Annotated in this window: 43 protein-coding genes and 1 pseudogene (1 of these 44 running past the window's edge); 20 read left to right on the forward strand and 24 right to left on the reverse strand. The window is 67.4% G+C overall.

Going from position 1 to position 57671, the window contains the following annotated elements; genetic code table 11:
- From WBB14_RS05775 to WBB14_RS05795, 5 genes are all read right to left on the reverse strand, one after another.
- Positions 1-810, reverse strand: an 810-nt coding sequence (locus WBB14_RS05775; RefSeq protein ID WP_424238975.1) for a four-carbon acid sugar kinase family protein, incomplete at its 3' end; no start/stop codon positions are given.
- A complete protein-coding gene (locus WBB14_RS05780) occupies positions 807-2084 on the reverse strand; it encodes a ribulose-bisphosphate carboxylase large subunit family protein (RefSeq protein WP_424238976.1) in 1278 nt (425 codons plus the stop codon). The genes WBB14_RS05780 and WBB14_RS05775, both read right to left, overlap by 4 nt.
- Before the next feature lie 31 nt (positions 2085-2115).
- Positions 2116-2655, reverse strand: a complete 540-nt coding sequence (locus WBB14_RS05785; protein ID WP_424238977.1) for a VOC family protein — start codon at positions 2653-2655, stop codon at positions 2116-2118.
- Between the two features lie 70 nt (positions 2656-2725).
- Positions 2726-4606 (reverse strand): TRAP transporter large permease subunit, encoded by a 1881-nt coding sequence (locus WBB14_RS05790; RefSeq protein WP_424238978.1) that lies wholly within the window; start codon positions 4604-4606, stop codon positions 2726-2728.
- 9 nt (positions 4607-4615) lie between these two features.
- Positions 4616-5635: a TRAP transporter substrate-binding protein gene (locus WBB14_RS05795; RefSeq protein WP_424238979.1), complete on the reverse strand. Its 1020-nt coding sequence runs from the start codon at positions 5633-5635 to the stop codon at positions 4616-4618.
- A 112-nt stretch (positions 5636-5747) separates the two neighbouring features.
- Between WBB14_RS05795 and WBB14_RS05800 the strand changes: the two genes are divergently transcribed.
- The 7 genes from WBB14_RS05800 (at position 5748) to WBB14_RS05830 (ending at position 11918) form a co-directional block, all read left to right on the forward strand.
- On the forward strand, positions 5748-6809 hold the full coding sequence (locus WBB14_RS05800; RefSeq protein ID WP_332012156.1) for a LacI family DNA-binding transcriptional regulator: 1062 nt from the start codon (positions 5748-5750) through the stop codon (positions 6807-6809).
- A gap of 114 nt (positions 6810-6923) precedes the next feature.
- Complete coding sequence (locus tag WBB14_RS05805; protein ID WP_424238980.1) at positions 6924-7823, forward strand: LysR family transcriptional regulator; 900 nt, start codon at positions 6924-6926, stop codon at positions 7821-7823.
- 22 nt (positions 7824-7845) lie between these two features.
- A complete protein-coding gene (locus tag WBB14_RS05810; RefSeq protein WP_424238981.1) occupies positions 7846-8754 on the forward strand; it encodes an amino acid ABC transporter substrate-binding protein in 909 nt (302 codons plus the stop codon).
- A gap of 81 nt (positions 8755-8835) precedes the next feature.
- On the forward strand, positions 8836-9591 hold the full coding sequence (locus WBB14_RS05815) for an amino acid ABC transporter permease (protein WP_424238982.1): 756 nt from the start codon (positions 8836-8838) through the stop codon (positions 9589-9591).
- Positions 9588-10271: an amino acid ABC transporter permease gene (locus WBB14_RS05820; RefSeq protein ID WP_424238983.1), complete on the forward strand. Its 684-nt coding sequence runs from the start codon at positions 9588-9590 to the stop codon at positions 10269-10271. Before WBB14_RS05815 ends, WBB14_RS05820 begins: the two co-directional genes overlap by 4 nt.
- A gap of 33 nt (positions 10272-10304) precedes the next feature.
- Entirely contained in the window at positions 10305-11033 is a 729-nt protein-coding gene (locus tag WBB14_RS05825) for an amino acid ABC transporter ATP-binding protein (protein WP_424238984.1), read from the forward strand.
- 24 nt (positions 11034-11057) lie between these two features.
- Complete coding sequence (locus tag WBB14_RS05830; RefSeq protein WP_424238985.1) at positions 11058-11918, forward strand: D-amino acid aminotransferase; 861 nt, start codon at positions 11058-11060, stop codon at positions 11916-11918.
- Positions 11919-12136: 218 nt separating this feature from the next.
- On the opposite strand, the gene WBB14_RS05835 is transcribed toward WBB14_RS05830, so the two are convergent.
- Positions 12137-12985 (reverse strand): class I SAM-dependent methyltransferase, encoded by an 849-nt coding sequence (locus WBB14_RS05835; RefSeq protein ID WP_424238986.1) that lies wholly within the window; start codon positions 12983-12985, stop codon positions 12137-12139.
- Positions 12986-13110: 125 nt separating this feature from the next.
- Between WBB14_RS05835 and WBB14_RS05840 the strand changes: the two genes are divergently transcribed.
- The gene (locus tag WBB14_RS05840) at positions 13111-15171 is read left to right on the forward strand and encodes a transcriptional regulator (RefSeq protein ID WP_424238987.1); all 2061 of its coding nucleotides are present in this window, start codon (positions 13111-13113) and stop codon (positions 15169-15171) included.
- A 17-nt stretch (positions 15172-15188) separates the two neighbouring features.
- Here the strand turns inward: WBB14_RS05840 and nirD are convergent, their stop codons facing one another.
- The 3 genes from nirD to WBB14_RS05855 all read right to left on the reverse strand — a co-directional run bounded on the left by nirD (position 15189) and on the right by WBB14_RS05855 (position 19308).
- The gene (nirD, locus tag WBB14_RS05845) at positions 15189-15539 is read right to left on the reverse strand and encodes a nitrite reductase small subunit NirD (RefSeq protein WP_424238988.1); all 351 of its coding nucleotides are present in this window, start codon (positions 15537-15539) and stop codon (positions 15189-15191) included.
- Positions 15539-18088, reverse strand: coding sequence for a nitrite reductase large subunit NirB (gene nirB, locus WBB14_RS05850; RefSeq protein ID WP_424238989.1), 2550 nt, complete (start codon positions 18086-18088; stop codon positions 15539-15541). Before nirB ends, nirD begins: the two co-directional genes overlap by 1 nt.
- Before the next feature lie 332 nt (positions 18089-18420).
- On the reverse strand, positions 18421-19308 hold the full coding sequence (locus WBB14_RS05855; RefSeq protein ID WP_424238990.1) for a LysR family transcriptional regulator: 888 nt from the start codon (positions 19306-19308) through the stop codon (positions 18421-18423).
- A gap of 223 nt (positions 19309-19531) precedes the next feature.
- Between WBB14_RS05855 and WBB14_RS05860 the strand changes: the two genes are divergently transcribed.
- Positions 19532-21136 carry a GMC family oxidoreductase gene (locus WBB14_RS05860; RefSeq protein ID WP_424238991.1) on the forward strand — a complete coding sequence of 535 codons (1605 nt, stop codon included), beginning with the start codon at positions 19532-19534 and terminating at the stop codon, positions 21134-21136.
- 69 nt (positions 21137-21205) lie between these two features.
- Here WBB14_RS05860 and cfa read toward each other — a convergent pair whose 3' ends face one another.
- A complete protein-coding gene (gene cfa, locus WBB14_RS05865) occupies positions 21206-22387 on the reverse strand; it encodes a cyclopropane fatty acyl phospholipid synthase (protein ID WP_424238992.1) in 1182 nt (393 codons plus the stop codon).
- Positions 22388-22684: 297 nt separating this feature from the next.
- On the opposite strand from cfa, the gene WBB14_RS05870 reads away from it, so the two are divergent.
- From WBB14_RS05870 to greB, 3 genes are all read left to right on the forward strand, one after another.
- On the forward strand, positions 22685-23620 hold the full coding sequence (locus tag WBB14_RS05870) for an alpha/beta fold hydrolase (protein WP_424238993.1): 936 nt from the start codon (positions 22685-22687) through the stop codon (positions 23618-23620).
- A gap of 66 nt (positions 23621-23686) precedes the next feature.
- Positions 23687-24532 carry a 3',5'-nucleoside bisphosphate phosphatase gene (locus WBB14_RS05875; protein ID WP_424238994.1) on the forward strand — a complete coding sequence of 282 codons (846 nt, stop codon included), beginning with the start codon at positions 23687-23689 and terminating at the stop codon, positions 24530-24532.
- A 71-nt stretch (positions 24533-24603) separates the two neighbouring features.
- On the forward strand, positions 24604-25155 hold the full coding sequence (gene greB, locus WBB14_RS05880) for a transcription elongation factor GreB (protein ID WP_207464256.1): 552 nt from the start codon (positions 24604-24606) through the stop codon (positions 25153-25155).
- Positions 25156-25317: 162 nt separating this feature from the next.
- Here greB and WBB14_RS05885 read toward each other — a convergent pair whose 3' ends face one another.
- From WBB14_RS05885 to WBB14_RS05895, 3 genes are all read right to left on the reverse strand, one after another.
- Positions 25318-26346, reverse strand: coding sequence for a DctP family TRAP transporter solute-binding subunit (locus WBB14_RS05885; RefSeq protein ID WP_207464255.1), 1029 nt, complete (start codon positions 26344-26346; stop codon positions 25318-25320).
- Between the two features lie 85 nt (positions 26347-26431).
- Positions 26432-27730 (reverse strand): TRAP transporter large permease, encoded by a 1299-nt coding sequence (locus WBB14_RS05890; protein ID WP_424238995.1) that lies wholly within the window; start codon positions 27728-27730, stop codon positions 26432-26434.
- Positions 27727-28266 (reverse strand): TRAP transporter small permease, encoded by a 540-nt coding sequence (locus WBB14_RS05895; protein WP_424238996.1) that lies wholly within the window; start codon positions 28264-28266, stop codon positions 27727-27729. The genes WBB14_RS05890 and WBB14_RS05895 overlap by 4 nt, the downstream gene beginning before the upstream one ends.
- 355 nt (positions 28267-28621) lie before the next feature.
- Between WBB14_RS05895 and purL the strand changes: the two genes are divergently transcribed.
- The 6 genes from purL (at position 28622) to WBB14_RS05925 (ending at position 39391) form a co-directional block, all read left to right on the forward strand.
- On the forward strand, positions 28622-32671 hold the full coding sequence (purL, locus tag WBB14_RS05900) for a phosphoribosylformylglycinamidine synthase (RefSeq protein WP_424238997.1): 4050 nt from the start codon (positions 28622-28624) through the stop codon (positions 32669-32671).
- A 208-nt stretch (positions 32672-32879) separates the two neighbouring features.
- Positions 32880-34505 (forward strand): methyl-accepting chemotaxis protein, encoded by a 1626-nt coding sequence (locus WBB14_RS05905; protein WP_424238998.1) that lies wholly within the window; start codon positions 32880-32882, stop codon positions 34503-34505.
- Positions 34506-34762: 257 nt separating this feature from the next.
- Positions 34763-36235, forward strand: coding sequence for a M20 family metallopeptidase (locus WBB14_RS05910; RefSeq protein WP_424238999.1), 1473 nt, complete (start codon positions 34763-34765; stop codon positions 36233-36235).
- A gap of 69 nt (positions 36236-36304) precedes the next feature.
- Positions 36305-36862 carry a DUF1415 domain-containing protein gene (locus tag WBB14_RS05915; RefSeq protein ID WP_424239000.1) on the forward strand — a complete coding sequence of 186 codons (558 nt, stop codon included), beginning with the start codon at positions 36305-36307 and terminating at the stop codon, positions 36860-36862.
- A gap of 234 nt (positions 36863-37096) precedes the next feature.
- On the forward strand, positions 37097-38083 hold the full coding sequence (locus tag WBB14_RS05920; protein ID WP_013394472.1) for a Bug family tripartite tricarboxylate transporter substrate binding protein: 987 nt from the start codon (positions 37097-37099) through the stop codon (positions 38081-38083).
- Between the two features lie 9 nt (positions 38084-38092).
- On the forward strand, positions 38093-39391 hold the full coding sequence (locus WBB14_RS05925) for an acyl-CoA thioester hydrolase/BAAT C-terminal domain-containing protein (protein ID WP_424239001.1): 1299 nt from the start codon (positions 38093-38095) through the stop codon (positions 39389-39391).
- A gap of 19 nt (positions 39392-39410) precedes the next feature.
- On the opposite strand, the gene WBB14_RS05930 is transcribed toward WBB14_RS05925, so the two are convergent.
- From WBB14_RS05930 to WBB14_RS05940, 3 genes are read right to left on the reverse strand one after another with little or no spacing between them, the layout of a single operon-like run.
- Positions 39411-40382: a Bug family tripartite tricarboxylate transporter substrate binding protein gene (locus tag WBB14_RS05930; RefSeq protein ID WP_424239002.1), complete on the reverse strand. Its 972-nt coding sequence runs from the start codon at positions 40380-40382 to the stop codon at positions 39411-39413.
- 3 nt (positions 40383-40385) lie between these two features.
- Complete coding sequence (locus WBB14_RS05935) at positions 40386-40838, reverse strand: cupin domain-containing protein (RefSeq protein ID WP_207464248.1); 453 nt, start codon at positions 40836-40838, stop codon at positions 40386-40388.
- A 10-nt stretch (positions 40839-40848) separates the two neighbouring features.
- Complete coding sequence (locus WBB14_RS05940) at positions 40849-42531, reverse strand: alkaline phosphatase family protein (protein WP_424239003.1); 1683 nt, start codon at positions 42529-42531, stop codon at positions 40849-40851.
- A gap of 112 nt (positions 42532-42643) precedes the next feature.
- Between WBB14_RS05940 and WBB14_RS05945 the strand changes: the two genes are divergently transcribed.
- Together WBB14_RS05945 and WBB14_RS05950 are read left to right on the forward strand one after the other, a co-directional pair.
- Positions 42644-43549: a LysR family transcriptional regulator gene (locus WBB14_RS05945; RefSeq protein WP_424239004.1), complete on the forward strand. Its 906-nt coding sequence runs from the start codon at positions 42644-42646 to the stop codon at positions 43547-43549.
- A 159-nt stretch (positions 43550-43708) separates the two neighbouring features.
- Positions 43709-45307 (forward strand): FAD-dependent monooxygenase, encoded by a 1599-nt coding sequence (locus WBB14_RS05950; protein WP_424239005.1) that lies wholly within the window; start codon positions 43709-43711, stop codon positions 45305-45307.
- Here WBB14_RS05950 and WBB14_RS05955 read toward each other — a convergent pair.
- From WBB14_RS05955 to WBB14_RS05990, 8 genes and pseudogenes are all read right to left on the reverse strand, one after another.
- Positions 45256-46305, reverse strand: coding sequence for a DUF4105 domain-containing protein (locus tag WBB14_RS05955; RefSeq protein ID WP_424239006.1), 1050 nt, complete (start codon positions 46303-46305; stop codon positions 45256-45258). The two genes, WBB14_RS05950 and WBB14_RS05955, sit on opposite strands and share 52 nt — an antisense overlap.
- A gap of 43 nt (positions 46306-46348) precedes the next feature.
- Positions 46349-47746, reverse strand: coding sequence for an HdeD family acid-resistance protein (locus WBB14_RS05960; protein WP_424239007.1), 1398 nt, complete (start codon positions 47744-47746; stop codon positions 46349-46351).
- A 123-nt stretch (positions 47747-47869) separates the two neighbouring features.
- Entirely contained in the window at positions 47870-53080 is a 5211-nt protein-coding gene (locus tag WBB14_RS05965) for an autotransporter domain-containing protein (protein WP_424239086.1), read from the reverse strand.
- A gap of 138 nt (positions 53081-53218) precedes the next feature.
- A pseudogene (locus WBB14_RS05970) lies at positions 53219-53401 on the reverse strand (ESPR domain-containing protein); the annotation flags it as partial.
- A gap of 233 nt (positions 53402-53634) precedes the next feature.
- Positions 53635-55026: an FAD-binding oxidoreductase gene (locus WBB14_RS05975; RefSeq protein ID WP_424239008.1), complete on the reverse strand. Its 1392-nt coding sequence runs from the start codon at positions 55024-55026 to the stop codon at positions 53635-53637.
- Between the two features lie 205 nt (positions 55027-55231).
- The gene (locus WBB14_RS05980) at positions 55232-56533 is read right to left on the reverse strand and encodes a UDP-N-acetylglucosamine 1-carboxyvinyltransferase (RefSeq protein WP_424239009.1); all 1302 of its coding nucleotides are present in this window, start codon (positions 56531-56533) and stop codon (positions 55232-55234) included.
- Positions 56534-56620: 87 nt separating this feature from the next.
- A complete protein-coding gene (locus tag WBB14_RS05985) occupies positions 56621-57109 on the reverse strand; it encodes a hypothetical protein (protein WP_424239010.1) in 489 nt (162 codons plus the stop codon).
- A 95-nt stretch (positions 57110-57204) separates the two neighbouring features.
- Positions 57205-57671: the 3' portion of a nucleoside deaminase gene (locus tag WBB14_RS05990; protein ID WP_424239011.1), read on the reverse strand. It continues 19 nt past the right edge of the window; the window shows 467 of its 486 coding nt (coding positions 20-486); its start codon lies beyond the right edge, outside the window; the stop codon is at positions 57205-57207.

Raw genomic sequence — 57671 nt, forward strand, 5'->3', positions numbered from 1 at the left:
GGCGCGGGCCAGCGCCTGCTGCACGCTGCTGGGACCCACGGCCAGCAGGGGCAGGCAGGACGCCGCGCGCCAGATCAGCCGCCCGATGATGGCGAGTTGTTCCTCGTCGACCAGGTCCAGCAGCAGCGGCCCGTCGGTGGCCTCGATGACCTGGTCTATCCAGTCGTCCAGCAGCGGCGCGTCGGCTGCCCGGCGCAGGCGCGGGTAGGCCGTGTGCGGCAGGGAGCGGATGTCTGGCAGGCCTTGCGCCGCCAGGTGCAGGCGCAGGTCGGCCTCGTGCATTGGCGTGACGGGATGCGCGCTCATGACCGGATGGCGGTCGATGCGATGGATCTCGGGCGCGGAGCCCGCGCGCGCGAATAGCTGGGCGAAGCTGCAATAGCGGCCGATGCTGGGCTGGCCGCCGACAATGGGCACCAGCGGGTTGGGCATGTGGCGGCGCAATTCGCGCACGGCGGCGCCAATGCTGCCCACCTGCGGCGCGCTGTCGAAGGTCGAGCAACACTTGTAGTGCAGCACGCGGATGCCGGCGCCCGCCATGTAGCGGCCCACGGCGCGCAGTTCGACCTGCATTTCTGCCGGCGCCATGCCGCGCGCCGCGCCGGCGATGCCGATGGCGTCCAGCGGGCCGGCGCGCCGCAGCTGTTCCGGCGTGGGCACGCCCAGGAACAGCAGGCTGCGCAGGCCAGCGCGGGCGGTTTCCGCCAGCGTGTCGGTGGCGCCGGTGAAGTCGTCGCCGTACCAGCCCAGCCGCGGCCGCGTTTCCTGCCGCAGTTCTGGCGGCGCGTTTGAGTGCGCGGCTGCGCTCATGCGCGGTGGCCGAAGCATTCGATGGCGCGCCGCAGTTCGGGCGCATTGCGCGCATAGTCCTGCAGGCGCGCGCCATCGCGCACGGCCTGCCAGGCCTGGCGGATGCTGAGCACACCCGCGGCGGGGCCGTCCGGGTGGGCCAGGATGCCGCCACCGGACATGAACAGCAGGTCGTCGCTACGAACCGCCGCCCAGGTGGCGGGCACGGTGCCGGCCCATTGGCCGGACGAAAATGCGGGCATGACGGGGTCGTCGATGCCCAGGGTCAGCGAGGCCAGGCAGTCGCGCGCGGATTCGACGACCTCGGCGTCCTCCTGGGAGAACTTGCCTTGCAGGCCGTGCACGTGCATATGGTCCACGCCGGCCAGCCGCCACAGCGTCTGGTAGGCCTGGAAGCCCACGCCCAGCAAGGGATGGCGCGACAGCGCGCCGTAGCCGTTGCGGTGGCCATGCAGCGCCAGCGGCGTGCTGCGGCGCAGGGTCTGGATGGCCGAGTAGCCGCAATGGTTCAGGCTGGCCATGACGCAGGTGCCGCCTTCGCGTTCGATCAGGTCGGCGTGGCGGCGCATGGCATCGGTCTCGTCGCTGATGTTGAAGGCCACCATGACTTGCCGCCCGGTACGTTCGCGGTGCGCGCGCACCACCGCCATGACGGCGGCGACCCGCTGCGCCAGCGGCGCGTGCGCAGGGTTGGCGCAGACTTCGTCGTCCTTGATGAAGTCCACGCCCGCGGCGCACAGCTGCGCCGCCAGATGCGCGGTCTGTTCGGGAGAGAGGCCGACGTTGGGCTTGATGATGGTGCCCACCAGCGGACCGCGCTCCACGCCCGTCAATTGCCGCGTGCCGGCGATGCCGACGCGCGGCATGTCGAACTGGGCGCGGTAATTGGCCGGCAGTTCCATGCTTTCCAGGCGCAGTCCGGTGACTTCGCCCAGGTCGTACAGATTGCCGCCCACCGTGGCCGCCAGCGTCGGCAGGTTGGCGCCGACGTTGGCGACGGGAAAGGCGATGCGCACCCGGGCGCGCCGGTAGAGGCTCGGCATGCCGCCTGGCTGCCGTGCCAGCCAGGCGTTCGGCAGGCTGGGCGCGGAAGCGGATTCCAGGGTTTCGATGGACTCGATGCGCGCGCGGGCGCGGGCACGCAGTTCGTCGGTTTCGCCCTGCACCCGCGTGAAGGTGCCGCAGGATTGCTCGCCGGCCATGACCTCCGCGACCTTTTCGGGGTCCAGCGGGGTTTCGATCAAGTAGGTGGCGGTAAACGATTGGGAATTCATGGCGGCGGTTTGCGGCAGTAACGGGAAAGGGTCAGATCCGGTTCAGGTCGGGGAAGGGGCGCACGGGATCCTTGCCGTCCCAACCATTGGCGCTGTCGCGGATCAGGTCGAACAGGCGGCCCTTGGGGCCGGCGACTTCGGACAGTTCGATCACGGTGCCGGGGTGGTATTCGGTGTCGAAGTAGATGAAGCGGCCTCTCTCGCCGACTTCGCCGCTCATCTTGGGTTTGAAGCCCTGGGCCAGCAGACGCTCCAGGTCGGCGTCGTAGCTCTCGGTCCAGTAGGCCACGTGCTGCAGCCCGGTGCGGCCGGCCCGCAGGAAGTCGCGGTACATGGAGGGCACGTCGTTGCGGGTCTGGATCAGTTCGACCTGCACGAAGCCCGAATTGGCCAGCGCCACCGAGTTGTGCGGCTGGTGGCTTTCGCCGTCGTACTGATAATTCTCGATGGGCACGCGCGGGTTGTAGTACCAGGGGCCGACGCCCAGCGTGGCGCTCCAGTAGTCCATGGCGGCTTCGATGTCGTGCACCACATAACCGAGTTGGCGGATCTCGCCCAGGAAACGACTCATGATGGATTCTTTGCGGATGAGAAGGAGGGAAGGTAGGGGGGAGGTGCGGCCCGCAGCGAGCCGCCGGGTCTCACAGGAAACCGATGGAGAACCAGGGGAAGGCGGCGACGATCACCAGGCCCACCAGCAGCGCGGCGATGTAGCCCCAGATCGGGCCTATGCCTTCGTTGGGGTCAACCCGGCTGATGGCGCAGGCGCCGTAGTAGCCCACGCCGAAGGGCGGCGCGAACAGGCCTATGCCCATGGCGAAGATCACCACCATGGCGTAGTGCACCTCGTGCACGCCGGCCTGCGCCGCGATCGGGAATAGCAGCGGGCCGAACAAGACGATGGCGGGGATGCCCTCCAGCACGCTGCCCAGGATGATGAAGGCAACGATGGATACGGCCAGGAACCCATAGCTGCCGCCGGGCATGCCGGCCATCAGCTTGGCCAGGTCGCCGGAGAAGCCGGACTGCGTCAGCGCCCAGGCCATGGCGGTGGCGCAGCCCACGATCAACATGATGGCGCCCGACAGCGAGGCGGTCTCGATCAGCATGGGCTTGAGCCGGGCCCAGTCGAAGCGCCGGTAGATCAGCAGGCCGACCACGGCCGAATACACGATGCCGATGGTCGAGACCTCGGTGGCGGTGGCCACGCCTTCGACCACCGCGGCGCGGATCACGAAGGGCAGGGCCACGGCGGGCAGGGCGATGACGAAGAAGCGTCCGATCTCGCGGGCGCTGAAGCGTTGCGCCAGGCTCAGGTCTTCCTTGCGGTAGCGCCACCACACCACCGAGCACAGGGCCAGGCCCAGCACCACCGCCGGCAGCAGTCCGCCCGTGAAGAGCGCGGCGATCGACACGCCCGTCACCGAACCGATGGTGATGAGCACGATGGACGGCGGAATGGTCTCGGTCTGCGCGCCGGTGGCCGACAACAAGGCCACCAGATCGCCCGGCTTGGCGCCGCGCTTCTGCATTTCCGGGAACAGCACGGGGGCGATGGCCGCCATGTCGGCGATCTTGGACCCTGATATGCCGGACACCAGGTACATGGCGCCGATCAGCACATAGGACAGCCCGCCGCGCACGTGTCCCAGCAGGCTGGCCAGGAACTGGATCATGGCCCGCGCCATGCCGGTCATCTCGATCAGCGAACCGAGGAAGATGAACAGCGGCACGGCCAGCAGCATCAGGTGCGACATGCCTTCGTCCAGCCGGCCGACCATCACCACCATCGGAGTGTTGGTGGTCAAGGCCAGGTAGGAGAAGGTAGCCAGCGCGAACGAGAACGCGATCGGCACGCCCGAGAACACCGTGGCGGCCACGATGCCCACGAAGAAGATCAGCAGGTTCAGCTTGCCCAGCGTGGAAAACAGTGGCTGCGCCACCCAGAACAGCGCGACGACCACCGCCGCCCCGGCCAGCGCCACCAGCATCTGCGGCGCGGTCTGCGTGCGCAGGAGCCGCAGCAGGGCCACCACCGCCATCAGCCCCATGCCCACCGGAATCGCGGCGGCGCGCCAGGCGTTGCTCAGCTCCAGCGCGGGGGTGATGATGAAGTGTTCTTCATGCGCGTATTCGACGGCGGGCGCCAGGATCAGCGCCAGGAAGGCCAGGGAGGCGGCCAGCGCCAGCGTTTCCAGCTGTGCGCGGCGCGCCGGGCTGACGTTGTTGACCAGCGCCGTCATCCGCATGTGTTCGCCGCGACGCAGGGCGACCACCGCGCCCAGCATCGACAGCCACAGGAACAGGATGGAGGCGAGTTCGTCGGACCAGACCAGCGGGCTGTGGAAGGCGTAGCGCGCCACCACGCCCGCGAACAGCACCGCGATCTCGACCAGCACGAGGGCCGCCGCCACGTGTTCGACCACGCTGCCCAGCAGCGCGTCGAAGGCCCCGGCGGCACGGCGCAGGGGATGGGCCGGCAGCGTTTGCGGCGCGGGGTGGGGAGCGGACAGGGAGGACATGGCGCGTCCTCAGACCAGCTTGCCGACGGCCTGCTCCAGCAGGGTCCAGGCCTCGTTGCCGAAGCGGCCCTGCCATTCCTTGTAGAAACCGGCGGTGCGCAGTTGTTCGCGGAAGCTGTCGGCCGACGGTTGGTTGAACAGCAGGCCCTTGCCTTCCAGGTCCGACTGCACCGAGGCGTTGAGCTGCTTGATGTCTTCGCGCTGGGCCAGGCCGGCTTCGTTGATGCCGCGCGCCACGATGGTCTTCAGATCCTGCGGCAGGCCTTCCCACATGCGGCCGTTGGCAATGAACCAGTAGCCGTCCCAGATGTGGTTGGTGAGCGAGCAGTACTTCTGCACTTCATACAGCTTGGCCACCTGGATGATGGGCAGGGGATTTTCCTGCGCGTCCACCACCTTGGTCTGCAGCGAGGAATAGACCTCGCTGAACTGCAGGCTGGCGGGGGCGGCGCCCAGGCCCTTGAACATGGAGATCGGCAGCGAGCTGACCGGCACGCGGATCTTCAGGCCGTCCATGTCGGCGGCGGACTTGACCGGCGCCTTGCTGCTGGTGGTCTGGCGAAAGCCGTTGTCCCACATTTTTTCGAAGGCATAGAGGCGGCGCTGCGCGATGGCGGCGCGCACATGGGCGCCGAGCGCGCCGTCCATGGCGCTCCAGACCTGGTTGTAGTCCTTGAAGGCGAAGCCCACGGCGTTGATGGCCGCGACCGGCACCAGGGTGGCGATGACCAGGGCGGACGGGGTGAAGAAATCGATGCCGCCCGAGCGCACCTGCGCCAGCATGTCGGTGTCGCCGCCCAATTGGTTGTTCGGGAAGATCTTGATGTCCACGCGGCCGTTGCTTTCCTTGAGGATGCGCTCGGCGGCTTCCTGGGCGCGGATATTCAAGGGATGCGTGACCGGCAGGTTGTTGCCGTACTTGAGCGTGTAGTCGGCCGCGCGGGCGATCAGCGGAAAGCCCGAGGTCAGGGCGACGGCCGGAACCGCGCAAAGGCGGCGCAGGGCACTGCGGCGTGTCAGCAGCTTCATGGTTGTCTCCATAATTCTGGTTATGATGTTTTTTGATGTGCCACAACAGCGCCAGTACCATGCGGCAGAATGGACAATAGTGAATCAACGCTATCATCGTCAAACCTGATTAATGATGGATTTTGATGTGAATCGAACGCCTCCCGAACGCAAGCTGGCGCGCCTGGCCGATGTGGCGGAGCGCGCCGGAGTGTCCACCGCCACGGCCGACCGGGTCCTGAATCGCCGGCCCGGCGTGCGCGCCAGCACCGCCCAGAAAGTCTTCAAGGCGGCCATCGAACTGGACTACCTGCCGGAACAGGAACTCCGCGCGGCCGCCGCGCCCGAGCCCCTGCGGCTGGTGTTCCTGCTGCCGCGCGGCAGCAACCGCTACCTGCGCATGCTGGGCGACACCGTCAGCTACGCGCAGGAGCACTTCGCGCCGCTCAACGCCAGATGCCAGGTCGAGTACGTGGAAAGCTTCAATCCCGACGCGCTCGCGCAGGCGCTGGCCAGGCATGGCAAGCGCGCCGACGGCATCGCGTTCATGGCGCTGGAGCACCCGGCGGTGCGCGAAGCCGTCAACCTGCTGGCGCAGCAGGGCGTGCCGGCGGTGACGCTGATCTCCGACCTGGCCAACAGCGCCCGGGTCGCTTACGTGGGCCTGGACAACCGCGCCGCCGGCCGCACCGCCGGCTACCTGATCGCCCGCTTCATCGGCTCGCGCGCGGCGCACGTGGCGCTGATCGCCGGGTCACGCCACTACCGCGCCCACGAAGAACGCGAAGGCGGCTTCCTGCAGCTGTACGCGGAGCAGTTCCAGGCCATGCAGGTAGTGGACCTGCGCGAAGGCTACGACGATGCCCAGCGCAACTACGAGCAGGCTCGCCAGTTGCTGGAGCAGTACCCGCAGCTGGCCGGCATCTACAACATCGGCGGCGCGTCCGACGGCGTGGCGCGTGCATTGAAGGAAGCGGGCTTGCAGCACCGGGTGGTCTTCATCGGCCACGGCCTCACGCCCGACACGCGCGCGCTGCTGATAGACGGCACCATGGACGCGGTCATCACGCAAAGCCCGATGGAAGCGCTGATGAGCTGCGTGCGCATTTTCTGCAACCTGCGCGACAAGCGCAGTCCGATGAACGGGGTGGAACTGGCGCGCAGCCAGGTGATCTTCCGCGAGAACCTGCCGTAGACAGGCAGGTCCGGAGTAACCCTGACTACGGGGGCGTTATGCAAACTATGCATAAGCCACCCGGACGCGGTCCCTATACTGCCTCGCATTCAGTCTGACGGCGCGGCGGTTGCTATGGATCTACGTTGGTTCCAGGATTTTCTGACCCTGGCGGAATGCGGGCAGTTCACCACGGCCGCCGAATTGCGGCATGTCTCGCAGTCGGCGTTCAGCCGGCGCATCCAGTCGCTGGAAACCTGGGCGGGCGCCGCGCTGATCGACCGGGGCTGTTTCCCCTTGCGCTTGACCGCGGCGGGCGAGCAATTTCGTTCCAATGCCGCCGAGATCGTGCGCAAGGTGGTGGATGCGCGCGGCGAGGCCGGCGTCACCGGCCATGACGGCGCGGTCCTGAGGGTGGCGATGCCGCATTGCCTGGCGACCTCGCACTTTCCGGGCTGGTGCGTCCGGTGGAAGGACGAGAGCGGAGTCGAGTCGCTGCGGCTGCATGTGGGCAATGTGCACGACTCGGTCGAGTGGCTGGCTGCCGGCGTGGTCGACCTGCTGGTGTGCTTCCGCCACGCCGCCGAAGACATACAGCTGGACCCGCAAGCCTATATGCGGACCGGCATGGAGCCGGACTTCCTGCGCCTGTTCCGTCCCGCCGGCATGCCGGTGGACGAGACGGCGCTGTACGCCGCCGATTCCCTGGCGCGCTATCCCTATGTGTCGCACGCCCAGGGCGCCTACTTCCGGCGGCTGGTCGACCTGTCCTGCGGCGACCTGCTGCAGCGCCCCGTCCTGCAGCGCGTCTGCGAAACCGATTTCGTGGACGGCGCGCGCACGCTGGTCAGCGCCGGCGTCGGGCTGGCGTGGCTGCCCGAGTCCAGCGCCAAGGTGTCGGTGGACGCCGGCCAGATCGTGGCGATCAAGGACCGCCGCTGCGCGATCCCGATGCAGATCTGCCTGTACGCGCGCCGCCAGGGGCCGGCACAGGAGCCCGTGGAACGCGTGTTCAACCTCTATACCAAGCGCTGACATAAACCCCAAGGAGAAAAGCATGGCACTTTGCATCAAGGCATCGGTCGCGGCGTTGGCGATCTTTATGGCGGGCGCCGCCTCGGCCCAGCAGCTGGACGGAACGCTGAAGAAGGTCGCCGACACCGGCACCATCACCATCGGCCACCGCGAGACCTCGATCCCGTTTTCCTACTACGACGGCAACCAGAAGCCCGTGGGCTACTCGATCGACATCTGCGAGCGCATTGTCCGCTCGGTGCAAGCCCGCCTGAAGCGCAGCGACATCCAGGTGAAGTACCTGCCGGTCACCTCCGCGACGCGCATTCCCCTGATGGGCAACGGCACCATCGACCTGGAATGCGCCTCGACCTCCAACACTCTGGACCGCCAGCAGCAGGTGGCGTTCTCGGTCACCACCTTCGTGACCGGCAATCGCTTTCTCAGCCAGAAGTCGTCCAAGTTGCGCACTATCGACGACCTGAAGGGCAAGGTCGTGGCTTCGACGTCAGGGACGGCGAACATCCGCCAGATCAACGAATTGAACGAGACGCGCGGGCTGGGCATGCGTATCGTGCCCGTGAAGGAGCATGCCGAAGGCTTCCTGATGGTGGAGACCGGGCGCGCCGCCGCCTTCGTCATGGACGACATCCTGCTGTATGGCCTGATCGCCAACGCCAAGCAGCCAGACCGCTACGAAGTCTCCGACGCGTCCCTGTCGATCGAACCCTACGCCATCATGCTGCGCCGCGACGACCCGCAGTTCAAGGCGCTGGTGGACGACGCCATCAAGGCCCTCTATGCCAGCGGCGAGTTCCAGGCGCTGTATGACCGCTGGTACCGCAGCCCGCTGCCGCCCAAGGGCATCAACCTGAACGTGGCCATGAGCGAGGCGCTCAAGCGCGTGGTCGCCATGCCCACCGATTCGGGCGATCCCGCCGCCTACCGCTAGGCCCAGCCTTAGCCGCAATACGCCGCTGCGCGGCCCCGGCAAGGGGCCGGGACCGCGCGCGGCCAGATCATCGAGAAAAGCATGGCATATCAATGGAACTGGGGCGTGCTGTTCGCCCCATCGCCCGACGGCGGGCAGACGTATCTGCAAACCCTGCTGGACGGGCTGAGCGTGACCGTGAAGACGGCGGCGCTGGCCTGGCTGATCGCGCTGGCGCTGGGCCTGGCGGTCGGCGTGGCGCGCACGCTGCCGTCTCGCGGGGTGCGCGCGGCGGCAGCCGCTTATGTGGAAGTGTTCCGGAACATCCCGCTGATCGTGCAGATGTTCCTGTGGTATTTCGTCTTGCCGGAGCTGTTGCCGACGGCGGCCGGAGACTGGATCAAGCAATTGCCCGACGCGTCCTTCTATACGGCGGCGCTGGCTATCGGCATGTACATGTCGGCGCGCATCGGGGAGCAGCTGCGCGCCGGGATCGAGGCCTTGCCGCAGGGGCAGCGCAACGCGGGCCTGGCGCTGGGCCTGACCTTGCCGCAGCTGTACCGGCATGTGCTTTTGCCCAACGCGTTGCGCACGGTCCTGCCGACCATGACGTCGGACTGCCTGAACACCATCAAGAACACTTCGGTGGCGCTGACCATCGGGCTGGCGGAGCTGACCGCGCAGGCCCATGCGATGCAGGAGTTCTCGTTCCAGGTGTTCGAGGCCTTTCTGACCGCCACCATGGCCTACCTGGCGCTCAACCTCATCGTGATCGTGGCGATGCGCGCGCTCGAATACAAACTGCGCATCCCGGGCCGTGCCGCCGGCGGGCGCATGGCGAAGGGGAACCGGGCATGACCGATTTCGATCTGCAAGCGATTATTGACGCCTTGCCGTACCTGATCCTGTCCGGCTTGCGCTTCACCCTGCTGCTGACCTTGACGTCGACCGTGGGCGGCGTGCTGCTGGGCACCTTGCTGGCCGTCGCCCGGCTTTATGGCGGACGCCTGGTGGCGTGGCCGGCAACGGTATATGTGAACCTGTTCCGCTCGTTGCCGCTGGTGCTGGTGATCTTCCTGATCTACTTCATCCTGCCCTACGCCTTGCAAGCGGTCACGGGCTCTGAACGGCCCATCGTGCTGGGCGCCATGGGGTCGGCCTTCATCACCTTCATTCTGTTCGAGGCCGCGTACTTCTCGGAAATCATCAGGGCTGGGGTAGGCAGCGTGGGGCCGGGCCAGTATGCCGCGGGCAGCGCCCTGGGCCTGAGACATGGGCAGGTGCTGCGCAAGGTGATCCTGCCGCAGGCGTTCCGCAACATGCTGCCGGTGCTGCTGACCCAGGTGATCGTCATCTTCCAGGAAACCGCGCTGGTCTATGTCCTGTCGCTCACGGATTTTCTTGGGGCGGCGACCAAGATCGCGCAGCGCGATAACCGGCTGGTCGAGATGTACATGCTGGTGGCGCTGGTGTTTTTCGTGATCTCGTTCACCGCCTCGCGCGGCGTGCGGGCGCTGCGCGCCCGGATCGGGGCCTGAGCGCCCGGGCGTTTCCATTCGGAGTCTTCATTCATGATCGAAATTCAACAGGTCGGCAAGCGCTACGGCGACTTGCCGGTACTCAAGCAGTGTTCGCTGCGCGTGCAGCGCGGCGAAGTCGTGGTGGTCTGCGGGCCGTCCGGGTCGGGCAAGTCGACGCTGATCAAATGCGTGAACCGGCTGGAACCCTTTGATGCGGGCCGCATCGTGGTCGACGGCACCGACGTCGGCGCGCCGGGCACGGACCTGCCGAAGCTGCGCGCCCGCGTCGGCATGGTGTTCCAGCACTTCGAGCTGTTTCCCCACCTGACGGTGCGGGAGAACGTCTGCCTGGGGCAGGTCAGCGTGCTGGGCCGCAGCCGCGCGCAAGCGATGGAGAAGGCGGCCGCGCTACTGGACCGCGTCGGCGTGTCGGCGCATGGCGACAAGCACCCGGGGCAGCTCTCGGGCGGCCAGCAGCAGCGGGTCGCGATTGCGCGGGCGCTGGCGATGGACCCGGTGGTGATGCTGTTCGACGAGCCGACCTCGGCGCTGGATCCGGAAATGATCGGCGAAGTGCTGGATGTGATGACGGGGCTGGCGCGCGACGGCATGACCATGATGGTCGTCACGCATGAGATGGGATTCGCCCGCCGAGTCGCTGACCGCGTTGTGTTCATGGAGTCCGGAGAGATCGTCGACGACGCCAGCGCCGAGGCATTCTTCGGCAATGCCGCGTCGGCGCGCTCGCGCGCTTTCCTGTCCCGCATCATCAGCCACTGATTTTCTTCACTCTCACAAGCATCCATGTCCTCCATTTTCCATATCAACGGCAATCTCGTTCCGGCCGAGCAGGCCGTCATCCCGGCGCTGGACCGCGGGTTTCTTTTTGGTGACGGCGTCTACGAGGTGATCGCCGTGATCGACGGCCTGCTGCTCGAATTCGAGCGACATGCCGCCCGCCTGGCGCGCAGCCTGGCCGAGGTCGGCATCCGCAATCCGCTGCCGCGCGACACGCTGCTGGAGCGTTGCCGCGAGCTGGTGCGGCGCAATGGCCTGCGCGAAGGTTCCGTCTATGTGCAGGTCACGCGCGGCGCGGACAGCAAGCGCGATTTCGCCTTTCCGGCCGAGGTCGAGCCCACCGTGATGATGTATGTCAGCGAGAAGCCCTTGCGCGTGAATCCGCTGGCCGAATCTGGCGTCCGGGTAGCAAGCGTGCCGGATATGCGCTGGCAGCGGCGCGACATCAAGAGCGTGTCGCTGATCGCCCAGGTGCTGGCCAAGCAGGCCGCGCAGGCCTCGGGCGCGTTCGAGGCGCTGATGGTCGACCCCGACGGCGTGGTGACGGAGGGGGCGTCGTCGAGCGCGCTGCTGGTCGACGCGCAGGGGCGGATCGTGGTGCGGCCCTTGTCTCGCGAGATACTGCCGGGCTGCACCCGCGCCGCGGTGCTGGCGCTGGCCGCCAAGCGCGGGACGGCCGTGGAGGAGCGTAAGTTCACGCTGGACGAGTGCCGGCAGGCGACGGAACTGGTGCTGACGTCCGCGCTGCACTTCGTGCTGCCGGTGATTGAACTGGACGGCCAGCCCGTCGGCACGGGAAGGCCGGGACCGGTATGCCGGGAGTTGCGGCAGCTCTATATGGAGTACGTGCTGGCGTCCGCGCTATAGGCTGCGCGAGCCGTGGCGGGCGTATGATTCCGCATAAGGGCTCGCACCCCGTCCGGCAATGGCCGGCACGCCATTGCCTACCTCATCGCAGGGTTGCTCAACCTCGGTCACCCGGGCCAACCGGCGGGTGACCGTGAAGGCGTTGCGCCATGGATCATTTCCTGTCCGCTGTCCGCATGGATGGCCCGGACCGCGCCAAGGCAGGCATCAAGGCCCGGTCACCGGCGGGTCACCACGATCTCCAGGTATTCGCTGGGTACGACCATCGCGCCGTCGCCGGAGCGGTTGTACCGGTCTATCTGCACCATCAGATCGCTGGTCAGCGCGGCCTGCGCCGCAGGTTCCAGCGCCCCGAAGGCCTTGAGCAGCGGGCCATAGTAGGTCTTGAAGACCTGCAGCCAGTGCTCCGGCGAGCGATAACGGAACACGAAGTTGCGGGGTTCGGCCTGGATCGAGGACGCGTGCGGGCCGAACATTTCATCGATGCGCGCCCGGGTGCCCCACAGCGCCGGCGATTTGATCCCGGCGGGGGGCGGCAGATGCTTGCCGATGGTCTTGAACACCTGGCCGATGAAGCCGTCCGGGGTCCAGTTGGCCAGGCCGATCTTGCCGCCGGAGCGGCACACGCGGACCATTTCGGCGGCCGCCTTGTCCTGGTCGGGGGTGAACATCACGCCGAAGGTCGAGACCACCGCGTCGAATCCTCCGTCCGGGAAGGGCAGGGCTTCGGCGTCGGCCTCCTGGAATTCGATCTGCAAGTGTTCAGCGGCAGCGCGTTCGCGGGCGCGTCCGAGCAGCGTAGGCACGTAGTCGGTCGAGACGACATCGCACCAGCGGCGCGCGGCGGCCAGCGAGGCATTGCCGTTGCCGGCGGCCACATCGAGCACCTTCTGTCCGGCGCGGATATCCAGCGATTCGCACAGCTGTTCTCCTACGATCTGCAGCGTGGTGCCGACAACGGCATAGTCCCCGGAAGCCCAGGTACCCTGCTGGCGTGTCTTCAAAGCGGCCAGGTCGGGTTGCGCGGTGTCGCGCACGGGGCTGGTGGCGAGGGAGGAAATGGACATGGTCTGTCTCCGTTAAAGCTCTGTGTATGCGGCAGCGGGCGATGCCGGCCTGCCGGGGAATCGCAACCGGCGCCGCGCAGGCTTGCGCGTACCGTGCTTCCCGAGGTCCAAGTTAAGAGCCGGCCATGGAGGCGGGCGTGGTAGCCGGCGTGGAATCCGCCGAGGATTCGGCGGGCCGTGATCCGCCGGCCGGTTCCGTCCCCGGCGCGGCCGTCCAGTTGCGGCTGCTCGGAGCCATGGCGATCAGCCGGGCGGGCTCTGCGGTGGCGCTGCCGCCGTCGCGCAAGCTGCGCGGACTCATTGCCTACCTGGCGCTGGCCCCGCATCCGGTTCAGCGCGCGCATCTCTGCGAGCTGTTGTGGGACGTTCCGAACGACCCGCGCGGCGAGCTGCGCTGGTGTCTCAGCAAGGCCAGAGCCCTGCTGGACGATCCCGGACGTCGCCGCGTGGAGACAGCGCAGGACACGGTGAGGTTGGAGCTGGCCGACTGCCAGGTGGACGCCATCGAGATCGGCAGCGCGATGCAGCGGGGCATAGCCCGGCTGGACATCGAGCGGCTGCGCGCGCTGGCCGACCTGTTTTCGGGCGATTTTCTCGAAGGGCTGGAGATCGACCGCAATCCCTTTTTCAACAACTGGCTGACCGCGCAACGCCGGCGCTTCAGGGCTTGCCATGCGGCAGTCCTGGAGCATCTGGCAGCGGGTCTTCCGGCAGGGGATGGCGAGGTCTACGCCTGCCTGGACAAGTGGCTGCAGCTTGCCCCGTTCGACCGGCGCGCCCACGAACTGCTGCTGGACCTGCTGGCGCAGCGCAGCCAGTGGCGTGAAGGCGAGGAACATCTGGCCGCGGCGGTGCGCGCCTTCGAGGCGGATGGCTTGGATTGGCGGCCCTTGCGCGACGTATGGCGGGAGCTGCGCGGGCAGGCTGGCCAGGCGCCACGGCCGGAAGCGGGGCGGAGGGAGGAGGCCGGGAATCCGCCTGCGGACGCCAGGGACCGCGCAGGCCGCGCCTCGATCGCGGTGATGCCGTTCGTGGACCGCTCGGCCCAGGCCGGCGTGCGGGGAGGGGTGGCGGACGGCCTGGCCTATGACATCATCACCCGGCTGGCCAAGTTGCGCAGCCTGTTCGTCATCGCGCAAGGCACTGTTTTCGCGCTGGACCAGCGCAACATAGGACCGGACGAGGCGGGCCGGACGCTCAACGTGGACTATGTCGTCAGCGGCACGCTGCAACGCCGGGCAAAACGCATTGCCGTGGCGGTGGAACTCGTTGAATCCAGAACCGCGCGCATCGTGTGGGCGGACGTCTTCGACCGCGAGCTGGATGACGCCTTCCTGGCCCTGGACGAGATCGGCAACCGGATCGTGGCCGCCATCGATATCGAGATCGAGTCCGCCGAGCGCAACCGGGCCATTCTGAGGCCGCCGAATTCCCTGGACGCCTGGCAGGCGCATCATCGTGGCCTGTGGCATATGTACCGCTTCAACCGGGCCGACAACGAGCAGGCGCGGCATTTCTTCGAGATGGCCCTGCGCCTCGATCCGACGTTTTCGCGGGCCTACGCAGGCCTGTCGTTCACCCATTGGCAGGATGCGTTCCAACGCTGGGGCGAACAGGCGCCGGCCATCGACCAGGCCTTCGAAGCCGCGGGCCAGGGTCTGATCGCCGACGACCGCGACCCGGCGGCGCACTGGGCCATGGGCCGGGCGCTATGGCTGCGCGGCAGCCAGGACCAGTCGCTGGCGGAGTTGGGGCGCGCCGTGGACCTGAGCCCGAACTTCGCCCTGGCGCACTACACCCTGGGATTCGTCAACTGCCAGTCGGGCGACGCCGAGGCCGCGATAGGCTCGTCCGACCATTCCCGCGACCTGAGCCCCTACGACCCGCTGCTGTTCGGCATGCTGGCTGTGCGCGCGCTGGCGCTGGTCCGCCTGGGGCGGTTCGAGGAGGCCGCCGGCTGGGCCCTGAAGGCCGCGGCGCGGCCCAATGCCCATGTGCACATCCTGGCGATCGCGGCCTGCTGTCTTGCGATAGCCGGCAAGGGCGATGAAACCTCCGGCTTGCTGGCCGCGATCCGCAAGACGCATCCCTCGTACCGCGTCGACGATTTCCTGGCGGCATTCCGCCTGGCCGGCGACGCCGACGCCTTGTTCCGCAAAGGCGCCAGGCGCATCGGACTAGGCTGAGCCGCAGGCGGCGCGCCTCAGGCGATCTCCACCGCATCGCCATTGAAGCGCGCCTGCCAGGTCCGCAGCCGCTGTTCCGGATACTGCACGCACACGCCGTCTTCCAGCCGGAAGTGCTGCTTGTAGAGCGGCGAGGCCACCACCAGTTCGCCGCCGACGTGGCCGACCAGGCCGCGCCCGATGACGTTGGCGCCGGACCTGGGGTCACGGTTTTCCATGGCGTAGACGCCGCCGCCCGCGAGCTGCGGCACGTAGAACAGGGCGATCTGAGCGCCGTCCACCAGCGCCACCACGCCGGAGTTGGGCACCAGGTCCTGGCGGCGGCACACCGGCCGCCAGGCCATCGGTTCGCGGATAAGGGCATCCATCAGGCGATCTCCTCGGCAATGGCAATGACGCGGGCGGGGGCTGGCCGGGGCTGGCCGCGTTCCTGCACGAACTGGATGTCGGGGTCGGCGCCGCCGTCGTTGACGAAGGTGCGGAAGCGCTTGAGTTTTTCCGGGTCGCTCAGCGCGTTGGCCCACTCGCATTCGTAGCGGTCCACCACCAGCTGCATCTGCGCGTCCAGCTCCGCGCACAGGCCCAGGCTGTCCTCCAGCACCACCTGCTTCAGGTAGTCCAGGCCGCCCTCCAGCGATTCGCGCCATACCGAGGTGCGCTGCAGCTTGTCGGCGGTGCGGATGTAGAACATCAGCAGGCGGTCTATGGTGCGGATGAGGGCGGCGTCGTCCAGGTCGGTGGCGAACAGTTCCGCGTGGCGCGGGCGCATGCCGCCGTTGCCGCAGACGTATAGGTTCCAGCCGTTCTCGGTGGCGATGACGCCGATGTCCTTGCTCTGCGCCTCCGCGCATTCGCGGGTGCAGCCGGACACGGCGAACTTCAGTTTGTGCGGCGAACGCAGGCCCTTGTAGCGGTGCTCGATGTCCAGCGCCATCTTGACGCTGTCCTGCACGCCGTAGCGGCACCAGGTGCTGCCCACGCAGGACTTCACCGTGCGGGTGGACTTGCCGTAGGCATGGCCGGTCTCGAATCCGGCGGCGATCAGTTCGGCCCAGATCTCCGGCAGTTCATGCAGCTGCGCGCCGAACAGGTCGATGCGCTGGCCGCCCGTGATCTTGGTGTACAGCTGGTACTTCTTGGCGACGGCGCCGATCGCGATCAGGCCGTCAGGCGTGATCTCGCCTGCGGGGATGCGCGGCACCACTGAATAGGTGCCGTTCTTCTGCATGTTCGCCATGAAGGTGTCGTTGGTGTCTTGCAGCGGCACCAGGTGAGGATCCTGGATCGGGCGGTTCCAGCACGAGGCCAGGATAGAGCCCACGGCGGGCTTGCAGATGTCGCAACCCTGCTGACCGCGCCCGTGGCTGGCCAGGAGTTCTTCGAAGGATTCGATGCCGTTGACGCGCACGATGGCGTACAGCTCCTGGCGGGTGTGGGGGAAGTGTTCACACAGACTCTTGTCCACCGCCACGCCGCGGCTGGCCAGTTCGTGTTCGACCACCTGCTTGAGCAGGCTGGCGCAGCCGCCGCAGCCGGACGCCGCCTTGGTGCAGGCCTTGACCGCGGCCAGGTCCGCGCAGCCGCCGTCGATCGCGGCGCAGACCGCGCCCTTGCTCACGTTGTGGCAGGAACAGATGGTGGCGCCGGCCGGTAGCGCATCCACGCCCAGCAGCGGCGCGGCCTGGCCCTGAGGCAGGATCAGGCTGGCTGGGTCTGCCGGCGGCGCGATGCCGTTTTGTACATATTGCAGCAGCGTGTCGTAATAGCTGTTGTCGCCCACCAGCACCGCGCCCAGCACGCGCTTGCCGTCGGCCGACACTACCAGGCGGCGGTAGCCGGCGCCCGCTTCGTCGATGTAGCGGTAGCTGCGCGCGCCGGGCGTGGCGCCATGGGCGTCGCCGATCGAGCCCACGTCCACGCCCAGCAGCTTGAGCTTGGTCGACATGTCGGCGCCCGTGAACGCCGGCCCGGCTTCGCCGCAGAGCGCCGCCGCCACCGTGCGCGCCATCTGGTAGCCGGGCGCCACCAGGCCGAACACGCTGCCATTCCAGGCCGCGCATTCGCCGATGGCGTAAATATGCTCGTCGCTGCTGCGGCACTGGTCGTCGATGGCCACGCCGCCGCGTTCGGCCAGCGTCAATCCGGCTTTGCGCGCCAGCGTGACCTGCGGCCGGATGCCGGCCGAGAACACGATCAGGTCGGTTTCCAGCGGCGCGCCCTCGGCAAAGCGCATGCGGTAGCGGTATTGCGCGCCGGGCTTGATGTCCTGCGTGGCGCGCGACAGGTGCACGCCCACGCCCAGCGCCTCGATGCGCGCCTTGAGCGCCGCGCCGCCTTGCTCGTCCAGCTGCACCGGCATCAGGCGCGGCGCGAACTCCACCACGTGCGCCTCCAGGTTCAGCGACTTCAGCGCGTGGGCGGCTTCCAGCCCCAGCAGGCCGCCGCCCACCACCACGCCGCGGCGCGCGCCGTGGGCGGCCTCGCGGATCAGGTCCAGGTCGTCGAGCGTGCGGTACACCAGGCGCGATGCGCCTTCCGCACCCACGATCGGCGGCACGAAGGGGTAGGAGCCCGTGGCAAGTATCAGTTTGTCGTAGCCGCTGCGGCCGCTGGCGGTCACGATCTCGCGACGGCGGCGGTCTATCTCCAGCACGGGTACGCCCAGGTGCAGGCTCACTCCTTCCTGTTCGTACAAGGAAGCTTCACCCAGCGCCATCGATTCGGCATCACGCCCGTTCAGGTATTCGGACAGGTGCACGCGGTCGTAGGCGCGGCGGCTTTCCTCGCCGAACACGTGGATGCGGTAGCGCGCCAGCGCGCCGCGGGCGACGAGTTGCTCGACGCAATGGTGGCCCACCATGCCGTTGCCGATGACAACGAGGGTCTGCAGAGAATCGGATGAGGCCGCTACATTCATGGGAGTGTCCCCGGGGGCTTGGGTATTCAGGTTTCAGAAAACGCAAAGGCGCCCTGGACCTTGCGGTCGGGGCGCCATTGCCGTTGCTGCTCGAGTTGTCTCGCCGGCCTTGCGGCCCGCGCATGAACCATCAAGCAAAGTCCGTGCCAGGGATGCCGACGATCATTCGCGAGGGGGAACCGTCTGCGGATTCACAGGGGAAACAGGGAGGCGCGGGGCGGGCGGCGCGATCTGGCGCCGGACGCCCCTAGGTGTTGATGCGTCAAGGCGGTGCATATTCCTGTGCGAACCTGCACCCGTTTGGCGCAATCAGGCGGGCAGCGACCCAGCCGCTACGCAAACGCCGCCTGGACGGCGGCAAAGGCCGCTGCGACCAGCGGATCGTCGCGGCGGGAGGCCTGGGTGATGAAGGCGAGTTCGGCCTGGATCGCCAGGCCCTTGACCAGCACCAGCCCGCTGGCCTGGGACTCGCGCAGCGCGATGGAGTCGCGCGCCAGCGACAAGCCCACGCCCGAGCGCACCAGGTCCAGCATCGAAGCTTCCTGGTCCACCTCGGCCACGGCGTTGGGCGCGATGCCCAGCGCGTCGAATTTTTCCGACAGCAGCCGGTGGTGGACCGAGTCCGGCGGTGTCCAGATCCAGGGCAGGGCGGCGATCGCGGCCCAGTCGCGGCCAGCCACCTGCGCGCCCCAGCCCTTGGGAGCCACGACGAAATAGGTGAATGACGCGAGCGGCAGCGCCTGTAGTCCGGCAGGTCCCGGGTCCCGCCCTACGGGGCCGAGGGAAAAGCCCACGTCCAGTTCGCCCGCGCGCACCTGTTTCGCCACCGATCCGGACATGCCATGGCGCAACGTGGGGCGGATCTTGGGATAGTGCTCCACCAAGTATTGCAGCGTGGCGCCCAGGCGCAGGAATTCGGGATCGAGGATGGTGCCGATGCGCAGGTCGCCCTGGACGGTGTCGCGCAAGGCGCCGATGGCGCGCTGGAAGTCGTCGAGCGCGTCCAGGATGCGTTGCGCCGAAGGCAGCAGGGCGCGGCCGTCGGCGTTGGGCGCCAGGCCTTGCGCCGTGCGTGAAAACAAGCTCAGGTCGAGCGATTCCTGGAAGTTCTTCAGTTGCAGGCTGAGCGCGGGCTGGGTCAGGTGCAGATGCTCGGCCGCGCGCGTCAGGTTGCCCTCGCGGGCCACGGCGGCAAAGGTGCGGATGTGCTTCAGGTCCATGGGGTGGTTCCCGGAGTGAGTGGCGAGCGCGCGGTTGTAAGCAGTCAAACGGGCTTGAGCATTATTTAAGTTGCTTATAAACCGTTTTTCAACAATTCATTGGACAGTCTTGCCCGGCTGCGCGAGAGTCACGCTGATGCCCGGCGCACCGGAAACGGTCGCAGCCGGGTCGGCTCAACGTCGCCGGCGGGCGTTTCGTCCGGCAAATAGATAAGAAGAGCTTATGGAGACATACGACTACATCATCGTCGGCGCGGGTTCGGCCGGCTGCGTGCTGGCCAACCGCCTGAGCCGCGACCCTGCTGTGCAGGTGCTGCTGCTGGAGGCCGGCGGCAGCGACAACTACCACTGGATCCATATCCCGGTGGGCTATCTGCATTGCATCGGCAACCCCCGGACGGACTGGATGTACCGCACCGCGGCGGAACCGGGCCTCGGCGGCCGTTCGTTGATCTACCCGCGCGGCCGCGTGCTGGGCGGCAGCTCTTCGATCAACGGCATGATCTACATGCGCGGCCAGCGCCAGGACTACCAGGACTGGGCCGAACTGTCCGGCGATCCGGCCTGGGGCTGGGACCAGGTGCTGCCGGTGTTCAAGCGCAGCGAGGACTACCACCGCGGCGCGGACGAATTCCACGGCGCCGGCGGTGAATGGCGCGTGGAATCGCAGCGCCTGCGCTGGGACATCCTGGAAGCCTTTGCCGGCGCCGCCGAGCAGGAGGGTATACCGCGGGTGCAGGACTTCAATCGGGGCGACAACTTCGGTTGCGGCTACTTCGAAGTGAACCAGCGCGGCGGCTGGCGATGGAATACCTCCAAGGCGTTCCTGCGTCCGGTGCGCAGGCGCGCGAACCTGCGGGTGATGACAGGCGCGCAGGCCGAGCAATTGCTGTTCGAAGGCAAGCGCTGCGTGGGCGTGCAGTTGCGGCAGGGCGGCCAGAGTGTCACCTTGCGCGCGCGCCGCGAAGTGGTGCTGGCCGCGGGGGCAGTGAACACGCCGGTGTTGCTGGAGACCTCCGGCGTCGGGGAACCTGCGCGCCTGCGCGAAAGCGGCATCGCGCTGCGCCACGCCCTGCCCGGCGTGGGCGAGAACCTGCAGGATCACTTGCAGCTGCGCGTCATCATCCAGGTGCAGGGCGTGAAGACGCTGAACCGCATCGCCTCCACCTGGCTGGGCAAGGCGGGCATTGGATTGGAGTACCTGCTCAAGCGCAGCGGCCCCATGAGCATGGCGCCGTCGCAGCTGGGCGCGTTCGCCAAGTCGGATCCGGGCCAGGCGCGCGCCAACGTGGAATTCCATGTGCAGCCGCTGTCGCTGGGCGCTTTTGGCGAACCCCTGCATGGCTTTGACGCTTTCACGGCCAGCGTGTGCAACTTGCGGCCTACCTCGCGCGGCAGCGTGCACGCGCAGGGGCCGCAAGGGGCGCCCGCCATTTCCCCCAACTATCTGAGCACCGAGGAAGACCTGCGCGTGGCGGCGGATTCGATCCGCCTGGTGCGGCGGATCGCGGCGGCGCCGGCCTTGCAGCGTTACCAGCCGCAGGAATGGCTGCCGGGACCGGCGTACCAGTCGGACGCCGAACTGCGGGAAGCGGCCGGCAAGATTGGCACCACCATCTTCCATCCGGTGGGTACCTGCGCCATGGGGCGCGATGCGGACGGCGGGGCGGTGGTGGATGCGCGGCTGCGCGTCCACGGACTGGAGGGCTTGCGCATCGCCGATGCTTCGGTGATGCCGCTGATCACCTCCGGCAATACCAACTCGCCCACCATCATGATTGCGGAGCGGGCGGCCGACATGATTCGCGAGGACGCCGCAGGCCGTTGAATCTACGTGCTGCATCCCGGAAAAAAAGCCGCCCATGTGGGCGGCTTTCTTGTGATGGCGTCACCGCGTTCAGCGCAGCGAGCGATACATGTCCTGCCGCTGCGGATGGGTCAGCATGACTTGCCAGAGCTGGCCCTCGCGCGAGCGGAAGAAGCCGGCGCAGCACATCAGGTAGTACTTCCACATGCGGTAGAAACGCTTGCCGTAGCGCGGTTCCAACTCGGGCCAGGCATGATCGAACCTGTCCCACCAGGCCATCAGCGTGCGGTCGTAGTCGGCGCCGAAGTTGTGCCAGTCTTCAATGATGAAGCGGCCTTCGACCGCTGTGGCGATCTCGCGGGCGGACGGCAGCTTGCCGTTGGGGAAGACGTAGCGGTCGATCCAGGGATCGGTGCTCTGGCTGGTGGACGCGATGCCGATGGTGTGCAGCAGGAACACGCCGCCGGGCGCCATCAGGCGCTGCACGTTGCTGAAGTAGGTGTCGTAGTTCTTGGGACCGACGTGCTCGAACATGCCCACCGACACCACCTTGTCGAAGCTCCCCTCGAGGTCGCGGTAGTCTTGCAGCAGCAGTTGCACGGGCAGGCCCTTGACCTTTTCCTGCGCCAGCGCCAGCTGTTCCTTGGATACGGTCACGCCGGTGACCTTGACGCCATAGCGCTCGGCGGCAAAGCGCGCCAGCCCGCCCCAGCCGCAGCCGATATCCAGCAGCGTCTCGCCTTCGCGCAGCTGCAGCTTGCGGCAGATCATCTCCAGCTTGGCCAGCTGCGCCTCTTCCAGCGTCTGGGCGTTTTCCCAGTAGGCGCAGGAATAGATCATGCGGCTGTCCAGCATGGCTTCGAACACGTCGTTGCCCGCGTCGTAATGCTGTTCGCCGACCTCGAAGGCGCGGTTCTTCGATTGCAGGTTGAACAGCTTGTGGCGCAGGTGCTCGGCGATCAGCTTGACGCGGGCCATGCCCAACGCCGCCGATCCCATGTCCGCGCGCAGCAGGCGGGTGAACAGTTCGTCGAGCTGGTCGCAGTCCCACTCGCCGTCCATGTAGGACTCGCCCAGCCCCAGCGACCAGCTGGCGAAGACGCGGTCGTACATATGCTTGTCATGAACCTGGATGTCCCAGGGACGCGTGCCGTTGATGCGCACGTCGGCGCGGGCCAGGACGTCCTGGAGCACTTTGGGAGGTTCGGGGGGAGGGGGACTGACGGATTGATGGCCGGTGGCCAGCGGCGAGGAAGGACTGCTTTGCTGCATACGGACTCCATATCAATTTTGGGATGACTGATCTGGCAATGCTTGAAACTTCCGACTCTGATCCTAACAGGTCCGCAACTCCAATTTAATGATTGGATCGCCTCGATAGGCAATGGCAATTCCGCAATGTCGTGGGGGGCGGGGTTGGCGATCCGGATGCAAGAATCGTAGCGATGACCGGGCTGATAGTCCAGAACCCGGCGACCTGGGTGTTGCAGCGCCGCCGCTCGCCGTCCTATAAGATACCGGCCTGGCGCGCCTCCAGCCGCGGCGCGCACCGACTTGTGGAGTGTATCGATGGTGGACGCCAGCCTGGAACCCCGTTTGGATTTCGTCACTTGCGCCAGCCCGGCGGGCCTGCACCGCATGGCCTACTGGGAATGGGGCGACCCGGCCAACGACCAGGTGCTGCTCTGCGTGCACGGCCTGACCCGCAGCGGGCGCGACTTCGATACGCTGGCGCGGCGGCTGGCGGGACGCTATCGGGTGGTCTGCCCGGACGTGGCGGGCCGCGGGCGCTCCGATTGGCTGGCCAATCCCGCGTTCTACACCGTGCCGCAATACGTCTCGGACATGGTGACCCTGCTGGCGCGGCTGAAGCCGGCGCGCCTGGCCTGGGTGGGCACGTCGATGGGCGGGCTGATCGGCCTGGCGCAGTCGGGAGCGGCGGTGTTCGCGCGGGCCATGCTGGCCATGCGCCCGCACGCGGGCATGTTGCCGCCCGAGCAGGGCTTCCATCTGGACAAGTTGGTGCTCAACGACGTGGGGCCGCGCCTGGAAACCGGCGCCCTGGCGCGCATTGGCCAGTATGTGGGCGAGCCCGGCGAATTCGCGAGCTTCGACGAGGCCGTGGCCACCATGCGCGCCAACTCCACGACCTTCGGCCCGCATACCGATGCGCAGTGGGCGGAACTGGCGCGCTACCTGTATCCCCGGCAGGGCGACAAATGGGTCAAGCATTACGACCTGGCTTTGTCCCAGGCCCTGGCCGCGCAGACCCCCGAGGAACTGGCGGCCGGCGAACAGATCCTGTGGCGTTCGTATGATTCCCTGCCGTGCCCCGTGCTGATCGTGCGCGGCGCGGAATCGGATCTGCTGACGCGCGCCACCGTCGAGGAAATGCTCAAGCGCAATCCGCGCGCGCAGGCCCACGAGGTGCGCGGCGTGGGCCACGCGCCCACTTTGATATCGGATGAACAGGTGGATCCGGTCGCGGCGTTCCTGCTGTCCTGACCGTGCCAGCAAACCGGGGACGGCTCGGCGCTATCCACGCTGCCGGGCCTTCTCTACAATAGCTGGATGAACGCGCGCACCCTGAACATCGATTTGCATTGCCATTCCACCGTCTCGGACGGCGCACTTGCGCCGCGCGACGTGGCGCAGCGCGCGCATGCCAACGGCGTGGATGTGTGGGCCCTGACCGACCACGACGAAGTGGGCGGCCTGGCTGAAGCGGCCCGCGCGGCGCGCGACCTGGACATGGACTTCGCCACCGGCGTCGAGATCTCCGTGACCTGGGCGGGCGTCACGGTGCATATCGTGGGCCTGCGCTTCGACCCCGAGAACATCGCCCTGGTCGAAGGCCTGCGCAAGACCCGCTCCGGCCGCGCCGAACGCGCCAAGCGCATCGGCGAACGCCTCGCCGCAATGGGCATGCCCGGCGCCTACGAAGGCGCGCTGCCTTTCGCCGGCAACCCCGAACTCATCAGCCGCACGCACTTTGCCCGCTATCTGGTCGAAGCGGGTTATTGCCCCGACGTGCAGGCCGTGTTCACCAGACACCTGGGCGATGACCGGCCCGGTCACGTGCCCATGCAATGGGCCACGCTGGCGGAGGCGGTGGGCTGGATCCGCGGCGCGGGCGGTACCGCGGTCATCGCGCATCCCGGCCGCTACAAGTACACGCCGCTGCAGTTCGCCGCGCTGTTCGACGAATTCCTGCAGCTGGGCGGCCTGGGCATCGAGGTCAACACGGGCAGCCATACCTCGGAAGAGGCCCGCTATTATGCGGATGTGGCGCGCCGCTACGGCTTTCTGGCGTCGCGCGGCTCGGACTTCCATAGTCCGAAGGAAAGCCGGGTGGACCTGGGCCGCTTGCCGGCGCTGCCGCCCGACCTGAAGCCGGTCTGGCACGACTGGTTCTGACGCGGGCGGCGGCCAGGCCGCCTTGCCCTGTACGCTATCGACTGTGACCGCGCCCCAACGGCGCAACCGCCATGAACAAAGCATTTGTCAAAGAGTCGGACAACGAGGACGACGACGATCTGCCGCAAGCACAGGCCCTGCCTGCCGGCACCAAGAACTACATGACGCCCGGCGGCTACGAGCGCCTGCGCGGCGAACTCACGCACCTGATGAACGTGGAGCGCCCGTCGGTGGTGCAGGTGGTGTCGTGGGCCGCGTCCAACGGCGACCGTTCCGAGAACGGCGACTACCTGTACGGCAAGAAGCGCCTGCGCGAGATCGACCGCCGCATGCGCTTCCTGACCAAGCGGCTGGATATCGCCGAAGTGGTCGACCCGGCCGCCCAGCCCAACCGCGACCAGGTCTTCTTCGGCGCCACGGTGCTGTATTCGGACAAGGCCGGCGAGGAACACAACGTGACCATCGTCGGCGTCGACGAGGCCGAGCCGCTGGCCGGCAAGATCAGCTGGATCTCGCCGGTGGCGCGCGCGCTGATCAAGGCCAAGGAAGGCGATACCGTGGTGCTGCGCACGCCGGGCGGGATCGAGGAACTGGACATCCTGGACGTCAGCTATCCGGCCTGACGGCCCGATCCGGCCGGCGCCAGCAACGGCATTCTGATGTCGCAAAGAAAACGGGCGCCAGCTTGTGGCCGGCGCCCGTTGGTGGGCGGGATCTAACGTCCCTGCCTCGGTTGGCGGCTTGCGCCGCCGTTCCCCTGGGGCTTGCTGCTTGTTCTTTACGGTTTACTTCTTGCGGTTGGCGATCGACTTCTCGGCCAGGTTGACCAGGTCTTCGCCGATCTGCTTCTTCCACTTTTCATAGACGGGCTTGGTGACCTTGACGAAGGCCTCGTGGTCGGCCTGCGACAGCGAGGTCACGGTCACGCCGTGTCCGGCGATTTCCTTCAGCAACGACGGATCCTCAGGCGTCACGCCCTTGCGCGCGATCACGATCTGCTGCTTGCCGGCGTCCAGCGCGGCCTGGCGCACGATGTCGCGGTCCTTCTCGGACCAGGAATTCCAGACTTCGCGGTTGACCACGAAGATCAGCGGGTCGGCCACGTAGTTCCACAGCGTCAGGTACTTCTGGCCCACGGTGTAGAGCTTGGAGCCGGTGTAGATCGACAGGGGGTTTTCCTGGCCGTCGACCGCGCCGCTGGCCAGCGCCGGCTGGGCGTCGGCCCAGCTCATCTGCGTGGGGTTGGCGCCCAGCGCGGTGAAGGTGTCGATGTACAGCGGCGAACCCACCACGCGCAGCTTCAGCCCCTTCATGTCTTCGGGCTTCTTGATCTCGTGCTTGGAGTTGCTGAGCTGGCGGTAGCCATTTTCGCCCCAGGCCAGCGGCACCACGCCGGCTTTCTCGATGAGCTTGAACATCTCCTTGCCCACGTCGCCTTGCACCAGCGAATCAATGGCCGCGTAGTCGGGCATCAGGAAGGGCAGGGAGAACAGGTTCAGCTGCTTGACCTGCGGCGACCAGTTGATGGTCGAGCCCACGGCCATGTCGATCACGCCCTGGCGGATGGCGGTGAATTCACGGGTCTGGTCGCCCTGGACCAGCGAGGTGCCGGGATAGACCTTGATGTTGATGCGGCCCTGGGTGCGCTCGCGCACCAGGTTGGACCAGATTTCGGCGCCCTGGCCCCAGGGGAAGGTCGTGCCGACGACGATGGAGAGCTTGTACTCGGGCTTGTAGTTCTGCGCATGCGCGGGCGCCATGCCGACGACGGCTGCCGCGCACAGGGCGGCTCCGATCAGGTTGCGGAATTTCATGTTGCGTCTCCTCTCTTTGCGAGTCTGTCTGTTGTTGTCATGAACACCGGTACCGCCGGCCTTGGGGTCGCCCCGTCCGGCCCTTTCAATAACCCAGCTTGCGCGGCAGCCACAGCGCCAGTTGCGGGAACACCAGCACCGCGACCAGCACCAGGAACATCGCGCCCAGCAGCCACACCACCCAGCGCACGGTGGATTCCATCGGCACGCGCGCGATGCGGCACGACACCATCAGGTTCACGGCCAGCGGCGGGGTGAATTGGCCCAATGCCACCTTCAGGGTCAGGATCACGCCGAACCATACCGGGTCCCAGCCATAGGCGTTGGCAATCGGCATGAGCAGCGGCACGAAGATCAGGAAGATGGAGATGCCGTCCAGGAACATGCCCACGGTCATCAGCAGCAGGATCAGCAGCGCCAGCACGCCCCATTCGCCCAGGCCGGAATTGACGATGGCATGGGTGATGGGATCGATCACGCTCAGCGTCGACAGGGCCCAGGCGAAGATGCCGGCCAGCGTCACGACCAGCATGATGACGGCGGACAGTTCGGCGGCTTCGCGCAGGATGGTGTACAGGTCGCGCAGCTTGATGCTGCGGTGGATGAACATGCCCACGAACAGGCCGTAGAACACTGCGACCACGGCGGCTTCGGTGGGCGTGAACCAGCCCATGCGCATGCCGCCCAGGATCAGCACCGGCGCGGCCAGGCCCCAGGAGGCTTCGCGCAGGCTGGCCCAGAACGGCGGGCGAGGCAGGTGGGCTTCCAGCGCGCCCATCTTGTATTTGCGCGACAGCCAGACCGCCGGAACGATGAGGGCGAAGCCGGCCAGGATGCCGGGGATCATGCCGGCGGCGAACAGCGCGGGCACGGAGGCGCCGGGCACCAGCACCGAGTAGATGATGAAGGCCACCGATGGCGGGATCAGGATGTCCGTGGCGGCGCCGGCCGCCACCACCGCGGCCGAGAACGAGCCGGGGTAGCCGGCGCGCGACATGGCCGTGATCATCACCGCGCCCACTGCCGCGGCGCAGGCCGGACCCGAGCCGGAGATGCCGCCCAGGAACATGGCCACCGCGATCGACACCAGCGGCAACATGCCCGGGCCGCGCCCGACGATGGCGATAGCGAAGTCCACCAGGCGCTTGGCCACGCCCGAACGGTCGAAGATCGAGCCCACCAGCACGAACATGGGGATGGCCAGCAGCGGGTACTTGGCCAGACCGGCGTAGAAGTTCTGCGGCACGGTCAACAGGCCATACCAGGGCGTGTCCAGGTTGGAAAGCACGATGGCCACGGTCCCGCCCAGGCCCAGCGCCACGCCGACCGGCACGCCGATCAGCATCAGGACGATGAAGACGGTGAAGAGGATGGCGGCGATCATTGCTGTTCCCGGCCGGCGCTCTTGGCGATGCGGCGCAGGGTGCCGACGGTGCGCAGCGAAATCGTCGCCGCCATGACCGGCAGCCAGATCGAATACCACCAGGTCGGCACGCCGATGGCGGGCGAGGTCTCTTCGTAGATGTATTCGTCGGCCACCAGCTTCACCGACAGCACGGTCAGCAGCAGGAAGAACGCCAGCACGCAGCCGTTGGAGATCAGGGCCATGATGCGCTGGCGGCGGGGCGAGCCGGAGTCCGCCAGGATCTCGATGCGGATATGGTGGTTGCGCACGAAGGCCACGCTGCCGCCGGCCATGGTCAGCACGATCAGCAGGAACACCGAGATTTCTTCGGTCCAGGCGAAGGACTGGTCGGTGAAGTAGCGCACCAGCACATTCAGGAAGGTAATGATGGCCAGGGTCGCCAGCAGGATCACGGCCAGCCAGTCCTCGATGGCCAGCGGCACTTTGACTGCGGGATCTGTTTCGGCGGGAATGATCGGTTCGACAGGCTCGGCGGGGGCTTCGGGGCGGGACATGTGAGGCAACGGCCAGCGCCGGGTAGGCGCTATTCATTTATGGGGTCGCTGCATCCTACCGTCGCGCCGTGGGGCCGGAAGTTCGTGTTTTCCCGCGGTGCGGGATGGCTGCAACATGCTGCGACGCAGCATAAAACTGGCGAGGGAAGGGCCGCCAGTATCGGAAAAGGTTCACAGTGGCAGGGAGTTGCTTCGAATGCTGCTGCGCGTCATCGTGGCCCGCACCGTTCAGAATTCTTTTGTAACAATGGCCGAAACGGAGCTGTCCGGCAATGATCGAACAACGGCTCCGGGAAAACCCCCTAAACAGGTAAAATCTCTTTTTGCTCTCCTCTCTTTATACGGCGCCCGCATCGTGTCCCTAGTTCAGCATCTGCCTGGTTCCTCCGTCCTGTCCTCCTTCCGTCGCGATCGCCTCCTGGCGCAATTGAAGGAAGCCGGCCTGCCGGTGGCCGACATATCCGCCCGCTACGAGCACTTCGTCAGCACCGACGCGGCCCTGACGGCCGAGCAGCAGCAACACCTGGCCCAACTGCTGGACTACGGCACGCCCGCCACCGGCGACGCGCCAGCCAAGAGCCTGTCGCTACTGGTGATCCCGCGCCTGGGCACGATTTCGCCGTGGGCCAGCAAGGCCACCGACATCGCCCACAACTGTGGCCTGGCGTCGGTGCACCGCATCGAACGCGGCGTGCGCTACGTGATCACCCCCGAACGCGGCCTGCTGGGCGCCAAGTCCTTCGACGATGCCATGCTGGCGCGCGCGGCCGACTGCCTGCACGACCGCATGACCGAAACCGTGGTGGACGCCAGCTTCGACGGCCAGGCGCTGTTCCAGCCGCTGGCCGGCAAGCCCATGCGCACCGTCGGCGTGCAGGCTCGCGGCGCCGCAGCCCTGGCCGAAGCCAACATCTCGCTGGGCCTGGCGCTGTCGGACGACGAAATTGAATACCTGGCCAAGTCGTTCACCGACCTGGGCCGCGACCCCACCGACGTGGAACTGATGATGTTCGCGCAGGCCAACAGCGAACATTGCCGCCACAAGATCTTCAACGCCCAATGGGTGATCGACGGCCAGGAACAGCCCAACACGCTGTTCGGCATGATCCGCGCCACCCACAAGGCGCAGCCCGCGGGCACCGTGGTGGCCTACTCGGACAACGCCGCCATCATGGAAGGCGGCCCCGCGCAGCGCTTCCAGGCCGGCGTGCCGGGCGTGACGGGCGAGGGCGTCGAAGGCGCCAAGTACGTCCGCCGCGACACCACCGTGCACACGCTGATGAAGGTGGAAACCCACAACCACCCGACCGCGATCGCGCCGTTCCCCGGCGCTTCTACGGGCAACGGCGGCGAGATCCGCGACGAAGGCGCGACCGGCCGCGGCTCCAAGCCCAAGGCCGGCCTGACCGGCTTCACCGTGTCGCACCTGCGCTTCGACGACGCCTTGCAGCCCTGGGAAGCCGACCACCACGGCCTGCCCGAGCGCATCGCCTCGCCGCTGTCCATCATGATCGACGGCCCCATCGGCGGCGCGGCGTTCAACAACGAATTCGGCCGTCCCAACCTGCTGGGTTATTTCCGTTCGTTCGAGCAGACCGCCGGCGGCACGCGCTGGGGCTACCACAAGCCCATCATGATCGCGGGCGGCCTGGGCAGCATCGACGCCGGCCTGACGCACAAGGACCGGATTCCTCCCGGCGCGCTGCTGATCCAGCTGGGCGGCCCGGGTTTCCGCATCGGCATGGGCGGCGGCGCCGCCTCCAGCATCAGCATGGGCAGCAACTCCGCCGAACTGGACTTCGATTCGGTCCAGCGCGGCAACCCCGAGATCGAGCGCCGAGCCCAGGAAGTCATCGACCGCTGCTGGCAGCAGGCCGAGAACAATCCCATCATCGCGATCCACGACGTGGGCGCGGGCGGCCTGTCCAACGCCTTCCCGGAACTGGTGAACGACGCCGGCCGCGGCGCCATCTTCGACCTGAAGCGCGTGCCGCTGGAAGAGTCGGGCCTGTCGCCCGCCGAAATCTGGAGCAACGAATCCCAGGAGCGCTACGTCCTGTCGATCCTGCCCAAGGACCTGGAACGCTTTGACGCCATCGCCCGCCGCGAACGCTGCCCCTACGCGGTGGTGGGCGTGGCCACCGAAGAGCGCCAACTGCGCGTGGTGGACGGCGAAGGCTTGCCGGGCCTGGACACCGTCCGTCCGCAAGGCGAAGCCGAAGTGCGTCCCGTGGACGTGCCGATCGACGTCATCCTGGGCAAGCCGCCGCGCATGACCCGCGACGTCACGCGCCTGCCCGGCGTGTCCGCGCCGCTGGACCTGGCCGGCATCGACCTGACCGAAGCCGCTTACCGCGTGCTGCGCCACCCCACGGTGGCCAACAAGTCCTTCCTCATCACCATCGGCGACCGCACCGTCGGCGGGCTGTCCAGCCGCGACCAGATGGTCGGCCCGTGGCAGATGCCGGTGGCTGACTGCGCCGTGACCCTGGCCGATTACGAAGGCTTCCGCGGCGAAGCCATGTCGATGGGCGAGCGCACCCCGATCGCCATGCTGGACGCACCGGCTTCCGGCCGCATGGCCGTGGCCGAAGCGCTGACCAACCTGGCGGCCGCCGACGTGGCGCGCCTGGAAGACATCAAGCTGTCGGCCAACTGGATGGCCGCCTGCGGCGTGGCCGGACAAGACGCCGCGCTGTACGACACCGTGTCCGCCGTCAGCGAACTGTGCCAGGCCACCGGCCTGTCGATTCCGGTGGGCAAGGACTCCCTGTCCATGAAGACGTCCTGGGAACAGGACGGCGAGCAGCGCCAGGTGGTGGCGCCGGTGTCGCTGGTCATCACGGCCTTCGCGCCCGTGGCCGACGTGCGCGCCAGCCTGACCCCGCAGCTGCGCACCGACGCCGGCGACAGCGTGCTGATCCTGATCGACCTGGGCCGCGGCCGTCATCGCATGGGCGGCTCGATCCTGGCGCAGACCTACAACCAGGTCGGCGAAACCGTGCCGGACATCGACGCGCCGCAGGACTTGCGCGCCTTCTTCGTCACCATCCGCACGCTGGCCGAAGCCGGCACCATCCTGGCCTACCACGACCGTTCCGACGGCGGCCTGTTCGCCACCCTGACCGAAATGGCCTTCGCCGGCCGCACCGGCATCTCGGTCAACCTGGACATGCTGACCTTCGACCCGCAATCGGCGGATTGGGGCGACTTCAAGATCCGCCCCGAACAGGTGGCGGTGCAGCGCGAGGAACTGACGCTCAAGGCGCTGTTCTCCGAAGAAGCCGGCGCCGTCATCCAGGTACCCGCGGCCCAGCGCGACGCCGTCATGCAGGTGCTGCGCGGCGCGGGCCTGTCGGCGCATTCGCACGTCATCGGCGGCCTGAATGGCGCCGACGAAGTCGAGTTCTACCGCGACGGCAAGAAGGTCTGGGGCCAGCCGCGCGCCGAGCTCGGCCGCGCCTGGAGCGAAGTGTCCTACCGCATCATGTCGCGCCGCGACAACCCGGCTTGCGCCCAGGCCGAGCTCGACGTCTGGAACGACACCACGGACCCCGGCATGAGCCCCAACGTGGACTTCGATCCGCAGGAAGACGTGGCCGCGCCGTTCATCAACACCGGCAAGCGTCCGCGCGTGGCGATCCTGCGCGAGCAGGGCTGCAACAGCCAGGTGGAAATGGGCTGGGCCTTCGACACCGCCGGCTTCGAAGCCATCGACGTGCACATGACCGACCTGCTGTCGGGCCGCGTGGACCTGGCGCAGGTGCAGGGCCTGGTGGCGGTGGGCGGCTTCAGCTACGGCGACGTGCTGGGCGCCGGCGAAGGCTGGGCGCGCACCATCCGCTTCAACAGCAAGCTGTCGGACCAGTTCGCCGCCTACTTCGCGCGTCCCGACACCTTCGCGCTGGGCGTGTGCAACGGCTGCCAGATGATGGCCGCGCTGGCGCCCATGATTCCGGGCGCCGAATTCTGGCCGCGCTTCACCCGCAACCAGTCGGAAAAGTACGAAGCCCGCCTGTCCATGGTCGAAGTGGCCAAGTCGCCGTCGATCTTCTTCGCCGGCATGGAAGGCGCGCGCATCCCGGTCGCCGTGGCCCACGGCGAAGGCTACGCCGACTTCTCGCAGCAGGGCGACGCCAGCCGCGTGCTGGCTGGCGCGCGCTACATCGACAACCGTGGCCAGGCCACCGAAGCCTACCCGTTCAACCCGAACGGCAGCCCCGGCGGCCTGACGTCCGTCACCACCGCCGACGGCCGCTTCACGGTCATGATGCCGCACCCGGAACGCGTGACGCGCAACGTCATGATGTCGTGGGCGCCCGAGAAGTGGGGCCAGTCGGATGCGGGCGGCACGTTCAGCCCGTGGCTGCGCATCTTCCGCAACGCGCGCGTCTGGTTGAAGTAAGGCAGTAGCTGCCGCCGGGACCCGTGTCCTGGCGTGTGCGACACGCCCCGCCATTCGGTCCTCTTGGGTCCGGATGGCGGGGCGTTTTTCATGCTCCGCCGGGGGCTGCTCTGGATCCGAGGCGTGCAACGTAATGAGATGTTTAACTTTTCATTGCAACCTGTCGTAAAGCATAGGTAGCCGCTATACGCAACCCGGAGTGACCCCAATGTTCAAGAATCTCAGTATTCGCGCGGTCTTGACGACCGCTTTAGCCGTTTTCTTCGCGCTTTTCCTGCTAACCGGCATTGCTGTCCACCAGCAGCTGACGTCCAACCGCAATTCCATCGAAGTGCTGCTGGACACCAACCTGGTCCGCGCCAATGCCGTGAACGGCGCCGGCACTGAACTGTTGCGCGCCCGCCTGGTGCTGCTGTCGGCCCAGACCGCCCTGATGGAAGGCAAGAGTCTGGACAACCTGGCCAGCATGCAGCGCCTGGACGGCTATACCAAGAAGGCCGGCGAACTGATCGATCTGGCGCGCAAGAACCCGGAAACCTCGGCCCAGGGCAAGCCGCTGCTGGACGCGGCCCTGGCGGCCTACGACGTCTATCACCGCGACGCGATCGTGCCGATGATCGCCGCCATCCGCGCTGGCAACGCGCAGGACTCCAACCGCCTCAACCTCGAAAAAGTGACGCCGCTGGGCCTGACTTTCACGGCCTCCATCCAGAAGTACCTGGACTACGCCGACGAGGTCGGCCAGCGGGTGGCGCGCGAGGCTTCCGTCCGCATCAACGCTGCGATCGCGGTGCTGGTCGGCCTGCTGGTCGTGGTGGCCGCGTTGGTGGTGGGCCTGTATGCGGTGTTCGGCCGCTCGGTGTTCCGTCCGCTGCATGAGGCCGGCCGCCTGTTCGACCGCATCGCCGGCGGCGACCTGACCAACCGCATCGAGCAACGCGGCAACAACGAGATCGGCGTGCTGTACGGCGCCGTCAAGCGCATGCAGGACAGCCTGGCCCGCACGGTGTCCGCGGTGCGCCTGGGCGTGGAAGAGATCCACACCGGCGCGCGCGAGATCGCCGCCGGCAACATCGACCTGTCTTCGCGCACCGAACAGCAGGCCGCCTCGCTGGAGGAAACCGCCGCCAGCATGGACGAACTGTCTTCCACGGTGAAAAACAACGCGGACAGTTCGCGCAACGCTTCGGAATTGGCCGTGGCCGCGTCCGAGGTGGCCTCGCGCGGCGGCCGGGCGGTGGGCGACGTGGTCGGCACGATGCGCGGCATTGCCGACAGCTCCAATCGCATCGCCGACATCGTCGGCGTGATCGACGGCATCGCCTTCCAGACCAACATCCTGGCGCTGAACGCGGCCGTGGAAGCGGCGCGCGCGGGCGAGCAGGGCAAGGGCTTCGCGGTCGTCGCCAGCGAAGTGCGCGCCCTGGCGCAGCGCAGCGCCGCCGCCGCCAAGGAAATCAAGGGCCTGATCGACGACTCGGTGCAGAAGGTGTCCATCGGTTCGGACCAGGTGGAAGCCGCCGGCGCCACCATGCAGGAAATCGTGACCTCGGTGCGCCGCGTGACGGACATCATCAACGAGATTTCCAGCGCTTCCGAAGAGCAGTCGCAGGGCATCCAGCAGGTCAACCAGGCCGTGTCGCAGATGGACAGCGTGACGCAGCAGAACGCCGCGCTGGTCGAACAGGCCGCGGCCTCCGCGGCCTCGCTGGAAACCCAGGCGCAGCGCCTGCGCGAAGCCGTGGCGGTGTTCAAGCTGCAAACCGGCCGCGTGATCGACGCCGACGCGCCGGCTTTGGACCGCAACGGCGAACCGGCCTTGCTCGGCGCCTGAAACCCTTGCATGGCGGCCGGCCAGGATGGCCGGACATGAGTAGTACAGCCATGGCCCCCAGCGCATCGCGTCTGGGGGCTTTGCCGTTTTTGAGCCGGAACCCGCGCGCATACCGAAACCGCGCCAGCGGAACCAGGGCTGGATGGCGGCACCATTTCCCGGAACCGATAACAATCAGGGACAAAAGATGCCAGCCGCGCCGCGCAGGCATAAAATAGCGGATTGCCTATCCCCCTCCGCACACAGGATCCCGCGCCATGAACGCACGCATCCCCGAAGACGCTCTTCCTCCCACCCTGGACCCGAAGGCCCTGCAGGCTTTCGTGGACGATAAATGGGACAACGAGATCATCCCGGCGCTGACCGACTACATCGCCATCCCGGCCAAGAGCCCGGCTTTCGACGCGGACTGGGAAAAGAACGCGTTCATCGAGCGCGTGGTGCGCGACGCCGCGCAATGGGTCGAGGCGCAAAAGGTCTCCGGCCTGAAGCTGGAAGTGGTGCGCCTGCCGGGCCGCACGCCCGTCATCTTCTTTGACGCGCCCGCCACCCGCAGCGACAACGGCGACACCGTGCTGCTGTACGGCCACCTGGACAAGCAGCCCGAATTCTCCGGCTGGCGCGCCGGCCTGGGCCCCTGGACCCCCAAGCTCGAAGACGGCAAGCTGTATGGCCGCGGCGGCGCCGACGACGGCTATGCCGTGTACGCTTCGCTGACCGCCATCATGGCGCTGGACAAGCAGGGCATTCCGCGTCCGCGCTGCGTCGGCATCGTCGAAACCTGTGAGGAATCCGGCAGCTACGACCTGCTGCCCTATGTGGACGCGCTGCGCGACCGCCTGGGCAACGTGGCCCTGGTGGTGTGCCTGGATTCGGGCGCCGGCAATTACGACCAGCTCTGGATGACGACCTCGCTGCGCGGCATGGTGTCGGGCACGCTGGAAGTGCAGGTGCTGGACGAAGGCGTGCACTCGGGCGACTCCAGCGGCGTGGTGCCGTCGTCGTTCCGCATCCTGCGCCATCTGCTGGACCGCCTTGAAGACAGCGGCACCGGCCGCCTGCTGCCGCAGAGCCTGCATTGCGAGATCCCCGCCGATCGCGTCGAACAAGTGCACGCCACCGCGCGCATCCTGGGCGACGAAGTCTGGCGCCGTTTCCCCTGGAGCTGCGGCGCCGACGGCGGCTTCGTGCTGCCCATGACGACCGAGCCCGAACAGGCCCTGCTGAACCGCACCTGGCGCCCGACCTTGTCGGTGACCGGCGCCGAAGGCCTGCCGCCGCTGTCCAGCGCCGGTAACGTGCTGCGTCCGCGCACCGCCTTCAAGCTGTCGCTGCGCCTGCCGCCGTTGATCGATGCCGTGGCCGCCTCGCAAGAGATCAAGGCCCTGCTGGAAGCCGACGCGCCCTACAACGCCAAGGTGCTGTTCAAGGCCAACGAAGGCGCGGCCACCGGCTGGAACGCCCCGGCCTCCGCGCCCTGGCTGACCCAGGCGCTGGACGCGGCCTCGCAGCAATACTACGGCGCGTCCTGCGGCTACATCGGTCAGGGCGGCACCATTCCGCTAATGAGCATCCTGCAGAAGGGCTTCCCCAAGGCCCAGTTCATGGTTTGCGGCGTGTTGGGCCCCAAGTCCAACGCCCACGGCCCCAATGAATTCCTGCACGTGCCCTACGGCAAGAAGCTGACCGCGGCCGTGGCCCAGACCATGGCGGCCATGCCGGCCGCGTAAGCGGCGGCGACGCTGTTCGAAGCGCGGGCCGTAACGCCCGCGCTTTTCTTTTTTCCAGGATGGACACCCATGATTTCCACTTCCGACGCCTACGCCAACGTGGTCGCTGAGACCAAGCACTGGCTGAACCAGGCCGTCATCGGCCTGAACCTCTGTCCCTTCGCCAAGGCGGTGCAGGTCAAGGACCAGATCCGCTTTGCCGTCAGCGACGCCACCGACGCCGAAGGCGTCCTCACTGACCTGCAGGACGAGCTGGCGCTGCTGGCCGAGACCGATCCGGAGCAGATCGACACCACGCTGCTGATCATCCCGGACGCGCTGGAAGACTTCCTGGATTTCAATGACTTCGAGGAGCTGTCGGACCGCCTGCTCAAGCGCATGCGCCTGGTGGGCGACCTGCAGGTGGCCACCTTCCATCCGCAGTTCCAATTCGCCGACACGCAGCCGGACGACATCGAGAACTACACCAACCGTTCGCCGTACCCGATCCTTCATCTGCTGCGCGAAGACAGCATCGACCGCGCGGTGGAATCCTTTCCCGATGCCGCCGAGATCTACGAGAAGAACATCGACACGATGAAGCGGCTGGGCCTGGAAGGGTGGAAGAAGCTGATGACCAAGGGCTAGCCGCCTGACGGTCTATCGGATCGCATACCAAATACCGCATTGCGGAATACGAGGCTCGCTCTCCTCAAGGAGCCCCGGGATATCCCTAGATAGCCCGCTCGCGGGATTGCATACAACATACTGACGCCGTGACAGCTCGCCGTAAGGTGGCTATCCGCGCGTCCATTTCCTTCGATTGCTATGCCCCGCGGCCTCTCCCGGGCGCGGGGGCGTTGTCCTTGCCTGGAGAGTTGTATGCGATTTACCCGCCGCCATGCCCTGGGCGCGCTTGCCGCGCTGCCCCTGATCTCGCGCCCCGCCTGGGCCCAGAACACCTTTCCGACCCGTCCCGTGCGCCTGCTGGTGGGCTTCGCCCCTGGCGGGCTGACCGACATCGCGGCACGCGCGCTGGCCGAGCGCATGGGCAAGACACTGAAGCAGAGCGTGGTGGTGGAAAACCGCCCCGGCGGCCAGGCGATCATCGCTACCGTGGCCGTGGCGCGCGCCGAACCCGATGGCTACACCTTGGGCTTCGCCGGCACCAACGGCATGATCCTGAACCCCTTGCTCTACAACAACCTGCCTTACCAGCCGTCGGACTTCAAGCAGCTGGGCTCCATGGGCAAGTCGCCGATGCTGCTGATCGTGCATCCCGACCTGGGCGTGAAGAACGTGCAGGAATTCATCGCGCTGGCCAAGAAGAAGCCCGGCGACATCACTTGCGCGCACGCCGGACGCGGGGTGATCAATCACCTGGCGCTGCTGCATTTCCAGTCCAAGACCGGCACCCAGTTCCAGGACGTCCCCTACAAGGGCAGCGGCCCCGCACTGCTGGACCTGATGGCGGGCACGGTGCAGAGCACCTTCGACTTCCCGACCTCGGCGCTGCCCAACATCAAGTCGGGCAAGCTGCAAGTGCTGGCGGTCACCTCCGACAAGCGCCTCTCCAGCCTGCCCGACGTGCCCACCATGAAGGAGGCGGGCGTGGACGGCTTCGAGCTCTATACCCGCATGATGATCTCGGGCCCGGCCGCCATGCCCGCTCCGGTGGTTGCCGCGCTGGAGAACGCCGTGCGCGAAGGCACGCGCGACCCCGGCCTGGTGCAGCAGTTCGCCGACCAGGGCGTGACGGTGGAGTTCACGTCCTCGGCCGACCTGGACAAGGTCATCGCCGACGAATCCGCCATGTGGGCACAGGTCATCAAGGCCAACGGCGTGCCCAAGACCGACCTGAAGAGCTAAGGAGCCGCCATGGCAGAACAGCCCAGTATCACCATCACTCCGGAACGCGCCCTGATCGACGTGGCGCGCGAGATCCGCATCGGCGGCTTCCCGGCCTATGCCTTCATCACCGTTACGGCCAGCATGACGATGTGTGGCGCGCCGTGGCGCTCGCAAGCCATGTTCGTGGCCGGCCACGACGGCAGCCTGGACCTGGCGCGCGATTGCCCCGTGTCCGGCAGCTATGCCGAACCCTCGGCCATGGGCATCGTCTGGTCCATGGCGTGCGAGGACATCGCCAGCGTGGTGTTCCCGCCCGACCGGACCGAGCCGCTGACCCTCCACATCGAAGCCAGCGACGGACGCCAGACCGCTACGGCGACCCTGGTGCAGGAATTTCAGGCCGAAGGGGTGACGCACCGCGCCGTGCGCGAAGAGGTTGGCGGCATGACGCTGTCGGGCGAACTCTATACGCCTGCCGGCCCCGGTCCGCACCCGCTGGTGATCTACATGAACGGCTCGTCCGGCGGCGTCAACGCGCCGCGCGCGGCGCTGTTCGCGTCGCGCGGCTACCAATGCCTGGCGCTGGCCATTTTCAACTACGAGGGCCGCCCCAAGTACTTGAACGACATGCCGCTGGAGTACTTCCAGCACGTGTTGCGCTGGGCCCGCGCCGAACTGGCGCCGCGCGACGGCTTCGTGGCCCTGTCCGGCATCAGCCGCGGCGGCGAGACCTCGCTGCTGGTGGCCTCGCATTATCCGGACCTGGTCAGCGCGGTGGTCGCCTACGTGCCGTCGCCGGTCATGCACGGCGTGGTCAGCGCCGGCGCGCCTGGCACCGGCCGCGACGCACAGGTCTGGACCAAGGCCGGCGAGCCGCTGCCGCACCTGTGGCAGGACAACGCCAGCGCCAACTGGGACGCCGCCTACGCGTCGCAGCCGCCGTACCGCCAGACGCACGCCTTCCTCAGCGCCACGCGCGACAGCGCCGCGTTCGAGCGAGCCCGCATTCCTGTCGAGAATTATCCCGGCCCGGTGCTGCTGGTCAGCGCGTCCGATGACGGCTTCTGGCCCAGCACCGCGTACTCGGAAATCGTCATGCGCCGGCGCCAGGCACATGGCCTGCCGACCTTCCACCACGTCTGCATGGGCGCCGGCCATCACGTGCACTATCCCTGCCTGCCGGCTACCCTGATCAGCAAGCCGCACGCGATGTCCGGCCTGCTGCTGGACGCGGGCGGAACGCCCAGCGCGAACGCGGCGGGCAATGAGGGGTCCTATCTGGCGGTGCTGGACTTCCTGGGACGGGTGGGCGGCGAGGTCCGGTAAGCGGCAGGCGCGCGGCGGCCTATCCGTTGCGCAGCTTCTGCTCCGACACGAACGCCGACCAGCGCTGCAGTTCGCCTCGTATCAGGCCCGCGAATTCGGCTGGCGTGTTGGCTTGGGCAGCTTCCATGCCCAGGCCGGCCAGCTTGTTGCGCACTTCCGCTTCGGCCAGGATGGCCTGCATGGCGCCGTTCCACTTGGCGATCAGGTCCGGCGGCGTGCCGGCAGGCGCGACGATGCCCTCCCATTCCTTCAGGTTGTATGCCGGCACGCCGGCCTCGGCCAGCGTGGGCACGCCGGGCAGGGCGTCGAGGCCGCCGTCGCGCGTGACGGCCAGTGCGCGCAGCTTGCCCGACTGCGCCAGCGGCACGGCGATGGAGGCGGTGGCGAACATGTTCTGCACGTAGCCGCCCATGAGCGCCTGTGCCGCTTCCGCAGGCCCCTTGAACGGCACGTGCAGCATGTCTATGCCCGCCGCCTGGCAGAAGGCCGCGCCCAGCAGATGGGCGGGCGATCCGTTGCCGCCGGAACCGTAGCTGAGCTTGCCGGGCTGGCGCTTCGCCTGTTCGACCAGACTGCGGACATCGGTGTACTCGCTGCCTGGCGGGACCATCAACACGTTGTATAGCCAGACCAGATTGGCGATCGGCGCAAAATCGCCGTTCGTGCGATAGGACACCTTGCCGAACAGCGCTGGCAGCACTGTGTGGCTAAGGAACATGATGCCGACCGTATAGCCATCCGGCGCGGCGCGCGCGACCGCGTCCAGGCCTATCATGCCGGTCGCGCCGGGGCGGTTTTCCACCACCACCGGCTGTCCCCAAAGGCGCTGCAGCCTCTCGGCCAGCACGCGCGCCAGCACGTCGGCCGGGCTTGCCGCGGGCAGCGGCACGATGATGCGTACAGGCTTGTCCGGATACGCGGCCCGGGCGGACCACGGCAGGGTACAGGCGAGGGCTCCGGCCAGGCCCTTCAGTAGCGTGCGGCGGCGCATGGTTCAGGCCGCTGACGAAACAGGCGGCATGAAGATCACGTCGTACTCCGGCGCCACCGCCACCACCTCCGCCGGACTCGACATGTTGTGGATGCGCCGGTAAAGCTCCAGCAGCTTGCCCGCGGGCGCGGCCCAGAACAGCGCGGTGGCGGCGACGCCCGAATTGTTGAAGAACGCATGCGGCACGCCGCGGGGCATGCGTACCAGGTCACCGGGACCGGCCGAGGTCTTCTTGCCGTCCAGCAGCAGGTCGATGCGGCCGTCCAGCACGAAGATGTATTCGTCCTGGTTGGGGTGCACGTGCGGCGGCACGAAGGACTCCTCCGGAAACGTGGCGTGCCAGGAAATGCTGTCCAGGCTGATCTGCTTGGGCACGTAGACCTGGCCCAGGATGTTCCAGGAGACGCCGTCCAGGCCGGCCTGGGCGCGGGTGATATCGGGGGTTTCGAGAATCATGCTGCACTCCTCAGGATTGCGAGAGCCGATCCAGCGTCGGCTTCACGAGCGGGTTGGATGATGCGAAACGGGGCTTGAACGTCTGCCGGGCGCGGGCCAGGTCGTCTTCGTCCCAATAGCCGATCAGGATGCCGCCCTCGGAAATGCGCGGTTGGACCTCGATGGACTCGATGGTGCCGTCGGCCACCGTGGCGCGCTGGCGCGGCTGGCGCGCCCAGCGGAACAGCAGGTCCTCCATGTGTTTGCGAACCGCCTCGTGCGCCGGCGACGCGCCCAGGTCGACGAATTCATTGGGGTCTTCCTGCAGGTCGTACAGCATCGGCCGGTAGCCTTCAGCCAGCACATACTTCCAACGGTCGTCGCGCACCATGCGCAGCCAAGCCTGGCGTGCCGGCGTGCCCAAAGCGATGCGCGAATCCTGGAAGGCGTAGTCGTACTCGCAGATGACGTGGTCGCGCCAATCCCGTGGCTTCTGGCCGAACAGCAGGGGCCGCAGCGAACGGCCGTCCATGATGTGCGGCACCGGCACGCCGCCGCAGGCCTCCAGGAAGGTCGGCGCCAGGTCTATCGCTTCGACCATGGCTCCGCAGCGCGTGCCGCGTGCCGCGTCGGCGCGCGGATCGGGGTCATAGACGATCAGCGGCATGCGGATGACGGGTTCATGGAACAGGTCCTTTTCCCCCATCCAGTGGTCGCCCAGATAGTCGCCGTGATCGGAGGTGAAAACGATCATGGTGTTGTCGAACAGGCCGCGCGCCTCCATGAAGCGGAACAGCACGCCAAGCTGGTCGTCGATCTGCTTGATCAGTCCCATGTAGCCCGGCATGACCGCCTCGCGCACGCCGGGTTCGGAGAAGGTCGCCGACACGCGATGCTGCATCATCGCCGCATAGACCGGATGCGGATCGGCGCGCTCGGCCTCGCTGCGCACCACCGGCAGCGCGTCATCCGCGCCATACATGCCGGCGTAGGGCGCCGGCGCCAGATAGGGCCAGTGCGGCTTGATGTAGGACAGGTGCAGGCACCACGGCTGTTCGCCGGCCTCGCTGATGAAGTCCATCGCCCGGCGCGTGATGTAAGGCGTTTCCGAGTGCTCGTCGGGCACCCGCGCCGGCAGGTTGGAGTACTTCAGGAACCAGCCCGAGCGCACCGTGCCGTCCGCATCCTCGGCGGAATTGGCCCAGCTTTCCCAAGGGTTGTCGCCGCCGTAGCCTTGTGCGCGCAGATAGTCGTTGTAGCGCGGGTCGGGGTCGTGGCCCGAGTACGGGTGGATGCCGTCGTCGCGCTCATAAGCGTCGAAGCCGCATTCGGTGATGCGCCGGCCGATGACGGAAGCCGGGTCTATGCCCAGCCGCGACATGCCTGCCGCGTCGGCCCGCATGTGCGTCTTGCCCACCAGCACGGAACGCACGCCCAGCGGCCGCAGATGGTCGCCTATGGTCATCTCGCCCGCCTTCAGCGGCACGAAGTTCCAACTGGCGCCGTGCGCATGCACATAGCGCCCGGTGTAGTAGCTCATGCGCGAGGGGCCGCACACGGGCGACTGCACATAGGCCCGGTCGAAGATCACGCCGCGCGCGGCCAGCGCGTCCAGATTCGGCGTCTTCAGCCTGGGGTGGCCAAAACAGGAAAGATGGTCGTAGCGCAGCTGGTCGCACATGATGAAGAGAATGTTCTTCACGCCTCGGGTCATGCTAGGCTCCTGTCTCCGATGGGGTATGCAGGAATTCTATCGACGGCCTGCGCGTCCATCCCTTGAATTGTTTTGATGTCGATTACTCCAGGTAATCGGCCGGAGAGGCGGCTTGCGACTCCAGCATCTGAACCTGTTGCTCACCCTGGCCAGGACCGGCAGCATGCGCGCCGCCGCGCAGGTCCTGAACGTGTCGCAGCCGGCGCTGACCAAGTCGCTGCGCCAACTGGAAGAAGAGGTCGGCGCGGAACTGGTGGTGCGCACGCCCAAGGGCGTGCGGCTGGCGCAGGCCGGCGAGATCCTTGCCGCGCGCGCCGCCGTCGTCATGCGCGAGATCGAAAAGGCCCACGAAGACCTGGCCTGGCATCTGCGCGGCGCCGAGGCCCAGGTGACGCTGGGCGTATCGCCGGCCGCCGCCATCCTGCTGGCGCCGGGCGCGGTGGCTCGCTACGGCGCGCGCTGGCCGCAGGTGCGGCTGCGGGTGCGCGACACCCTATATCCGCAGGCGCTGGAGCGCATCCGCTCCGGTGAACTGGACATGGCGCTCGGGCCGCTGCCCGAGGCCGGCGGAGGCGGTGACCTGGCGGTGCAGCCGCTGTTCGAAAGCCAGTCGGTCATCGTCGCGCGCGCCGCGCATCCGCTGGCCGGCGCGCGACGATTGAGCGAGCTGGCCGAAGCGGCCTGGGTGCTGACCGGGCCGGCGCAGGGGCCGGGCGATCCACGGGCGCTGTACGCCGACGAAGCGCAGGCGCGGGCGCTGCATCTGCAGCTCGAATGCGAGTCCTTCTCCACGCTGCTGGCGCTGATGCCGCAGCTGGACCTGGTCGGCATCATGCCGCAGGGGTTCCTGGAGCGCTACGGACCGGCGCTGGGACTGGTCCGGCTGGACATCGTCGACGCCTTGCCAAAGACGGTCATCTACGTGACCTACCGCGCCGATGCTCCGTTGACCGTGCCGGCGCGCCGCCTGCTGGACGCGTTGCTGGGCGAGGCCGCGCAGCTGGCCAGGCTCCCCTGAACCGTAGTGGATCGCTCCAAAAGGTTGAGGCGCGCCCGAGGTGTCATGCCAGCGGCGTAACGCTCCATATCCTTGACGGCAGCCCATGCGCGGTCTTATTTTTTTGGGTTCGTGCCGAGGCGCAATCCGGACCGCTTCGACGTTTCCAGAGGGCGCAACATGGTGATCGAAACGACAGTCCTGGTGGTTGGCGCCGGTCCGGCGGGCCTGCTCACCGCCGCCGAGCTGCAACGGCGCGGCGTGCAGTGCCTGCTGATCGACGCGCACGCGCGGCCGCTGGAGTGGGACCGCGCCACGGTGGTCCACCCCCGCTCGCTGGAAATCTTCGATTCGCTGGGCATCGTGGAACCACTGCTGGCCGCGGGCGTGAAGCAGCGCGGCGCACGTATCCATGCCGACGGCAAGGTGCTGGGCGAAATCGATCTGGACCTTTGCGGCAGCCGCTATCCCTACAACATCGGGATTTCGGAAGAGGTCACCGAGGCCATCCTCACCGACTATCTGGCCAGCCACGGCGGCAGCGTCCAGCGGGCCAGCAAGCTGGTGGACCTGCAGGAACGGCCGGACGGCGTACTGGCCAGAATCGAACAGTCTGACGGCGATATCGAAGTGCTGGCCCAGTGGGTGATAGGTTGCGACGGCCACCACAGCACGGTCCGCGCGCTGGCCGGCATCGAACAGGACGGCCACGACATCAGCCAGGCCTGGGCCGTGTTCGACGCCGCGATCAGCCGCTGGCCCGAGATTTTTGAAGCCAACTACGCCTACCTGGACCGGATTCCGGTCATCCTGACGGCGTTGCCCGGCCAGCGCTGGCGCGTGTATCTGCGGCCCAGCGCGGAAGATTCCGACCTGGTCGCCGATGCCTTGTCCACGCTGCGGCGGTATCTGCCCGAAGCTGACTTCGAAGACGTCGCCCATCCGGCGCGCTTCCTTTGCTACACGAAAGTTGCGCGGCGATTCCGGGCCGGCCGCATCCTGCTGGCCGGCGACGCCGCGCATACCTGCAGTCCGGCCCAGGGCCACGGCATGAATACCGGCTTGCATGACGCCGTCAACCTGGCCTGGAAGCTGGCGCTGGTCTGCGGCGGACAGTGCTCGGATGGGCTGCTCGACAGCTATCAGGCAGAGCGTCGTCCCGCCGCGCAGCGTGTGCTGGCATCGGGCGATGCCGCCGAGAACGCCCAACTGGCCACGGATACGGAGGTGCTGCGCGAGCGCAATGCCGCCATCCGCAAAGCCTTCGAGGAGGGCGCCTCGCAACATCACGAGGCGGTGGCCGAGGCGGAGCTGGACATCGATTACGGCGAATCGCCCATCGTCATGGGAGACCGGCACGACCCCGTTTCCCCGGGCCAGCGGCTGCCGGACCAGATCCCGATCCGCCTGGCGGCGGGAGGCGCGGGGATGTTGCACGAACGCGCCAACCGCAAGGGCCACACGGTTTTCATTCTAGGCGGCCCGCGGACGTCGGCGGATACGCTTGCTCAGGTCCGCTCGGCGATCGAGCCGCTATCCGACGGCGCGATCATTGAAGCGGTGGTCGCCTTGACCGCGAATGCGGGCATTGTTGACGAGGTGGATGGCTATATCGAGCCCTCGATGGCCGGCAGGCTGGGCGTGCGGCATATCCTGCTGCTGGTCGTCAGGGCGGACGGCCACGTGGGGCTGCGTGCGGAAGAACGCCACGTGGAGACCCTGGGGGCTTACGTGGAGCTGCTGCGCGCGCCCGCGCCGGGCATGGCCGCGGCTTCCTGATCGAGGGCCGCCGCCTGCGGCACGCCCGGCACGCCGCGCCGGATGTTGCGCGAGAACTCAGCCGCATCGACGGTGGCGCGGGCGCGCTGCGTGTAGTGGCCGGCCTGCCGGTATGCCTGTGGGCTGTCCGCGCCTTCCAGCGCATCCAGCCGGTACAGGTACTCGGGCAGATAGCCCGAAAACAGCACCCGGTAGTCCAGCGGCAGGCCCGGCACGATCTGGTCGGCCAAGCGGTACACGATAGTGGTGCAGTTGCCGGTCAGCGTGTTGTAGAAGCGCGGCTTCTGCGCCAGCCGGGTGGCGGTCTCCACATAGGACAGGAACAGCTTGCGGGCCGCGCCCTCCGGCATGTGCACGCGGTACAGATAACCTTCCTCGCCGCGGACGTTGGTGCGCACGCGCAGGCTGTCCTCCTCGGTCGAGGCCAGCACCGACAGTTCGTACTGGCGGAAGAAGCCGCCGATTTCGGAGAACACGTCATGCAGCTTGCGGCGGATCTCCACCGAGAACACCACGTGTTGGCCGTCGCTGAAGCCGAACGACACCATGGCGTGGGCGATGGCGGGCCGGCCCCAATAGGACAGCGCCAGGTCCACGGCGTCCAGGCGCGACAGGTCATATGAACGGGTCTCCCAACGGATGTCGTAGTCCGTGCGCGAGCGCCAGTCGAAGTTGCGCACGTTGCGCAGGGTAACGACGTCTGCGTCGATGGTCCCCTGCGTCTGGCGCGCTACCTCCGGCATCCACTCGCGGTCGTTGGAAGGGCGCACGCCCAGGCGCCACCACGCCAGCAGGGCCAGCAGCAGCGCGGCGAACAGCCAGGCGGGCAACGGCTGCCCCATCATCAGTCCGATCAGCGCCGCGACCGCAAGCGCCAGCCAGGCGGCTGGCAGCACTGCCCGGACGCGGCCGGCGAAGGGCGACTGGAACCATAGCGCCGCCGCGCCCCAGGCGGCGCCGGCCAGTATGGCCAGCCCGGACGCCATCTGCAGAATCATGGCGTCTTCATGCGCCAGGCGGGGCTGCGCCCATGGGTGCCCGTCATTGCGCCCCTTGCGAGGATTCGGCCTGCTCCGCATTGCGGGCCAGCGCCTTGCGGTCTTGCTTGCGCCAGCCGGCGCGCATGCGGGCGATCTGGCTCAGCGCGTGCTGCGACATCTTCCACCAGCCGAACGGACGCGGATCGGCCAGCATGCTGAGCGCGCGCGCATAGTCCAGTGTCAGGCCCGGGGTCCAGGCCATGGTCAGGGCGCGCATGCGGATCTGCGCCGCCACCCACAGTTCCGGCGTCAGCAGCAGGCGCAGCAGCACCCGCCATCCGGCCCCGCGGCCGTGCAAGCGGCCGACCACGCCGTCCAGCGCCGCTTCCAGGGCGTTGGCCACGGAGCTGGAGCAGTTGCGGTATGTCAGGTTGTAGGTCGTGGTCTTGCGGTATTCATCCCAGAACGCCTGCAGCTTGGCCGCGTCGTAATTGCGGATGCGCACCCGCATCGTGGACGGCGCCCAGGCCTTGGATTCGGTGGCGTAGTCAGGCTGGAACACGCCGGGGACGTTGTTTTCCGCGGTGGCGCGCAGCAGGGTGCCGAACTGTTCGGGGGAGTGGTCGATTTCTTGGGCCGGATACAGGCTGATGTACACGCCTTCGGGGGATTCCAGCGCGGCATGGCCGGTGGACACCACGCCGTTGACGTCGACGGCGGCGATGTAGCGGTTCACCACCGGGTAGTTGCGCGTTTCGTTCTTGGCGGAACCCGACGGCGTCCAGACGTGGACGGTCAGCGCGCGCTCGGATTCCAGCGGCGGACCGTCGAATACGGTTTGCGCCGGACCGTCGGCGCGCGTGGGCATGAAGTCCGGGTGCGGATTGATGTCCAATGCCGGGTTGGAGTCCAGGTTGCGGACCCGGCGGGCCAGCGACAGCAGCCGCAGGCCCGAGAATGCCAGGAACAGCCCCAGGCAGTACGGCACCGTGCCGACGTAGTGGCTGGGGTAGGGCTGGAAAAAGAAGATGGCCAGCAGTATTTCCGCCACGCCCGAGGCGAATACATAGCGCCAGCGCTCGTAACGCACCACATAAGCGGCCGTGCACTGGATCAACCCATCCACCAGGAACATCAGGCCGAACAGCATGGACAGCACGAAGTGCCCGTGGTGGTGGCCGATCAGCACCAGGATGCCGGCGATCAGCACGATGGCGCCCTTGGCATAGCGCAGCACCCGCTGGCCGCCCACTCCCGACTTGGCGATCATCAACGTGGCCAGGCCTTCGATGACGAACAGCGCCGCGAAGAAATCCAGCGGGAAGTTCAAGGCGTTGTCCAGCGCATCGATGAAAAGCCCGACGCCTATGGCCAGGAAGATGCCGCCGACGATGAACAACGTTCGGGCGCGCTTGCGCAGGTATTCCACGCCAAGCAGCAACAAGACAAGATTACCCATTTTTCCGAGCGCTCCTTTCGCGTGTCCGGGGGGGGCTGCTGAACACATTAACAAAATTCACCCGCCAGGAGGGGGTTCTGTGGGCGCGGCGGGTGTTTGGCCGCGCACCCGACCTGGGAAGGTTCAGAATCGGTATCGGACGTCCAGTGTGCCTGAGCTCTGGCGGTTGCCGTCGCCGAACTGCCCGCCGTAGCTGACCGCCACCGTGGTGCGCTTGCTGACCTCCATGCCCACGCCCAACTCGATCACGGCCGCATTGCGCGCGATCGGTGCGCCGGTGGCGGTGAACGCGTCGCTGCCCTGGACAAAGGACAGCGTACTGGCGGGATTGAGCCCGCCGAAGGCGTGGCGCCAGCCTAGCGTGCCATGCACGTGGCCGCGGGCGCCAGCGCTTTCAAAGGTGCTCAGCGCATGCAGACCCAGCGTGGTGGTCGTTACGGTATTGTGGCCGCTCTCGCCGCGCAGCGCCGCATCGCCGCCGGATTCCGAGAAGCCGCGCGTGCGCAGGTCGCTGTAGTTCGCGCCGACGAAGGGCTCGAGGGTGACCCGGTCGTTCAGCGGCACGGCGTAGCCCAGCTCGCCGAAGAATTGCCCAGTGCTGGCGCCGTAGCTGGCCTTGAGCGTCTGGTCCAGGCCGGCCCCGGCCGTATTGCGCTTGGTGTCCAGGTCGTGCCAGCTGTAGGCGGCGCCCAGACTCAGGTTGATCTTGCCGGCGCCCGCCTCGAAGGCCTTGCCGCCGTAGACCGTGAGGCTGTAGCTGTCGGCTTGCGTGTTGGAGGCGCGGTCGCTGGTCCGGCTGCGGCCGCTGTTGTAGCCCAGGGCGCCGCCCAGGCGCCAGCCGCCGCCGATGGCCTGGTCGCCGCCGATGATGATGCCGGTGTCTGATTGGGTCGTTTTGGCGGCGTTGCCGTCGCCGTCCTGCGTGGTCCAGGTGCCGTAGATCTGCGTCCACAGGGGTTGGGCCGCCGAGAGGGGCAGGGAGGCCGCGTCGGCCAGGCCCAACTGCGCCGTCGGCGCGCCCGCCATCCAGCCGGCGTTGAGATTGCCGCGCAGGCGCGTCAGCGGCGCCTGGATGAAGGCGTTGGCCGTGCTTTGCAGGCCTGACATTGCGCTGGCGTGGGACTCGCCGGACAAGGCGTTGAAGGCGGCGGGGGGCGCGCCGTTGGGCAGGTTCAGCACATGCAGGCGCAGCGCGCTGTCGCCAGGCAGGCTTTGCAGCGCCCGGGCGACGGCGCGCTGGTTGCCGGTGACCGCGGCGTCGGCGAACTCGATGGGGCGCGTGCCGCCGTCCACGGGAGGCGTGCCACCGTCCACGGGAGGCGTGCCGCCGTCCACGGGAGGCTTGCCGCCGTCCACGGGAGGCTTGCCGCCGTCCACGGGAGGCGTGCCGCCATCCACGGGAGGCGTGCCGCCGTTATCGGGAACCTGCTTCAGGCTCACCACCAGATTGACCTTGTTCGCGTCGTAGTTCAGCGACGGGGCGAGGAATGCGAAGTTGCTGGAGACGGCATCAAAACGGCCTTGCACGCCATGGTCCGCGGTCAGGATGGCGTACGTGGTCGAAGGCGCGTAATTGCCGTTCTCGGCAAGCTGCACGACGGAGCCAGCCAGTCTGGCGGTGCCGGCCACATGCACGCTGCTGTGCAGGCCGTCGGCGGTGGTGGCGACGCGGTAGATGGCGCCTGGCTTGAAATTCAGGTCGCCCAGCAGATTCAGCCGGCCATGGGGAGAGGCGGCATTGCCTGGCGCCAGCGTGGCGCCGGCGCCGATGGTCACCTCATTCAGCGTGCCGCTGCCGGCCAGCGTCGTGCCGGCGCCGGCGTGGAGCTGGCCGCCCAGCTTGCCGTCCACCTGCAGCGTGCCGGCAGACAGTTGCGCGGCGCCAGCGTAGGCGCTGCTGTCGCCCGTCAGGACCAGCGAACCCGCGCCTGCCTTGGTCATCGCGCCGCTGCCGGAAAGCGCGCCGGCATAGCGGATATCGTCCGCGCGGTTGAAGACCAGGCTGCCGTTGTTGACGATGTTGCCCGCCATGGCGCCCGACGTTCCGCCATCGCCCACTTGCAGCGTGCCGGACTCGATGGTCGTGGCGCCCGTGAGCGTGTTCTGGCCAGTCAGCACCAGCGTGCCCGTGCCGGCGTGGCGCAGCTCGCCCGCGCCGCTCAGATCGCCGGCAAAAACCACGCGGTCGCTGCGCTTGAAGGCGAGGGTGGCGCCGGCCTCGACGGACCCGTTGCCGGCGATGCTGCCCGAGACGGCGCCATCGCCGATCTGCAGCGTGCCCGCCTGGACCGTCGTGCCGCCCAGATAGGAGTTGTTTCCGGTGAGAACAAGCGTGCCGGCGCCGAGCTTGGCCAGCTTGCCGTTGCCAGACAACGCTGGCGCGACGGTGTAGGTGTTGGCGGCGTCGGCGATGTCGAAGCCGCCGCCTGCCGCGCCCAGGTTGATATTGCGGGCGGTACCTTGGAAGCCCGTGCCGGTGACACGCAGCGTGCCGCCCTGGAAGTCCAGTCCGGCCGTCGCCGCGCCGAGGTTGGCGTCGCTGGACACCGACAGGGTGCCCCTGCTGATGCGGGTGGTCTGGGTATGGGTATTGGCGCCGTTCAGCACCAGCGTGCCCAGCCCGGTCTTGTCGATGCCGGCGCCCGTGAGGACGTTGTCGAGGGTGGCGGTCCAGGCCCGGGACGCCTGGCTGCCATCGCCCACGCGCAATTCGCCCGCCGCGCCTGGCGTGCTTCCGGTCAATGCCAGGGAGTCGCCGTTCAGACGGTAGCCGTCGCTGGCGAACTGGATGCCTTTGGCCTCGACCGGTCCGGTTGCCGTGTCCACGGTCACCGTGCCTGCGGCGCCGCCGAAGATGGCGAATGCATCAGCGGGCTGGCGAGCTGACGTGATCGTGCCGGTGGCATCGGTCCAATTGGCAGCGGTGCGCGACCAGACTCCGGAGCCGCCGCCCAGCTGGGTGGCGCCAGCCTGCCGGTTGGCGTTCCAGAAGTTGAGCTCGAGGTTGGCGCTATTGATCAGATTGATCTGCTTGGCGGCGGCCAGGTGCTGGATCGCCTGGCCCATGGCGGGCAGAATGCCGCCATTCCCCTGGGTCAGATTCCCGGTGTAGTCGAACAGCCGGTACAGGCCGACGCCGAATCCGCCGCCATCGCTGGCCTCGAGTTGCGCGCCGTTCAGCGTCAGGTCGCCGTTGACCGTCACGCTATGGCCCGCGCCAGGAGCGGAACCCGTGCCTGGCGCGCCGAAACTGAACGCAGCCACGCTTCCCTGTTGCATCACGAGGTTGCCGTTGACGGTGAATGTGCCGCCGGGATTGCCGGGAGCCAGGCGGCCATTCGCCGCGATGGACACATTGCCGTTGACGCTGCCGAAGCCGCCCACCGAGGCGCCGCCTGCCACGTTGACATTGCTGGCGAGACTGGCCGTCGACTTCGAGGCGTCCCCGCCGATACGCAGCGCCCCGTTCTGTACCAGTGTGGGGCCGCGGTAGGTATTGACGCCGTTCAGCGTCAGCGTGCCGGTTCCGGTCTTGTTGATTCCGCCCGTGCCGCCAGCCACACCCGTAAAGGTACCGCCACCGACCGTCAGCGTATTGGCGCCGAGCTCAATCCTGCCGCCGCTGCCGTTAACGGTCCCGATACCCAGGGAGCCGCCCGCGGAAAGATCGAACGTGCCGCCGGTATAGATCCAGATGGCCGAGTTCGTCGGCAGGGCGCCCGCCCCGACGGCCAGCGTGCCGCCGTTGATGATGACTTCGCCCGTGAAAGTGTTGGCGCCGGTCAGCGTCTGCGTCCCGGTGCCCAACTTGATGAGTGCGCCCGAGCCCGATATGACGCCGCCGAATATATTGTTGGTGCTGCCGTTCAGGGACAGCGCATTCGTGCCCAGCATGACGCTGCCGCCGAGTCCGCTCAACGCGGCGATGGTCTGACCGGAGGCCGCCCTCAGGTCCAGCGTTGCGCCGGATTGCAGCGATACCTGGCTGGCAGGCAGGCGGCCGGACATGGCCAGCGCGAGCGTGCCGGCGGAAATGGCGGTGGCGCCGGCATAGGTGTGGGCGCCGGTCAGCGTCAAGCTGCCTGCGCCTTCCTTGGTGAGGGAGCCGCCGCCAGAAAGGTTGCCCGCATAGGTGCCGCTGGTGGCCTGGGTGAATACCAGCGCGCCATCGACGGCGATATCGCCTTGCAGGCTCTGGGCATTGCCTCGCAGCTCCACCCCCTGGCCCACGGTGGTGCCGCCGGCGTAGCTGTTGTTCCCGCTCAGGGTGACGGGGGCGGTACCGTTCAGCGTCAGGTGTCCCCCGCCGGACAGTCCGCCTGCAAGCGTGATCGCGTTGGCGCCCTGCATCGTCAGGCCTTGGGCGCCGAGCACAAAGTCGTTGCCCAGGGCCATGCCGATGCCGGCGGCCAGGGAGCCTCCGTTTGCGTTTACCAGGCCCGAGCCCAGCACGTTGCTGTTGGCGAGGGTGACCAGGCCGCCGTTCAGCTCGACGTTTCCTCCATGGGCCAGCGCCGTCCCCGTCAACTTCCAGGTGCCGCTGTTGACGCGCAGGTTCTGGAAGTTGATGTATGTGTCGCCGGAAATCGTGGTGCTCGGTCCGCCCGTGCCGGTGCCCGTGCCGTACGACGGCAGGACATTCTGCAGCACCAGCGTATTGCCGGCGCCCAGGCCGCCGTTGACCGTGCCAGGCGGCGCGAATTTCAGGCTGGGCATGCCGAGGACGGTCAGATCCGCCGTGGCGTAGCCTTGGCCCCGTCTCACCGAGGATCCGGACACCGCGGTAAAGGTATTGTTGCCGCCCTGGCCCAACCATACGCTGCCGTCGATGGTCCCGGCATTGACGAAGCTGTGGCCTGTGCCGGGCGTACCCGAGGCCTCGAAAGCCATGCGGCCGGTGATCGTGCCCGTGCTTTCATTGACGAAGTGCACGTTGCCGCCGCCGTAAACGGCGACCACGGGGATATCCTCGGCCTGGATCGATATGCCCGGGATCGTTTGGCTGCGGATCGTGCCCGCATTGCTCAGATGGCTGTTTCCTCCGGTTCCATTCTGCACGGCTATCGCCATGGCGCTGAGATTTGGCAGGACGTTGTCAGCCCCCGTGGTTCCGCCTATCGATCCCCTATTGGTGAGCCTGAAGGTGTGGGCGGTAGCATTGCCCGCCGCAACCCCGCCCGACAGGGTCAGGGGCCTGCCGAGCAGATTGGCGTCGATCCTGCCGTCGTTGATCAGGGTCGCGTTGCTGCCGGTCAGGCTTAGCGCCGCGCCTCCGCCTGCGGACAGGACGCCGAGCGTCGCGGAGCTGTCCAGAATGACCTGGAGGTTGTTCATGGAGCTGGCATAGCCGGGTTGCGCTGGATCGGCAGTCCCCAAGCACGTCACAACCGTACCCGCCGGTGTGCACGCGGCCAGAAGGGCGGTGCTCAGCGACGACAGGGCAATCCCAAGCGCCATGCACAGCACAGGGCGGAACGCGCGTGCCACTACGGCTCTGCCGGTCTGAGAACCGCCGCCGCGCGACTGCGACGCCAACTCCGATGCCACCTGCCAAACGCGCAATTTACGGTTCCACACCAGCCGGTAAACGTGGTTCAAGCCTTGCTCCTGTACGGGACGGACGCGGGCGCTTCTGCTGCGAATCCGCCGCGCCATCGCAAATGCATCAAAACGAAAGCCGTCCCCCAAATCGTTACGGCGAAGAGATGGGCCGAAGTTTAGGCGTCCAGCCTGCGGGCTGGTATCCCTGAATCTTGGTATTTGGGGGGTGAAAGCGCTGGGTCCGAAACTGGACGAGCTGCTGTGAAGGCGCGGGTTCGCGCTGCGACCGCCTCGAACGCGGCGGGGAAATCCGGCGTCTGCCAGACCGTCCCCGCCGCGCGTTCCCGTCAAGGCGTCGCCGGCCTGATGTTCTGGTTGTGCCGGAACAGATTGTGCGGGTCGTAGCGGGTCTTGGCCTGTACCAGCCGGTCGAAGTTCGGCCCGTAGGCGGCGCCCAGCCGCTCCGGCTCGTCTTGGGTCAGGAAGTTCACATACACCCCGCCTTGCGCATAGGGTTCCGTGGTCCGGAACAGCGTCCGGGCCCAGGCGATGCAACGCTCATCCTCTTCCGGAAAGTCCCAGCGTCCGTGCACGTTCATGGCGAATTGCGCCGAGCGGTGGGGATAGGCCGTGGCGGACACCGGCACCTGCGCGGCCACGCCGCCGATATAGCCCAGGAAGATCTCGCATTGCGGCGACGGCAGGTTTTCAACCGCCCCGACGATGGCGTCGATCAGCCCGTCCTGCAGGCCGCCCAGGTTGTGCGACTTCCAGTAGTTGCGCGCCCCGGGGGTCAGCAAGGGATCGAAGGCCTTTTGCCATGCTGCGTATGGCATGGGGCCGAGATGCTCGCCATAGGGCTTGCCAAACCCGCGCACCACCTCGACGGCGTCGGGGCCTTGCGCCGGATCGCCCGAATAGCACACGGCGAACGCGATCATGGGCTTGCCATGCACCGCCTGCGGCAGGAAAGGCAGCGGGGGTGCCAGCCTGAGCACGGCCCAGACGGTGAGTTCCTGGGGCATGGCCGCCAGTGCATCCCGGTACTTCAGCAGCGCCTCCTTGCCCTGTTCCAGCGGCAGCACCACCAGGCCGCCGTAGACCTGCGGGCCGACGGGATGCAGTTGGAACTCGAACATCGTGACCACGCCAAAGTTGCCGCCACCGCCGCGGATCGCCCAGAACAAGTCCGCGTTGTCCTGCTCGCTGGCGTGCAGCAGCTTGCCGTCGGCGGTGACGACATCGGCCGAGACCAGGTTGTCGACGGTCATGCCGAACCTGCGGGTCAGCCAGCCGAAGCCGCCGCCCAGGGTCAGCCCCGCCACGCCGGTGGTGGAGTTGACGCCCAGCGGCGTCGCCAGGCCGTAAGCCTGGGCTTCGTGGTCGAAATCGGCGAGGGTGGCGCCCGGTTCGACATAGGCCCGGGCGCGCAGGGGATCGACGCGCACCGATTTCATCGGCGAAAGATCGATCATCATCCCGCCGTCGCAGACTGCGGTGCCCGCGATGTTGTGGCTGCCCCCTCGCACGGACAGGACCAGGCCGTTGTCGCGCGCGAAATCCACGGCGCGGCGCACGTCGGCCGCGCCCGCGCAGCGGAAGATCACCGCCGGCCGGCGGTCTATCATCGCATTCCAGATTTTTCGGGCGTCTTCGTAGCCGGGGTCCGCCGGGCTCAGGACCTGGCCTCGGGCAGAGGCTCTCAGATCATCCAGGGCGCTATCGGAAAGTTTGCTCATCACACACCTCCTTGAAGGTGCAGCTTCGTGAACAACCTCTGAAACTGGGGCCTGCAGGGCAGGCCCTGGCCGCCTATGGGTTCGGGCGCGGCATGGGATACGCCTCCTGCGTGAGGGGCCATGACCCGGGAAGGGCGGCGCGCCGCGCCGGGAGCCGGTCGGCCCGCTCCCGTTTCACGCGCCGTGGCGTGCGTATCTGGAGAGCTTACTCCTCGCTGGTCCACTCCACCTGCACGCCGAGGCTGCGCAGGTTTTCGACGAAACGGGGATGGGCGCGGCGGATCGGCGTGGCGTTACGGATTTCCGAACGGCCATCGATGCTGCTGGCGATCATGAACAGCGCGATGGCGACGCGGATGATGTACGGGCTTTCAACCACCGCAGGCGTCAACGGCCTGCCGCCGAACGTGATCAATCGGTGCGGATCCGACGAGAACACGTGCGCGCCGAACTTGGATAGTTCGCCAGTCCAGCCCAGCGCGCCGTCGTAGACCTTGTTCCAGAACATGGCGTTGCCGTCGGCGCACACGCCCAGCGCGATGAAGATGGGCAGCAGGTCCACCGGGAAATAGGGCCACGGCGCCGCCTCGACCTTGGTCAGCACATTGCTGGTGAACGGCGTCTGCACCTTCAGCGGACCGGAACGCAGCGCGCGCGACCAGCCGTTCTCGTGCACGATCTGCACGCCGAACTTGGCGAAGGTGCGGTCGATCAGCGGGAAGTTCTCCGGTGTGCTGTTGCGCACCACCACGTCGCCGCCCGTGATCGCGCCCAGCGCGAGAAAGGTGGTGATTTCGTGGAAGTCTTCCTCGAAGGTGAATTCGCCGCCGCCCAGGCGGGCGCCGCCGCGCACCGTCAGCCGCGAGGTGCCGATGCCGTCGATATCCGCGCCCATCATCGCCATGAAGCGGCAGAACTCCTGCACGTGCGGCTCGGAGGCCGCGTTCGTCAGGGTCGATTCGCCCTGCGCGGCGGCGGCGCACAGCACGAAGTTCTCGGTGGTGGTGACCGAGGCATAGTCCAGCCAATGATGGGTCGGCTTCAGGGGGCCGCTGCTGCGGACCAGCAGCGAGCCGCTGGCGCGTTCCACCTCGCCGCCGAAGGAGCGGAAGATATCCACGTGCGGATCGATCTCGCGCACGCCCAGCGTGCAGCCCTTGACGTTGTCTTCCAGTCGCGCCACGCCAAAGCGCGCCAGCAGCGGCGGCACCAGCATGATGGACGAGCGCATTTCCTCGGGCAGCCGGTGGGCGGCGGCATCGAAGGCGGTGTCGCGGTGGTGCAGGTCCAGCGTGCGGGTGGATTCGTCCAGCCTGACGTCGCTGCCCAGGGTGCGGAAGATGTCCAGGATCTTGCGCACGTCGGTGATGTCGGGCACGCCATGCAGCCGCAGCGGCTGGTCGGTCAGCAAGGTGGCGCACAACACCGGCAGGACCGCGTTCTTGTTGGCCGAGGGGATGACGCGGCCGCGCAAAGGGGTGCCGCCGTGGACGATGAGGTTGGACATGGAGCGAGTAAGGCGAGAAGAAAGGGGGAGAGGGAGCCCGCGGGGGCTCCCGGCAATTTCACACTGTAAGGGCGCGCGGAGCCCGTGTCATGCCGGCCTGGCGGCGCCGGGGCCGGGATTCTTGCGGATCAGGACCCAGCCGCCTATGGTCAGTGCGAGGCCAGCCACCAGATAGGGCAGGCCGAAAATCAGCGCCCAGAAAAACAGCGCCGTATAGGCGTCGTTGGCGGCCTGTTTGCCGCCGGCGGCAGGATCGAACACGCCGGGCTCCATCACCAGCAGGGCGGCCGGCAGGGTCAGCAGGACGGCCGCGCCCAGCGTGGCGCAGCCCCAGCCGATCAGGCGGCGGAAATTCTGCATCCGGACCAGCGCCGCCACGAGGGCGACGCCGATCAGCAGCGACACGACGCTCGCCGCGATCAGCATCCTGTTGATCACGGCCATGTCGGCGGGTGTCGCGGGGTCCGTCAAGCCGAACGCGATCTGCAACGCCGGATTGACGACCCCGAAACTAGCCCAGGCGACGAGCAGGCCAAATGCGATGCTGGCGAGCCACTTGATCGGAGCAGAGGGCATGTGGGAGTCCTGTTCATAATGCGGTGCAGCGAGAATACTGCGGATTGCTACTGACGATTGAGACGGGCGGTAACCGTCATCCGGATAGGGGGCGTCTACGCCCGGCGCCGCATTCTTTCCTGGTGCAGCAGTCTGATCTGCTCGGCGTACTCCGGCACCGGTCCATCGACGGGGATGCCGTCCACGACTTCGGCAATGGCCAGCGGCCGCACCTTGGAAGTGGGTGCGACACCCCATTCCCGCAGCCATTCACGGTACTGGGCGGAGGAACTGGCATAGACGATCCTGCCCAGACCTACCCAGCCGTGTGCCGAGGCGCACATGGAGCAGTGTTCGCCCGAGGTGTAGACGGTGCAGGCGGCGCGCTCGGCGGCTGGCACATTATTGGCGGCCCAACGAGCAATCTCGAATTCCGGATGGCGCGTGCGGTCGCCGCTGGACGCATGGTTATGGTCTTCGAACAAGACCTCGTCGCTGGGCGACACGAGGACCGAGCCGAAGGGCTCGTCGCCCGCGTCCAGCGCCTGTTTCGCCAACTCGACGCATCGGGCCAGGTGTTTCT

This window comes from Achromobacter sp. (assembly GCF_049647645.1).
Lineage (GTDB): Bacteria > Pseudomonadota > Gammaproteobacteria > Burkholderiales > Burkholderiaceae_B > Achromobacter.

What these genes read in the sequence shown, in the direction of transcription:
- WBB14_RS05780 (WP_424238976.1), bottom strand. Translation starts at nt 2,084, where the DNA reads ATGAATTCCCAATCGTTTACCGCCACCTACTTGATCGAAACCCCGCTG.
- WBB14_RS05785 (WP_424238977.1), bottom strand. Translation starts at nt 2,655, where the DNA reads ATGAGTCGTTTCCTGGGCGAGATCCGCCAACTCGGTTATGTGGTGCAC.
- WBB14_RS05790 (WP_424238978.1), bottom strand. Translation starts at nt 4,606, where the DNA reads ATGTCCTCCCTGTCCGCTCCCCACCCCGCGCCGCAAACGCTGCCGGCC.
- WBB14_RS05795 (WP_424238979.1), bottom strand. Translation starts at nt 5,635, where the DNA reads ATGAAGCTGCTGACACGCCGCAGTGCCCTGCGCCGCCTTTGCGCGGTT.
- WBB14_RS05800 (WP_332012156.1), top strand. Translation starts at nt 5,748, where the DNA reads ATGATGGATTTTGATGTGAATCGAACGCCTCCCGAACGCAAGCTGGCG.
- WBB14_RS05805 (WP_424238980.1), top strand. Translation starts at nt 6,924, where the DNA reads ATGGATCTACGTTGGTTCCAGGATTTTCTGACCCTGGCGGAATGCGGG.
- WBB14_RS05810 (WP_424238981.1), top strand. Translation starts at nt 7,846, where the DNA reads ATGGCACTTTGCATCAAGGCATCGGTCGCGGCGTTGGCGATCTTTATG.
- WBB14_RS05815 (WP_424238982.1), top strand. Translation starts at nt 8,836, where the DNA reads ATGGCATATCAATGGAACTGGGGCGTGCTGTTCGCCCCATCGCCCGAC.
- WBB14_RS05820 (WP_424238983.1), top strand. Translation starts at nt 9,588, where the DNA reads ATGACCGATTTCGATCTGCAAGCGATTATTGACGCCTTGCCGTACCTG.
- WBB14_RS05825 (WP_424238984.1), top strand. Translation starts at nt 10,305, where the DNA reads ATGATCGAAATTCAACAGGTCGGCAAGCGCTACGGCGACTTGCCGGTA.
- WBB14_RS05830 (WP_424238985.1), top strand. Translation starts at nt 11,058, where the DNA reads ATGTCCTCCATTTTCCATATCAACGGCAATCTCGTTCCGGCCGAGCAG.
- WBB14_RS05835 (WP_424238986.1), bottom strand. Translation starts at nt 12,985, where the DNA reads ATGTCCATTTCCTCCCTCGCCACCAGCCCCGTGCGCGACACCGCGCAA.
- WBB14_RS05840 (WP_424238987.1), top strand. Translation starts at nt 13,111, where the DNA reads ATGGAGGCGGGCGTGGTAGCCGGCGTGGAATCCGCCGAGGATTCGGCG.
- nirD (WP_424238988.1), bottom strand. Translation starts at nt 15,539, where the DNA reads ATGGATGCCCTTATCCGCGAACCGATGGCCTGGCGGCCGGTGTGCCGC.
- nirB (WP_424238989.1), bottom strand. Translation starts at nt 18,088, where the DNA reads ATGAATGTAGCGGCCTCATCCGATTCTCTGCAGACCCTCGTTGTCATC.
- WBB14_RS05855 (WP_424238990.1), bottom strand. Translation starts at nt 19,308, where the DNA reads ATGGACCTGAAGCACATCCGCACCTTTGCCGCCGTGGCCCGCGAGGGC.
- WBB14_RS05860 (WP_424238991.1), top strand. Translation starts at nt 19,532, where the DNA reads ATGGAGACATACGACTACATCATCGTCGGCGCGGGTTCGGCCGGCTGC.
- cfa (WP_424238992.1), bottom strand. Translation starts at nt 22,387, where the DNA reads ATGCAGCAAAGCAGTCCTTCCTCGCCGCTGGCCACCGGCCATCAATCC.
- WBB14_RS05870 (WP_424238993.1), top strand. Translation starts at nt 22,685, where the DNA reads ATGGTGGACGCCAGCCTGGAACCCCGTTTGGATTTCGTCACTTGCGCC.
- WBB14_RS05875 (WP_424238994.1), top strand. Translation starts at nt 23,687, where the DNA reads ATGAACGCGCGCACCCTGAACATCGATTTGCATTGCCATTCCACCGTC.
- greB (WP_207464256.1), top strand. Translation starts at nt 24,604, where the DNA reads ATGAACAAAGCATTTGTCAAAGAGTCGGACAACGAGGACGACGACGAT.
- WBB14_RS05885 (WP_207464255.1), bottom strand. Translation starts at nt 26,346, where the DNA reads ATGAAATTCCGCAACCTGATCGGAGCCGCCCTGTGCGCGGCAGCCGTC.
- WBB14_RS05890 (WP_424238995.1), bottom strand. Translation starts at nt 27,730, where the DNA reads ATGATCGCCGCCATCCTCTTCACCGTCTTCATCGTCCTGATGCTGATC.
- WBB14_RS05895 (WP_424238996.1), bottom strand. Translation starts at nt 28,266, where the DNA reads ATGTCCCGCCCCGAAGCCCCCGCCGAGCCTGTCGAACCGATCATTCCC.
- WBB14_RS05905 (WP_424238998.1), top strand. Translation starts at nt 32,880, where the DNA reads ATGTTCAAGAATCTCAGTATTCGCGCGGTCTTGACGACCGCTTTAGCC.
- WBB14_RS05910 (WP_424238999.1), top strand. Translation starts at nt 34,763, where the DNA reads ATGAACGCACGCATCCCCGAAGACGCTCTTCCTCCCACCCTGGACCCG.
- WBB14_RS05915 (WP_424239000.1), top strand. Translation starts at nt 36,305, where the DNA reads ATGATTTCCACTTCCGACGCCTACGCCAACGTGGTCGCTGAGACCAAG.
- WBB14_RS05920 (WP_013394472.1), top strand. Translation starts at nt 37,097, where the DNA reads ATGCGATTTACCCGCCGCCATGCCCTGGGCGCGCTTGCCGCGCTGCCC.
- WBB14_RS05925 (WP_424239001.1), top strand. Translation starts at nt 38,093, where the DNA reads ATGGCAGAACAGCCCAGTATCACCATCACTCCGGAACGCGCCCTGATC.
- WBB14_RS05930 (WP_424239002.1), bottom strand. Translation starts at nt 40,382, where the DNA reads ATGCGCCGCCGCACGCTACTGAAGGGCCTGGCCGGAGCCCTCGCCTGT.
- WBB14_RS05935 (WP_207464248.1), bottom strand. Translation starts at nt 40,838, where the DNA reads ATGATTCTCGAAACCCCCGATATCACCCGCGCCCAGGCCGGCCTGGAC.
- WBB14_RS05940 (WP_424239003.1), bottom strand. Translation starts at nt 42,531, where the DNA reads ATGACCCGAGGCGTGAAGAACATTCTCTTCATCATGTGCGACCAGCTG.
- WBB14_RS05950 (WP_424239005.1), top strand. Translation starts at nt 43,709, where the DNA reads ATGGTGATCGAAACGACAGTCCTGGTGGTTGGCGCCGGTCCGGCGGGC.
- WBB14_RS05955 (WP_424239006.1), bottom strand. Translation starts at nt 46,305, where the DNA reads ATGATTCTGCAGATGGCGTCCGGGCTGGCCATACTGGCCGGCGCCGCC.
- WBB14_RS05960 (WP_424239007.1), bottom strand. Translation starts at nt 47,746, where the DNA reads ATGGGTAATCTTGTCTTGTTGCTGCTTGGCGTGGAATACCTGCGCAAG.
- WBB14_RS05965 (WP_424239086.1), bottom strand. Translation starts at nt 53,080, where the DNA reads ATGAACAACCTCCAGGTCATTCTGGACAGCTCCGCGACGCTCGGCGTC.
- WBB14_RS05975 (WP_424239008.1), bottom strand. Translation starts at nt 55,026, where the DNA reads ATGAGCAAACTTTCCGATAGCGCCCTGGATGATCTGAGAGCCTCTGCC.
- WBB14_RS05980 (WP_424239009.1), bottom strand. Translation starts at nt 56,533, where the DNA reads ATGTCCAACCTCATCGTCCACGGCGGCACCCCTTTGCGCGGCCGCGTC.
- WBB14_RS05985 (WP_424239010.1), bottom strand. Translation starts at nt 57,109, where the DNA reads ATGCCCTCTGCTCCGATCAAGTGGCTCGCCAGCATCGCATTTGGCCTG.